The organism is Salinirubellus salinus, assembly GCF_025231485.1.
Lineage (GTDB): Archaea > Halobacteriota > Halobacteria > Halobacteriales > Haloarculaceae > Salinirubellus > Salinirubellus salinus.
On sequence record NZ_CP104003.1, the window covers coordinates 3,372,611 to 3,428,861 of the forward strand.

Sequence of the window (56,251 nt, forward strand, 5' to 3'; positions counted from 1 at the left end):
AGCCGGACTTCTCGGCGCTCCCGCCGACGAAACAGACGTTCGAGCCCACCGCCGCCTTCCCCTGCGCGTGGCTCACGTCGAACCCCTCGATACGCTCGGGACGCCGCGGGAGCGACAGGGCGTCGCGCAGGGCGGCCGTCGCGTCGTCGCGGCCGGTCCGCCGGCGGGCGTTCTTGAGCGCGAGGTCGACCAGCGTGGCCTCGCGGCCCGCCCCCGGCACCCGGACCGCGACTCCGGCCGCCTCCAGCCACGCGACCACGTCCGGGTCGTCCGGACGCTCGCTGAGGAGCACGGCGTCCGGGAGTTCCCGCTCGGCGTAGTACTGGACGAGGAACGCGGAGAGGACCTCGGCCACCCGTCCGGACTCCCCCGCTCCTTCACTCCCGTCGGGGGCGTCGACCCGGTGGCGCTCCCGGTCGACCAGCTGCCCTCGGTCGCTCCGCAGGCGGGCGACCGTCGCCCGGTTCCCCTCGACGACGGCCGCCAGCACGTCCACCGCCCGCTCGTCCCGCGCGGAGACGGCCTCGCCGCCGCCGCCGTGGAACGACTCGACGACCTCGAGCCGGTCGCGGAGGTTCGCGGCTCGCTCGAACTCCTGTGCCTGCGCCGCTCGCTCCATCTCCCGGCGCAGCGGGTCGGACAGGACGCCCGTCTCGCCCTCGAAGAACCGCTTCACGGACTGCACGTCGCCGTCGTAGCCCGCCTCGTCGATCTCCCCGACGCACGGCGCGGTGCAGAGTCCCACCTCGAAGTCGAGGCAGGGCCGGTCCCGGTTGGCGAACTTGTGGTCCGAGCACCCGCGTAGGCCGTAGGTCTCGCGCAGGGCCTTGACGACCACGTCGAGGTCGCCCTTGCTCGTGAACGGGCCGTAGACCGTCGCGCCGTCGTTCGGGTCGCGGGTCACCTCGATACGCGGGAAGGTGCGGTCCGTGAGTTGCACGAGCGGGTAGGACTTGTCGTCCTTCAGCCGGACGTTGTAGCGCGGCTGGTGGCGCTTGATCAGGTTCGCCTCCAGCAACAGCGCCTGCGTCTCCGTGTCCGTCACCGCGAAGTCGACCCGGGTGGCGCCCTCGACCATCCGACGGATGCGCTCGCTCCGCGGGTCGGCGTACGAGCGCACTCTGTCTCGCAGTTCGACGGCCTTCCCGACGTAGAGCACCGTGCCGTCGTCCTGCTCGAACTGGTAGACACCCGGCTCCCGGGGGAGGTCGGCGGCGGCGTCGCGGACGTCGGCGGGGTGCATTCGCGTGTCTGTCCCGTGTTGGCGTCGCGTGGGAAAGAGCGTGACGTGTCGGAGTGGTCGCGGTCGGCGCCCTCAGTCCCCCGCCGGCGCCCGCCCGGCCCGCACCTCCTCGACGTAGTTCACGAACTCGTCGAACACCGTCTTCGACTCGCAGGCCGCGTCGTACGCCTCGTCCGTGATGCCCGACAGCACCGCCGCCAGCTGCTCGTCCGGCACCGACCCCTCCTTCCCCTGCGCGACGAGCTCGGCCGTCTCCTTGTCGTACTCCGGGTGCGCCTGCACGCCGAAGACGTGGCCCGCCCGGAAGCCGTGGACGCCGTAGTCGTTCTCGGCGACCAGTTCCGCCCCCGGCGGCAGTTCGGTGACGGCGTCGGAGTGCGTGACGAAGACGGAGAACGACTCACCGACGCCCGAGAGCACGGGCGTCCCGGCAGTCTTGCGCACCTCGCGGTAGCCCAGTTCGTACTCGCCCATGTCCTCGACGGTCCCCCCGAGGACGTCCGCGAGGAGCTGGTGGCCGAAACAGATGCCCAGGGCCGGCAGGTCGCGGTCGATCGCCTCGCGCACCCACGCCTTCGTCTCGGGGAGCCACGGCTCGTCCCAGTAGACCGACGAGCGAGAGCCGGTGACGACGAACCCGTCCACGTCGAACGTGTCGGGGTACTGCTCCTCGGTGAGGGTGAACTCCACGAGGTCGGCGGGGAGTTCCCGACGGAAGTTCCGCCGGGTGTGGTGTATCTCGTGGGAGGCGTTCAGCAGGGCGAGACGTGGCCGGTCCATACGGACGGTTGCGCCCTCGTCGGGATGTGGGTTTCGGGCCTCAGCGACGCCGGCCACCCTCCCGCTCCCGGAACGCGCGGGCCGCCCGTGCGGCCTCCTTCGCCACCCGGAGCGGCTCCGGTCGGCCGCCCTCGTGGGTGAACGCCCGGACCGCTTCGTGTGCCTCGTCGTCGGAACACCCCACCGCGCGGACGAACAGCGTCTCGCCGTCGACATGGAGTCGGGTCCGGGGTGGCTGTCGCTCGAACGTCGCGCGACGCTCGGCGAGTGCGTCGCCGGATAACTCCCGCTCGAGCGCCGCGGAGAGCGACTCGTCGCTGGCCTCGAAGGTGACCGCCAGCACGGGCCGGTCCAGTCGCTCGCCGAGACTGCGAATATCGAGAACGTTGAACCACGCGGGTGCGATACCCGCGAGGAGCAGCCAGCGTACGTCCGGCCGGTCGAGTCGCGTCCAGAGGTCGCCGACGGCGGCCGTCGAATCGGTGCCACCGACGGTGCAGGTGCCGAACTCGAACGCCTCGACCGCCCGGTCGGCCCGGACCACCGCGCCCCCGAGCGTGCTTCGGGGACCGTCGCCGAACGACTCGGCGACGCCGAGAGCGCGCGTGCCGGGCTTCACGTCACCGCCTCACTCGGCCTCTCGTTCGCCCTGTCTGTCCTTGATGTCCGAGAGCTGGTCGAGCAGGTCGTCGCTCGTCGTCTCGCCGAACTCGTACTCGACGGCTCCCTCGTGCTCGTGTTCGGCCGTGTTGACCGCGTCCGAGTCCTCGAGGTCGGTGTCCATCGATTGATTCTCCTGTTCGGATTCGTCGTAGCTCCCGAAGCCCATGTACGCCTGAACCTAGCGAATTGTCACGGATAAATCCCCCGGCGGCCTCACTCGGCCAGTTCGATGCGGTCGTCGCCGGTCGGAACCGCACAGATGAACGCCCCCTGCCCCGGCCCGTCGTTGCGGTACCAGTGGACCGCTCCGGCCGGAATCAGGAGCGAGTCTCCCGCGGACACCTCGTACTCCTCGTCCCCGATGCCGACCGTGTACTCGCCCTCGAGCACGTACTGCTCGTGTTCGATCTCGTTGGTGTGCCGCGGCACCGTCGCGCCCGGCCCGAGGACGAACCGCCGGATGGCGAGGTTCGGCGCGCCGTCCTCCTCGCCGACGAGGACGCCCTTTCGCATCCCGTCGGCCGCCTCGACGTCCTCGTAGACCACCTCGTCGGCTCGCCGGACCAGCGGCGCCGGGCCCTCCGTCTCCACCGCCTCGTCACCGCCGTCGGTCGCGGGTCTCGGGGGTGTCTCCGGCGTCACCGTCTCGTCGCTCACGTCCCCCGCGCGACGCCGGGCGACGACGTACATCCCGCCGGCGAACACCGCCAGCACGAGCAGTCCCGGCACGACGGCGGTCACCGGGACCGTCTCCGAGGCGGCCGCCGCGCCGACCGCGACGACACCCAGCACCGCCGGGACCACGAGCAGTATCTTCTCCATGGCACTCGATACGGCCGGCAGCGACAAGAGTGCTCACCCGCCGTGACGCTCAAGCGGGTCCCCCACGAACGGGGCCGCGTGCCCGACCGCTCACCGACGGAGCGCTCCCCCTCCGAGCGCGACCGACCGACCGGCCGCGAGGCGCTTCGCGGGGCGCTCGCCGACTGGCCACGACACGGTGCCGCGCTCGTCGTCGCGCTCTCGGCCGTCGCCGTCGCCCTCCTCGTCGACACGCCGAGCGCGCGCTACGGCGCCGGGCTCATCGTCTTCTCGGTCTGGATGGCGTGGTTCGTCCTCACGGCCATCGCGTTCGTTGAGCGGGCGCGGTTCTGACGCCGAGCGGTCTCCGTCCTACGCCCCGGCCTCGGTCTCGGCCGCCGTCTCGGGCGCCGCCGCCCGGACGCGCGAGAGCCGCATCGCGTTGCCCGTGACCCCGACGGTCATCCCGGCGTCGCCGGCGAGCACCGCCAGCCAGATGGGGACGTAGCCGAACGGGACCGCGAGCGCGAGCCCGGCCTTCACCAGCAGGCTGGCACCGACGTTCTGTCGGATGACGCCGTTGGCCCGCCCGGAGAGGTCGTAGAGGTACGGGAGCTTCGAGAGGTCGTCGCCCATCAGCGCCACGTCCGCGGTCTCCAGCGCGGTGTCGGTGCCCGCGGCCCCCATCGCGATACCGACGGTCGCCGTCGCCATCGCGGGCGCGTCGTTGATGCCGTCGCCGACCATCGCCACGCCGCCCTCGTACTCGGCCACGAGCTCCTCGACGGCCGCGACCTTGTCGTCCGGGAGCAGTTCGGCGCGGTAGTCGTCGACACCCACCTCGTGGGCGATGGCGGCGGCGGTCCGCTCGTTGTCGCCGGTGAGCATCACCGTCCGCTCGACGCCGAGGTCGCGCAGACGCTCGACGGCCCAGCGCGCCTCCGGCCGGACCTCGTCGGCTACGGCGACCAGCCCCTCCAGTTCGTCCTCCGTCCCGACGAGGACGACGGTCTTGCCCTGCGACTGGAGCTCGGGGACCGTCTCGGAGAGCAGGTCGAGACAGCCGTGGCGCTCGCAGAGCTGCCGGCTCGTCCGCGTGACACTGCCCCCGTCGGTCGTCGCGTGGACGTGCGAGAGGTCGAAGCCGAGTTCCTCGAACAGCCCGGGCTTGCCCGCGTAGTGTGGCGTCCCGTCGAGCGTGGCCCGGACGCCCTTGCCGGTGATGCTCTCGAAGGCCGACACCGACCGGTCGCCGACGCCGCGCGCCTCGGCCCGGCCGACGATGGCCTGTCCGATTGGGTGTTCGCTGCGCTTCTCCAGCCCCCGGGCACACCGGAGGACGTCCGCCTCCGTGTTGCCGTTGAGCGGGACCACGTCGGTCACGGTGAGTTCCCCCTTCGTGAGCGTCCCCGTCTTGTCGAACGCGACGACGTCGACGGCACCCATCGCCTCGAGGTGCGAGCCGCCCTTGACGAGCACGCCGTTCTTCGCGGCACTGGTCACGCCCGAGACGACCGAGACGGGCGTCGAGATGACGAACGCGCAGGGACAGGCCAGCACGAGCAGCGTCAGCCCGTAGACGACGGCCTCGGAGACCGTCACGCCGAGCACGGCCGGGCTCCCGAGCGTGACGAGGACCGCGAACGCGACGACCGCCGGCGTGTAGTAGGCGGCGAACCGCTCGACGAACTGCTCGCGCTCGGTCTGGTTCGCCTGAGCGTCCTCGACCATCTCGACGATGCGCGAGAGAGTGTCCTCGCCCGCCGCGGAGGTGACCTGCACCTCGAGGTAGCCCGCCTCGTTGATGGTGCCGGCGAACACCTCGTCGCCGACGGTCTTGTCGACGGGCACGGACTCGCCGGTGATGGGTGCCTGGTTCACCGCGCTCTCGCCGTCGACCACCTCGCCGTCCATCGGCACCTTCTCGCCGGGCCGCACGAGGACCACCTCGCCGACCGACACCTCCTCGACCGGGACGGTCACCGTCTCCCCCTCGCGGCGGACCGTCGCCTCGTCCGGTGAGAGGTCGACGAGCTCCTGCAGCGAGTCGCGCGCACGGTCCATCGAGGCCCGCTCCAGAAGTTCGGCGAAACTGAACAGCACCGCGAGCGTCGCGGCCTCGAAGTAGAGCCCCTCGCCGAACGCGAGGCTCGCGGCCAGCGCGCCGAGGATGGCGACGCTCATCAGGAAGTCGATGTCGAGGTTCAGACCCTTCGCCGAGTAGTAGCCGTTCCGCAGGATGGCCCGGCCACCGACCACGACGGCGACGAGGAACAGCACGTCCGCGACGAACAGCGACTCCCCGAGGACGGCCCCGACCTGCGGGTTCGTGCCGAGGGCGAACTCGAAGAGGAGGCCACCGGCGAGGAAGACGGCGCTGACGCCCGTCTCGAGCGCTCGTCGGCTCCGCCAGACGCCACCGCTCGCGCTCCCGTGGTCGTCGCCGTGCTCGCCGTCCCCACCCGGTCCGTCACGGCCGACGACCTCGTAGCCCGCGTCCTCGATGCCACGGACGACAGCGGCCTCGGTGGTCCGGTCGGAATCGTAGTGTACGACGACCCGGCCGGTCGTCGGCTGGGTCTCGTAGGACGTGACGCCGTCGACCCGGTCCAGCCCCGTCTCGACCTTTCCCGCACAGGTGGCACAGTCCATGTCGGGGACCGTGAGTCGGGCCTCGACCCGCCCGTCGCCACCGGTCGCGCCCGCACCGGGTCGGTCGACGACCCCGTAGCCCGCCCCCTCGATGGCCTCGACGAGGGCCGTCTCGCTCGTCCGCTCGGGGTCGTAGTGCACGACGACCCGGCCGGTCGTCGGCATCGTCTCCAGGTCGGTGATGCCGTCGACACGGCGCAGGGCGGTCTCGACCTTCCCGGCGCAGGAGGCACAGTCCATGTCGGGGACAGAGAGCCGGGCCGTGAGCGCCCGCTCGTCGGGTGGGTCCGACCCGCGGTCCACGTCGGAGGGTTCCATTATCGAAGACTAGTCGACGACGGATTGTGAACCTAACTGCTACAGACGCTCGCTCTGATCACACGTTCTAGTATCGAACACCGAATGGATTAATAACTCGTGTCGGGTGTGCGACCGATCCGCTCGACCGCACGGTCCCCCTCGGTGTCCCACTCCCGACAGGGGACGACACCGCAGCGCGAGCGCCCCCGGCAGCGCTCGTCCGGACGCCCGGACGCGCCTACTCGTCCTCGGTACGGGCGCGGACGACACACCCGAGCGCCGCCAGTCGCTCGGTCGCCGCCGCCAGGTCCGCCGCCTGTACCAGCAGGTGGTCGGTCGAGTACGCCGAGAGGGCGAACACCGATACCCCTGCCTCGGCGAGTTCGCCCGCCACCACGGCGAGGAAGCCGACGAGGTCGAACGGCAGGACGACGTCGAAGGTGAGCCGGCGCCAGCCGCGTTCGACCGCGAGCGTGTCGAACGACCCGACCCGCTCCTCCTCGACCACGACCGTCGTCTCGCGCTCGTCGCGCACGACGGCGAACGTGTCGACGTCGGGCACGGCCTCGACCTGCGCGACCGCGTAGCGCGTCGTCGGCACGTGCACGGTCGTCCCCTCGAGGAACTCGCTGGGGTCCATACGCCGGCTTCGCTCGCGGCCGACAAGAAGACCGGCCCGGGAGTGGGTCAGTGGCCCGCTCAGTCCAGCTCGCGGAGCGCATCGTCGGCGAGGTATCGCGCGAGGGTGTCCGCGTCCCGCTCGAGCGTCAGCAGGTGTCCGCGCAGGAGGTCGTTCGTCCCGGTGTCGCCGAGGCGGTCCGCCAGCGCGACGTGCTCCCGGAACTGCACACAGAGGGTCACGTACCCCTCGTAGTCACGTTCGAGCGAGGACCGGACGTCGTAGCGGTGGGGCGCTTCGATCTCCATCGGCGCGTGCTGTCGCATCCCCATCGGTCCGCAGACGGGCACGCCGCCGAGCGCGTGGACCCGGATGGCGAGGTCGTCGGTCACGGCCGTGAGCCGGTCGGCCGCGTCCCGGAGCGTGTCACCGACCGGCCCGGCCTCCGCCCCTGTGACCAGCCAGTAGTGCTTTCGCACCTGGTTGAACAGGAGGTAGAGCCCCGAAAGGTCGTCGTTCAGTGCCGCCACCAGTCGTTCCGCGACCGGCCGGTCGAGGCCGAGCGCGTTCTCGACGACCGTGTCCCACGCCTGCCGGACGTGTCCCGAGTCGACCGGCCGGAGGTGCGGGGTGCTCATCGGTCCGTCACCGCCGTGCCCCGGACCAGCGTGTCGTCCGCGAGGAAGCGTCGTATCTCCTCTGCGTCCGCCTCCAGGTCCGCGAGGTGCTCGCGGAGCTGTGTCGCCGTGGTCGGGTCCCCGCGCGACGCCGCGACGGCGACGTGCTCGCGAATCCCCGCTATCAGCGTCCTGTACCCCTCGAGATCACCCTCCAGCGAGGTCCGCAGGTCGTAGACGTCCTCGGCCTCGAGGTGGACCGCGGCCCGCTCCTGGATGGTCGGCGGCGTGTTCGGCGGGATGCCACCGAGGTCGACGATGCGGACCGCGAGGTCGTCGTTGAGTTCGCGGACCCGGGTGTACGCTCCTTCGAGGAACGCGGCCACCACCTCGTGTTCGGCCCCGCTGGCGACCCAGTAGTGCTTGCGGAGGAGGTAGAACAGGTTGAACGACCCCGCGTGGTCGACGTGCAACGCGTCGACGACTGCCGCGGCGTCCTCGGGGTCGAGCCTGACCGCGTTCCCCTCGACGGTGCCCCACGCCTGTCGGCGCTCACCCGTCTCGGGCTCCCGGACGATGGGGCCCCGTCTCGTCGTCATATGGCTCACCCCTGTCGCGCCGCGGACCCGCGAACGAGGGTGTCGTCCGCGAGGTAGTTCCCGACGTCGTCGGCGTCGCCCTCGAGCGTCTCGAGGTACGCGCGAAGGAGTTCGCCGGACCCGTAGTCGCCGAGCGACTCGACCAGCGAGACGTGCTCGCGGACGAGCTCGATCACGTCACCGTACAGCTCGAGGTCGTTCGTCAGTGTCGTCCGGACGCCGTACACGTCCGCTCCCTCGAACTCGACGGGCGCGTGCGCTCCGAGTTCCGCCGGCCCGCTGACGGGGACCCCGCCGAGGGCGACGACCCGCTCGGCCACCTCGTCGGCGTGCTCCTCTACGTCCTCGGCGGCGTCGCCGAACCAGTCGTGGAGCTGGCCGTACTCCGCTCCCTCGACGGTCCAGTGGTGCTTCCGGAGCTGGTGGTAGAGCACGTACGCCGCGGCGAGGTCCGCGTTCAGCGCGTCGATGCTCTGCTCGGCCGCTCCCTGGTCAAGACCGATGGTGTTCTTCCGGACCGTGCTGGACTCCTGACGGACGGTCTCCCGTGCGCTCATCGCCCCGGTACGATGGTCGCCTCGGAGATTATACGTGACGGTTTGTTGCACCTCAGGTGCTCACGAGGCCGAACTCGGAACCTGCGTCTCGTCGAGCGGGTGGACCGCTTCGAGTCGTGAATGGACGCCCCCGACCGAGACGACGCTCCCCACGCCACCACCTACCGGTGACCGGTAGGTGAATCGCGACGAGTCGGACAGTTTTCACATAGATGCAAGGAGGAAGCCCACGGCTTGAGCCGTGGGAGGAATCCGACAAGGCTCGAACCAACCCACGAGCGATAGTAGTCCGACTCCCCACGCTAACCCGAATTATATTAAAAAAGCACTTCGATATGTGAACTAACGATGGACGTGATTCGCACCGTCAAGGTCAAACTCGACGTACCTGACGAGCGGTGCGACGACCTCCATCAGACCAAAAATCAGTTCCTCCACTGTGCGAACACCACTTCTGAGTGGGCGTGGCGATACCCGAACGACTACTGCGTGACCTCGAAACAGCAAGCCGAGAACGCCCTCTACGACCAACTCCGCAACGAGACGGAGTTGACTGCGAACCTCGTCCAGAAGGGGATTCGACGCGCTATCGAGGCCACAAAAAGCGGTGTCGCCCGACTCAAGAACGGCGAGAACACCAGTCAACCGCACTTCGATGCGTGGAGCGTCGTCTACGACAAGCGAAGTGCGACGTTCCACCGCGACCACGTTTCGCTCTCGACCGTGAACGGTCGCGTCGAGTGTGACTATGTGCTTCCCGACAAACCTGAAGGAACGCCGATTGGTGAGTACCTACTGAACGAGGACTACGAGTTCCGTATGTCCACGTTGCAGTACGACCGCTCCACAGAGTCGTTCTACCTCCACGCTCGAATGCGCCGAACCACGGGCGAGCAGTCCACGACTCCTTCTGAAGACGCCAAGCACAGAACAGTCCTTGGCGTTGACCTGAACGTGGACGGCTCGCTCGCCGTGACGTCGACGGGCGCGTTCGTTGGGAACGCTGACGAGATGAATCATCGACGCCGAGAGTTCGAGAAGACTCGTGGGTCGATGCAACAGGCGGGAACGCGGTCGGCACACCTGTCGATGCAGTCGATGAACGACCGCGAACACCGCTGGATGCAAGACGAACTCCACCGCGCCTCGAACCAGATTCTCGACGAAGCTCGCGACCACGACTGTACCCATGTCGCGTTCGAGAATCTGACCGGGATTCGTGACCGAATGGCTGGTGCAAAGCGGTTCCACGCATGGGCGTTCCGGCGCCTCTACCAGTACACTGAGTACAAAGCCGAGATGTACGGCATCGAGGTTGAGCAGGTGAGTCCCGCGTACACGTCTCAGCGGTGTTCGTCGTGTGGGTTTACCCACGAGAGCAATCGGCGGTCGAAACACCAGTTCGTCTGTCAGAAGTGCGAGTATGAACTGAACGCGGATTATAATGCGAGCAAGAATATTGCTCGGAAACTGCTCAAGCGACTCCACTCGGGGCAGACGTCTTCGGGTGGAGGCGCACCCTGTCAGTGTGCGCTGACGTCAGGGACGCTGAACCTGAACGGCGAGTACACCGCCTCCGTCACCACGACGGCAGAAGGGGAGTCCACTGACAAGCCCACGACGTCAGTCGTGGGTCACTGACTCGCACGAACGGATCGTAACCCCGTTCGTGGGGAAACACCGGGTCAAGTTGCCACGCTCTGAGGATCGCCGAGAGACGCCGAAGTTTCGTCCGGGCTGTCCCCGGCTTGTTCCCCCGCGAGTCGATGCAGTGCTGGACGAAGCCGCGTACGTGCGCTTCGTTCGGACACGCTGGGTGACGCTCGGTCTGGTCCATGTACGCCCGCCACTGCCTGATGAGCCGCTCGTAGGCCTCGACAGTCGCGACGGCAGGCTCCCGCTCTCTGAGTGTATCCTTGAGGAATACTTCGAACGGGTCGGCTGAGAGGTCACAGAACGCTTCGTCGTACCTCGACAGCGGGTCAATCTCTTTTCCGAAGGCTTCGGCAATCGACACTCGTGCCTCGCTTAGTTCGTCACTCATCGGTCTTTTCCCACCGGCCCATCTTCACCGCCCAAATCTCGCTGGCCGTCTGGTGGTTGGCGGCAGGCATCAACACCGGCTGGTAGGTGTGGGGGTGATCGGTGTGCCACTGGAGCCAGCTGTAGAATTCTTCCAAGCGAACCCAGTATTGGCTGTAGACTGTATTGAGCTTCCGCGTCTCAGCGAGTGCCCGGCAGTAGCTCTCGATGTGGCGTGGCGCTGCGAGCGCGTGATGCCGACCCTCACTGGCGGTATGGGCTTTCCACGTCCGTTCGGCCTTCTCGAACGTCTGGTGGTAGTGTTTCGAGTCGAACGCGTTCGATTGGGCAGCGACGAACTCCGCCCACACATCGCGGTCGGTGTATGCTTCGGCCAACTGGTCGAATCGGTCTGTTTCTGGGACTGATAATACGCACTTGTAGACGCCCATCCGTCCCATCGCATCTGGTGATTTTTCGGTTCCCATCGGTATCTGTGGGCGCTCTCGCCCGCACCTTTCTGGGCGACATAAACTAGGGTTGTCCGTCGCTTGCCTTCGTCTGGGCTCAACACTAATGAACAGCTTTGGTGCGTATGATGAACTCACGGCACCTCCCCGAATTTCAGGCGAACTATCCGATTCTAGTGCGAGATACAGAGGGTGTAATCAGCAGTAGCATCGAGCTCAGGTCGGTCACGCTGAGCCTGAGTAGGCTACGGTGATCTGCTGAACTACACTTGTGTCCAGTAGTCGTAACATCACAGATTTAAAGCCTTGTTTGAACTGCTTGTTCGGATGATAACCACTATTACCTGTATATGATATAATTTTAGCCAGCATGACCAAGGGTACACTCTCAACTATAGAAGAGTTGCTTGAGGGGGTTCAGCAGGATGTCAACGGCCCAGACGCTAGCTACAAACTCAGAAGTGCGAGGCAACTCCTAAGGGTCCTGAAACAGCGCAACGAAGACTTAGATGAAGCAATTGACGAAGCGATTCCAGACGAGGAGATTCTCGAAAATCTCAGAGAGTTAGGGTATCTGTAGACACAGTGCTCGGCATACCGGTCTGGCGCCCATTTAATGTGCCCGTACCGCCGCTGCCGACAAACTGTCAATGTCGCTAATATACGGCCAACTACTGACCGACTCGCGCCCTCAGCCTTGTTTAGACGCTCCTGAAGGCGTCGGTCAGTGATTCTATCGACTGAACAGAATCCATCGACGAGTGCTTCTCCTCCCGATTTCATTCTTTGAGCAACGACCGTCTCGGGCGATCTACACCCCGTCTAAACAAGGCCCGCGCCCTCTATTCAGCATAACCGATAGAATCTGACCCCGGCATAGGATTTCAGTAGCATCGTCTGCCCTGAAAGACGACGCTTCCTCCTCACGACCTCGGTATCCCAGTTGGATGATGCTACATTCAACCATCATCGGCTAACACACCTATCCGATTGCCGAAGACACTACTCCTTCTCGCTACGACCCCCCGGTGAACGACTGGCTATTCTCACCCCAAATCTTCCAAACTGCGTTTCTATCCGGGACTTAGGGTGTCTAAACGGAGTTTGGATTCGGCTGAAATGGGAATCGACCGTCGCCGAGCCAGTTCGCGCGTGTCGACGAAAACAGCCACGAGAACCCCGCTCGGTGTCGAATATGGGATTTCACTGAAACTGCTCCACGGGGATATTAGGGCAGCACTCTCCCTTGCAGCGGGCAAAACCGCCATACGGAAACCGTGTTTGGATAGAAAGCAGGTCCGTTTCGCCCCGGGTGAACGCCAACTCCTGTCTCGGGAATCGCCACGAAACAGGTTCGGGAGCACTCCTAAGCCCTGTTCGGCAGTACGCGATACCCCCCGCTATTCGAGTCCAAACTCAGTTTCCACGGACAACCTCCCGGAGACTTGGCCGAGTTTGGATTCGGCGATCTGACCGTAGAGGGCCCAGAAAGCCCGCGAATAGGCTTCCAAATCGAGTTTGGATGCGAAACGAAGCGACGACATCTCTGTCTGTCGAAAGATTTGGTCCAACATGTCCTTGACATCCTCCCCGCGCTAAAGGGCGGGGCTTTCTCCTCGCACTTCCGTAACTCGGACTGGAACGAAACGGGAACCAGGAAGTTGCATCCGCGGGCGTCGTTTCGCCCCGTTCTTAATCTCTCGTCCCGCCGGCGGGTGTGCCGTCGGTGGCCGCCACCCGGACCGGCGCCCGACTCAGGGGCCCGTCTCGATGGGGGCGCGTATCATGTTCCCCCACTCGACCCAGGAACCGTCGTAGTTCGCGACGTCCTCGTACCCGAGCAGTTCCTGCAACACGAACCAGGTGACGGCCGAGCGCTCCCCGATGCGACAGTAGGTCACGACGCGCTGGTCCGGTTCGACGCCGTGGTCCGTGTAGAGCTCGCGCAACGCCTCGGCCGACCGGAACCGCCGGTCCGGCCCGACGTTGTCGGCCCAGAACACGTTCGTCGCGCCGGGGATGTGGCCGCCGCGCTGGGCGCTCTCGCGGTCACCGGGCGGTGAGGTGAGCGTCCCGACGAACTCCGGTGTGCTCCGGACGTCGACGAACGCCGTCTCGGTGCCGATGGCCTCGCGGACCTCGTCGCGGTACGCGCGGACGGACTCGACGCGGTCCTGGACCGCGTAGTCGACGGGGTCGAAGTCCGGGACCTCGCGGACGGTCGGGTAGTCGTGTTCGAGCCAGTACTCCCGCCCCCCGTCCATGACCCGGACGTCCGGGTGGCCGTAGTACCGGAGCATCCAGTAGAAGTGCGTCGCGAACCAGTTCGCGTTGTCGCCGTAGGCGACCACGGTCGTGTCGGGTCCGATGCCCGCCTCGCCGAGCACCCGTTCCAGCTCGGCGGGCGAGACGATGTCACGACTCGTCGCCGAGCGGAGGTCGGTCCGCCACTCGAAGCCGACGGCACCCGGCGCGTGTCCGTCGTCGTAGAAGTCGCTGTTCACGTCCACCTCGACGAGCCGGTAGGCCGGGTCGTCGGCCTCGAACTGGTCGAGGCGCGCCTCGACCCACTCTGGGCTCACGAGCACGTCCGTGGGGTGGTCGCTCGCCTCCGTCGTTGCTCGCTCCGCGGCGTCTCGTGGTGTCATGTGTCTATCTGGTACTGCTCGGTGAACTGTTCGGCGAGCTGTGCGGTGGCCCGGCGGAGCCGGTAGGAGGCGGTCGACTGCGGGATGCCGAGGTCGTCGGCGACCTCCTGGAGCGACACCTCGCGGGGGACCTCGAAGTAGCCCCGCTCGACGGCGTGGACGAGTATCTCCCGCTGGGACCCACGGAGTGCCCGCGGCGTGAGGAGGCCGTTCTGCCACCGGTCGACCTCCTCCAGGTGGTGGAAGGTGAACGTCGCTCCCTCGCCCAGTCGGGCGGTGATGGTGTCGTACATCATCCCGAGCTTCTCATCGCCTCGCACGAGCACCCGGTAGCGGACCGTCGGCCCGCTCCGGAAGGTCTCCACCAGCGTCCCGTCCTCGGTGTACTGCGAGACGATGACCGGGATGGCGTCCCGGCGACGGATGTCGTCCAGATACGTGTGGACGACCCGTCTGGTCGCGGTGTCCGTCAGGAGGTCGTGGTGGCGTCTCGCGTCGAGGTCGCGGTCGCTGATGGACTCGTGGTCGAACGACTCGTCCAGCAACAGCCGGTCGAGCGCCGTCAGGTCCCCGGTCTCCCCGGTCACCGACTCCAGGCGGAGCATCCGCTCGGGGCGAAAGGAGATACAGACGCCGCTCGCCTGCAGCGACGACCGCTCGCGGAACGCGTCCGCGAACCGGTCGCTCCCCGGTGCCCACTCGATGGAGAAGGAGAACTCATGCATGGGTGGCCTCCTCGCGAGTGACGCCGGCTGGAATCGCCGGTGCCGAGCGGCGCTCGACGGCGGTACACCAGTCCTCTTCCGGACCGCGACGGCTGCGTTCCAACACCTCACCCGAGGTTCGGCGGCCGTCCCGATAAGGGGGCGTTCGGTGTGGTCCAACTGCCCCCCCCGGTCCGGTCGCGGGCCCCCACCGCGTCACTCGACCCGCGGGTCAGGACGACCCGTACTCCGGTCGCCGGTGCGAGAGCCCGATGAGGACGAAGAAGGCCGAGGTCGGGAGGAACAGCAGCGCCCCCAGTGCGGTGGCGAGTTCCCCGTTCTCCAGGCCGTGCCACGCCATCGTGAGCGAGAACCCACCGACGACGACCGCCGCGACCACGAACCGCCAGTCGATCTCCCGCACCCGTTCGGCTCCGAACCGCGCTGTCGACGGCATGCATCGCACTCGGGTCGCCGGGGGCTTACGGGTTCAGTTGCAGTGGACCAACCTCGCCGTCGGGTGGTTATCGCTCGACACGACGGGTGCCGGTCGCCCGCGCGCGAGACTTCCGCCCGTTCGTCTGGCCCCACGCACGTGCGCAGTCTTGTATCGAGTGCGACGAACTGCGACGCCGCGACGTGGTCCGGGGGACGCTGCCAGATACGACAGTCGGTGTCTCTCTCCTCGCGCCGACCGGAGTCGACACCCCGGTTGCTGTGTATCAAACGAACACTCATCCCTCACACTCCACGCGTTCTACCACGGAGCACTACGATGACGGAGACAACACTCGAAGCGGACGTGACGGTGAACGCGGTCGGCTCGTCGTGCCCCGGCCCGATGATGGACCTCATCGGGGCGGTCAAGACGGCCGACCCAGGGACGCTCATCCGGCTACAGAGTTCGAACGAGGGGACGGAACCGGACGTCGCCGAGTGGGCCGAGCAGTCCGGCAACGAACTGCTCGAGGTGGTCGAGCGCGACGGACACTGGGACCTCTACGTCCAGGTCCATGACTGAGCGCGTCGTCGTCGTCGGCGGGGGCACCGCGGGGACCGTCCTCGTCAACAACCTGGCCGAGGAGTTCCGACCCGAGATCGACCGGGGCGACGTGGAGGTCGTCCTCGTCAACGACAGCCCCGAGCACGTCTACAAGCCGACGTGGCTCTACGTCCCGTTCGGCGAGAAGACGCCCGCGGACGCGAAGCGCCCCCTCGACGAACTGGTCGACCGGCGCGTCGCCCTCCGCATCGACCGCGTCACCGGTGTCGACACCGACTCGAAACGGGTGACCTTCGAGAGCGACCGCGACCCCCTCGGGTACGACCACCTCGTGCTCGCGATGGGCGCGCAGGTCACCCCGGAGGAGACGCCTGGACTCGCCGAGGGCGGTCACCACTTCTACGGCCCGGAGGCGACCGAGGAACTCCGGCAGGAGCTCGCGGAGTTCACCGAGGGCCACCTGGTGATGTCGGTCGTCGGGGTCCCCCACATGTGCCCGGTCGCCCCCCTCGAGTTCCCGCTCATCGCCGACTCGTGGTTCCGCGACCGGGGGCTGCGCGAGGACGTCGACATCACCTACACGTACCCCATCAACCGCGCCCACGGCATCCGGTCGGTCGCCGAGTGGGCCGGGCCACTGATGGCGGACCGCGACATCGACGTGGAGACGTTCTTCAACCCGACGCGGGTCGACCCGGACGAACAGGTCGTCCACACGGTCGAGGGCCGCGAACTCGACTACGACCTCCTCGTCACCATCCCACCACACGACGGGAGCGACGTGGTCCGCGAGGCCGGCCTCGGCGACGACGGCTGGGTCGACGTCGACCCGACGACGCTCGAGGCCGCGAACGCCGAGGACGTCTACGCGCTCGGCGACGTCGCCGACCTGCCGACGAGCAAGGCCGGCAGCGCGGCCCACTACGCGGCCACCTCGCTGGCCGACCGGCTGGCGAGCGTCGTCCGCGGTCAGCGTCCGACCGCCGAGTACGACGGCAAGACCGTCTGCTTCATCGAGAGCGGCGAGGACGAGGCGACCTACATCGCCTTCGACTACGACGAGGAGCCGGTCCCGAAGGTCCCCTCGAAGCTCGTCCACTGGTCGAAACTCGGCTACAACCAGTCCTACTGGCTGACCGCGAGGGGGGTGCTCTGATGAGCACGCTCGACGAGGACGACGCCGAGCGCGAACTCCCGTCGGTCGTCACCGAGGCCGTCCGGGAGGACCCCGAGACGGCCGCCGCGCTGCTGGCTCGGTCGGGACAGCTCTCGACGCTGGTCGACGAGGCGGTCGTCGAGGACCTCCCTTCGGGTGACGTGCCCGACACGCACCGCGCCGAACTGGACGCCGCCGTCGGCCAGCACGGGACCGAACTCGCCGCGGCCGTCGAGCGGGTCGCGATGCTCCAGCGGACCGGCACGCTCGACCGACTCACCGAGATCGCCGACGCGATGGCGCTCCTGACCGACGCGATGGACGACGAGATGGTCGAGACGCTCGCCGCGACCGGCACCTCGCTCGGCGAACTCGCGGACACGGCGTCCGACGACGAGGTCCGCCGTGGCCTCGCGCGCGTCCTCGAGGGGGTCGGCACGGCGAGCGCCGAGGAGGCGACCCCGGTCGGCCCGCTCGGACTGGTCGGCGCACTGCGCGACCCCGAGGTACAGGCCGGGATGGGCTACCTCGTCGCCACCGCACGCGGCATCGGCACGGCCGGCGAGCGACCGGACGGCGGCCGGACCGACTGACGACGAGCACACGACAGACACACACGACACGAACCTCACGACATGACATCTTCACGACCGACCGTCCTCGTCCTCGGTGCCGGCGCCGGCGGGACGATGACGGCGAACAAACTCCGCCGACGACTCGACGCCGACGTGACCGTCGTCGACCGGAGTCCGACGCACAGCTACCAGCCCGCGTACTACCTCGTCCCGTTCGACTACATGGACCTCGACGATCAGGTCCGCGAGACCCGCGACCTGCTCCACGACGACGTCGCGTTCGTCCAGGACGAGGTCACCGGCGTCGACCCGGAGCGGCGCGTCGTCACCGGCGAGGCCGACGAGTACGAGTACGACGTCCTCGTCTCCGCGGTCGGCAACAGCCGCCGGCCCGACCGCGTCCCCGGGATGCTCGAGGGGTGGAACCGGACCGACTCGGTCTACCCCTTCTACCACGAGTCGGCGGCGGCCGCCCTCGGCGACGCCGTCGACGCCTTCGACGGCGGCACGTTCCTCGTCACCGTCCCGGACACGCCCATCAAGTGCGGCGGGGCGCCGCTGAAGCTCACGATGCTGATGGAGGAGTACCTCCGCGAGCGCGGCGTCCGCGAGGACGCCGAGGTCGTCATGACCAAGCCCGGTCCCGACGTGTTCGGCACGGGACCGAAGGCGCCCTACCAGGAGCGCATCGAGGAGATCTGGGCCGACCGCGACATCACGTTCGTCCCCGAGTTCACCGTCTCGGAGGTGGACTACGAACGGCAGGTCGTCCACTCCGAGGCGGGCGAATCCATCGAGTACGACCTCTACGCTCCCGTCCCACCGCAGTACGGCCACGAGTTCGTCGTCGAGAACTCGCCGCTGACCGACGGCGGCGAGTACGTCTCCGTCGACGACCACACGCTGCAACACGAGACCTACCCGGAGGTGTTCGCGCTCGGGGACAACGCGGACGTGCCCACCTCCCGGACGGCCTCCGCGGCGCGCAAGCAGTCACACGTCGTCGTCGAGAACGTCGAGCGCTTCCTCGCCGACCGGCCGCTCAGCCCCGACTACGGCGGCTACACCGCCTGTCCCATCCTCGTCGAGAAGGGGAAGGCGATGATCGCCGAGTTCGACTACGAGGAGTCCATCTCCGCGCCGGTCGTCAGCCGACTCAACTGGATCCTCGACGTGAACGTCATCCCCTCGCTGTACTGGAACGTCTGGATGCGCGGGTACGACCCGGTCCCCTGACAACATGAGCGACGCACCACCAGACCTCGACGGGTTCCCATCCGCCTCGACCGGCGAGGATGCCGACCTCGAGGCCCTCGCGGCCCGCCTCGACGCGCAGGCCGACGACCTCATCGCGCTACTCGACCTGCTCGCGGTCGTCCGCGGGCTGAGCGACGACCTCGTCCCGGAACTGCGCACCGCCGCCGCGGAGAACCGCGAGCCGGTGGCCGACCTCCGCACCGCCCTCGAGCACGAGGAGACGCTCCACCTGCTCGAGCGCGTCGGGAGCAACGCCGACTCGCTGGCCGAGCTCCTCGACCTCCTCGTCGTGGTACAGGACCTCTCGGCGGAGCTGGTCCCCGAACTCCGCGCCGTGGCCGCGGAGAACCGCGGAGAGATCGCCCAGCTCCGCGTCGCGTTCGAACGCGAGGAGACGCTCGTCCTGCTGCGCCGGCTCGGCGACAACACCGACACGTTCCTCGACCTGCTCGCCACGCTGGAGGTGGCCAGCGACACCCTCGCGGACGTCGCCCCCGAGGATGCCGCGGCCGCCGAGGCGGCACGCGAGGACGTCCGCCGGCTCGCGGCGGCGTTCGACCGCACCGAGTCGGTCGACGCGCTCGTCACGCTCGGCGAGAACGTGGACACCCTGCAGGGCCTGCTCGCCCTGCTGGAGGGGTTCGGCGACGCGGCCGACCGGACGCCCGAGGAGTACTACGCGCTCGGCACACAGCTCGGTAACGCCGTCGACGTAGCCGAGCGAGCGAGCGACCCCCGGGTGCTCGAGACGCTCGACGCCGGCGCCAGCGCGTTCACCGACGAGACGAGCGACCGGACGGTCGGCCTGTTCGGCCTCCTCTCGGCACTCCGGAACGACGACGTCCAGCGGACGCTCGGGACGGTCGTCGAGGCCGCCGAGCGGGTGGGGCGGACCCGCGACCCGGACGGACGGGACTGAGCCCCCCGGGCCGTCCGTGGGCGCGGGGTGCCGACTCAGTCGGCCCGCTGGAGCGACACCCGGAACACCGTCCCCTCGGGTTCGTCGTCCTCGACCGCGAGCGTCCCACCGTAGCGGTCGACGAGCATGTCGACGAGGTAGAGTCCCACCCCCGCGCCCGGTGCGTCCAGCCCCGCTTCCCCCCGGCCCAGTACCGTCTCCTTCTGCGCGTCCGGGATGCCGGGCCCGTTGTCGGCCACGCTGATATCGACCCACTCGCCCTGCTCCTCGACCGTGACCCGGACCTCGGGATGCTCCTCGCCGTTGTGGACGATGGCGTTGTTGATGAGGTTCCGGAACACCGTCGAGAGCAGGCCGTTCGCGAGCACCTCGACGTCCGTGTCGCCCTCGAGTTCGAGCGTCGCATCGGGGTGGAGACGGGACCGCATCTCGAGCTCGGCCTCGAGGAGGTCGCCGAGGTCGACCGCCTCGAGGTCGACCGACCCCTCCGACTCCATCGCCCGCACGAAGTCCCGGACCGTCTCGGTGAGGTCGAGCACGTGTCCGGCGGCCTGGTGAATCTGCGCGAGGAGTTCTTCGCCGTCCTCGTCGACGTGGGATTCGAGGAGGTGAGCCCAGCCGTCGATCACGCTCAGGTCGTTCCGGATGTCGTGGTGGACGATGCGGTTGACGACGCGTAACTGCTCGTTCGCCGTCGCCAACTGCTGCTCGCGCTCGATCCGGCTGGTTATCTCCCGGCAAAGCAGGATACTCCCCGGTTCGCCCTCCCACTCGATGGCCGCCGCGGTCAGTTCGATGGGGACTCGCCGCCCGTCCAGCGTCACGGCGTCCACGGTGGCGCGTTCGATGTGGACGGTGCCCGCCTGTATCTGACTGAATATCTCCGTCGTGTAGGTCCCGGGGTCGGACTCGACGAGGGCGTCGGCTGCGGTCCCGTCGAGTTGTTCGCGAGTCTTCGCCCCGAAGAGGCCGAGTGCTTTCTGGGTGGCGTACACAACCGATTCCTCCTTGACGACGACCACCGCGTCGGGAAACGCCTCGAGCACGACCCGCACCCGCGTGGTCAGGTCGCCGACCTCGCGGCTCTGGTCGTGGAACGCGATGGCCTGCTCGACCAGCGAGAGCAGTCGGTCCCACTGGTCCAGCGACCGCTCCTTGATGAGGTAGTCGGTCACTCGCGCGTGGATAGCGCGACTCGCGAACTCCTCACCCCCCTCGCTGGTGAAGAGGATGAACGGGAACTCCGGGTCCTGTGCGCGGACCGCCTCCAGGAACGCGATGCCGTCGACGTCGGGCAGGTCGTGGTCGCTGACGATACACGCGATCTGGGGGTCCGAACGGAGCCGTGCGAGCCCCGCTGCGGCCGTCTCGGCCGTCTGGAGCTTGAAGTGCGACCGGGCACGCACCTCCTGCTCGAACGTCTCGGCGTGCGCCCGGTCGGCACTCACCAGCAGGATCGTGCCCACCTCGCGCCCGCCCTCCCCGGCACTCGGCATGGACGCAATTGTTAACATATTAGTATAAGTGTAGTGGGGGGTATCTGTGAGAAGATAGGTCTCGCGAGGCACGAGGTTGGGACCCACGGCGAGTGGCCGGACGCTCGAGTCCCGCTCTACCCACCCCGGACGGGACTCACACCACCCGCAGGTGGTCGGTCTTCGGCTCGTAGATGTCGCCCCGGTCCTTGAGCTTCTGTATCTCGTGTTCGGCCTTCGAGCGCTCGATGCCGCCCGTCTCGGCCCGCTCTAGCACCTGGTCGTACGGCGCGCCGTCCTCGTACTCCTCCTGCAGTTCCCGGATGATGCCCTTCACGTTCTTGATACGGTCGCGCTGGGACTTCGACGTGCCCGCCTCAACCATGTCCGCGTCGAGTTCACCCGTCTCCGGGTCCATCCCGACGTCCTCCAGCGAGGACTGGACGATGGCGATGATGCGGTCGGTGTCCTCGGTGGTCACCCGGTCCGAGAGCCGGATGCGCGCGCTCGCCTCGGCGAGCCGCACCAGCGCCTCCAGTTTCCGGGCCGTCACCGGCACCGCGCTGTCGTCGCTCCCCTGCGTCCGCATGTCGACGTAGAAGTCACGGATGGCCGTCTTCGCCTCCTCGGTCATCGTCGGGTAGCAGTTGCGCTTGGCGTACGCGACGTACTTCCTGAGGAGTTCGGGGTCGATCTCCGGGACCACCTCCTCGGTCACGTTGTCCACCTCCTGCTGGGAGACGTTCGACGTGGAGACGCTCACCCGGTGGGTGTTCAGCTCACCCGCGTAGTTCGTCTTGATGATGTGCTCGGCCAACTGCTGGTCCTTCTCCTTGTCCGGCTTGTCCGTCACCGTGAAGATGAGGTCGAATCGAGAGATGAGCGGCGGCTCGAGGTCGATCTGCTCGCCCACCGGCTCGTACTCGTCGAACCGGCCGTAGGTGGGGTTGGCCGCGCCCAAGAGGGAGCAGCGAGATTTGAGCGTCGCGTTGATGCCGGCCTTCGAGATGGATATCTCCTGTTGCTCGAGGGCCTGGTGCATCGCGGACTGGTCCTCCGAGTTGTGGACGACCATCCCGTTCGCGACGAAGTTGTGGGTGTCCTCGACCGTGAGGTCGTACACACGCTCTTCGTCCTCGTTCTCGATGGTCTCGACCGAAGCCACACGCGCCGTCTCGACGGACAACTCTTCGGCGCCTTTGTCGACGTCATCCAGGAGGACGCCGCCGTCGGCCGCAGTCCGCAGCGATTGCGGTGGGACGTACACCCGGTCCCCGGCCCCGAGTTCCGCAGCTGGCCTCTCGATCCGCTCGCCCTCGTCGTCGAGGAAGAACGGGTGGTCAGTCGTGGACCGGAGTGTCCGGCTGGAATCGAGGGTTACCTCGGTCAGTTCGGTGGGTGGCTCGTACTCGTGGATGGCCGTCACGGGCCGCTGGAGGACCCGTCCGTCCTCGGCCATCGTCCACACTTCCAGGTCGAGGTCCCGAATCGTCCGGCCGTTCGGGAGCGACTCGGTAGTACCTGCCTCCGTGGCTTCGTCGGCCAACTCCGCAATCTCGAACCGTCCGTCGGCGCAGTGAACGAGCGTATCCCCCGTCACGCACCGCATCTTGTCCAACTCGTCCACTGCGGCCACCCCCTGGTCCGCCAGCACGAGTGCCCCGGCTTCGAGCGTCCACTGCTGGCCCTCGCCGAAGTCGTCGCGTACCGCTGCAGCGGTGTTGTGCGTGACGAGGCCGTTTCCGAGGAAGTTGTGGGTCTCGGGGACGGTCAGGTCGTAGACTTCCTTCTTCCCAGTATCGACTGCGGCCACAACTTCCTCCCAGACCAGGTCTGCATCGACGGCCTCCTCCACACTCGTGTGCATCCCGCCGAGGTCGAACGCCTCCAGTATCTCACGAGCGCGACCGCGTCCAGGGTTGTCGCCACGAGTGAAGTTCATGTAGTACGAGCCACCACCGCTGCCTATCTGGGCGGCCTGGAGGGCTCCCCCGACCGGGATCTTCTCTTCACGGCGCTGGCTCGCACCGACGAGCGTCTCGAGTGCAGCCCGCTTCTCGCCCGACTCGAATCCGACCACTTCGGCGTACTGCTCGATGTACCGACCGTAGACCGTCAGGTGGTGCTGGACGTGCTTTGACTCGATGGTGTAGCCGTTCTCGAGTGTGTGTTCGCCCCGCCGGTCACGACGACGGCGACGGGCGGCGACACCGTACGTTTCGAACATCAACTGCACCTGCTTGGCGAGTGGCCCGCTGATGGTGGAGAGCTGGATACTCGAACTCCCGCTCGCCCGCCTCGTGACCGACCCGTCGGCGTCCATTAGCCCTCGGAGGAAGGCATCGGCGTGCTCGGCGGTGGTGAGCCGACTGTCGAGTTCTAGGTCCTCTTTAGGCGATTCCATCCCGATGTTCGAGAAGAATCGCGCGACGGTCGCGCTGTTGAGCCGGATACAGGGAACTCTCTCCTCCTGATACTCGATTTCGACCTGTCGGTCGAACTTCCGCTCTATGATGGCCGCCGCCCGCTCGAGCAACGCCTCGTCGCTGTTCGATATTCGAACCATCCCACGATTCCCACCACGTGCGTCGAGCGAGAGGTCGCCATCGCCGAATACGAGCCCGATGAGATAGAGCAGTTCCTCGTCGAACTCCCGTGGAATCCGAACGTCGGACCCGTGGGCGAGCATCGCCCGTCGAACCGTCACGTCCTCGCGGGTCGCACCGATAGCCTCCAGCAGCTGGTTGAGCCTCTCCTGTGCGAGGAAACGGTTGCTCAGCGAGTCGTAGATGAAGTCCTCCGTCAACTCGAGGGCTGCGGCTGCATCCCTGAGAGTGCCGAACTCACGCCGGAGTCCATCCCGGACGAACTCGATGGAGTCCTCGCTCAGTCGGAGCTTCTCGTTCGTATACTCGATGTAGTCGCCGATGGGTGGCGTCTCACGGTCGATGTCCGTGTACTTCGGGGCGGCGACGTACTCACCAGCCGTCACCTCGCTGACCGGCTTCCACTCGAGGCCGTTGTCTCCACAGGTGAGCACCGGCGTGTTGACCGAGGCTTCGAGCTCCTTCCCGTGGGCGGTCTCGATTCTCCGACACGGTTTCTCCGGCATCCGCCAGACGTGTGAGCTTGGTCGTTCTCCGATGTTTCCCGTCTCTCCATCGAACGAGTACAGCCCCATCTCCCGCTCCGCGGCGGTATTTTCCGTCACCGAATCGGGGTGCTCTTCCCGTGCGATGTCACGAATCGGCGTGAACCCCTCCTCCGTGTGGATCAGCGTGTCGCCGGTCACACACAGTCCCGCGCTGGAGGAACCCTTCCCCGAGGTGTAGACCGAGCGCGGCGCGAGCTTCTTCACGTACTGGAGAATCTGCGAGTTGTGCGAGACGACGTTGTTCCCGATGTACGTGTGTGTGCCTTCGACTTCGAGGTCGTAGACCCAGTCGTAGTCGGGTGTGAGTTCCTCTATCGTGTCGATACGCTCCCAGCCGATGTCACTCTCGGCCAGTTGCCTGAGCCTCGCCACGTCATCGGTAACGGCAAGCGCGTCGTCGATTCGTTCACGAAGCGTCTGTTCTGCAATCCAGACCCCACCGCCGTCGGGCACACTCTGGCCCTTCTCGTAGTGGCTCACCGACGCCTGTGACACCCCCATCGAGGCCGCCAGTGATTCCTGAGAGACGTTCAGTTCGTCACGCAGGTCGATGACCGTCTCCCAGTCGTAGGCCCCGTGGCCCAACCGGGATCTCTGATCTCTGAGCCAGTCGAGACGTGCCTCGAACGTGTTCAGCACCGACCGGAGGCTCGCTCGGCTCGGATTTCGGTCGCCGCGCTCGTAGTGCTGGTAGGTCGACCGGGGAAGTTCGAAGTCGTGTTGTGAGAGTTCGAGCTGCTCCCGAATCCGCTTCAGTTCGTCCCCGATGTCCGGAACGATGTCGACGTTCGTGTTCCGGGGGGTTCCTTCGTATTCGTCTGCGCTGAGTGCCTTCCGTTCCGTGACGAAGCCGATTTCGGTGACGTACTTCTCGAAGTTCCGGCCACTGATTCGAAGCCGATAGCTGTCGTTGTGCCGCGGGTGGAGTTGCGACTCGATCCCGAGCCGGAGGAGCAGACTTCGGACGCCTTCGAGTAACTCACGGCTCATCGACGCAATCGTGATCTCGCGCTCCTTCTCCGAGACGGAGCACTCCCCGTCGACGTACGCTCTCAGGAACGCCCGCTGGATCGGCCGACTCGCCCCCAGAATCTGCTGTGGGACGCGTTGGCCTGCCGACCGCTCGAGGATTGCGGGTTCTATGTTTCTGAGGAAGTCGACGAATTCGCCTGAGTGGCAGCTAACGAACCCGACGTGCGGGGAGTCGTGGTGAGCCCGACGCTTACTACGCAGTCCCAACGACTCGATGCACGTCCGTGCGTCCGTCAGTATCTCCTCATCGGCATTTGTGATAACGACACTTCCACCGGCACCTGATGCTCGGTTGACGTAGCCTTCGCTGATGATATACCCGAGTAACCGGGACAACTCTGGTGTCAGCGACTTGGGTGTCTCGAGCGAGTTCGTATTGGGGTGATCGATACGACGATGCTCGATGTTCAGCGAGTCGTCAGCGTCCGGTCGAGTTCGACGCGGCACAGCGAGGAACTCCCCTTCTTCGAGCGTATCTGCCCGAACCGCATCGAGCGTCCCGTCGAGGTTCGCGAACAGCGGATGAGAGGGGGTGACCTCGACCTCTCGACCGCTCTCGGTCGTGATGCAGTACATCCGGTCTGGTGCCTCCCGCTTCCACACCTTCGTCGCCGTCGCGGGCTCGATTCGACCGTCGTCTGTGACCGACAGGACCTCGAAGTCGACCGGCTGATACACCCCGTCGTCGATTGGAACGGGATCGTCGAGGTGCTCTTCGACCAACTTCCCTAGCTGTTGCTCGGTTCCATCACCGAGTGTGACACTTGTATCAAAGCTCTGACACTTGCCCGTACCCGGGTCACCGATCATGAGAATGTGGATGTCCCCACGAATCCGCGACCCGTCCGGGAGCGACTTCCTGACCCCGGAGAACAGCTGCATGATGATGGCAAGTTTCTCGGTGTGGTAGCCCCAGATGGACGGCGCCATCGACTTGACCATCTTCTCGTAGATGTCGGGGTCCGAGGAGAGTTCGACGATGGCCTTCTCGTCCTCGTCGGAGATGTCCATCTCCTCGAACTGCTCGTCCTCGATGCGGATGGAGAGGCCCTCCATGTAGAAGTCGAAGATGGAGGACTTCTCCTGCTGGCTCCCCTGCTGTTCGAGGTGGAGGATGCCGGTGGCGGTGACGTGGTCGCCCGCGGTCACGCGGCCGGTGATGTCGTCCTCGATGTTCACGTCGATGGCCTGCGGCGTCTCGCCGCCGCGCAGGCCCTCGGGTGACTCCTGGATGCGGAGCTTCTGGGCGTCGACGAACTCCGACTGGTCGAAGTTTATCTTGAACGGGCCCTGTCGCTCGCACCCCTGACACTGGTGGGGTTCCTGGAAGTCGCCACCCGACTGCGGGATGCGGGTGAGCGTGCCGCAGCGCTGGCACTCGAACGCGGCCTCCTGCATCTTCGGGCGGACGTCGGTGGCCTTGCGGACGATACCCTGGACGGCGACGAGGTTGCCGACGTGGTCGGCGCGGATGTCGCGGATGCCGGTGGCCTCGCTGAGGTTCTCGACGCGGACGTGCGCGCCGCCGAGTTTCACGTCGACCGGGAGGTCGTACAGCCGCAGGGCCTCCTCTGCGTACTCGCGCATCTGGCCCGGCTTGGCGACGAAGTCGTCGGCGATGTCCGGGTCGTAGCGGTAGAGGTCGTTCCAGTCGAGGTAGAGCGAGCGCTGTTCGTTCGGGTACTTCTGGGCCAGTTCGCCGATCTCGTTCCGGTAGTAGTCGCGGTAGAACTCCTCGAAGCGGTCGATGAGTTCGGCGTCGTCCCCGATGGCCATCTGTTGGACGGGCTTGTGCTCCTTCGGCTAAGAACCTTGGCAAGCCGGGGTGGAAGTGGTCGACACCCCTCGGCTTCCGGTGGAGGGGGTCGTCACGACTCTCGGCCGAGCGCCCCGTCGGAGAAGCATTGATTCCGTTCGCGGACGACGTATGAGTCCATGCTCGACGACATCCTCGTCCCGACCGACGGCAGCGAGAGCGCGGCCACGGCCGTCAGCTACGCCAGCGATCTGGCGAACACGTACGGGGCGACCGTCCACACCCTGTGTGTCGCCGACGCCCGGACCCTCGAGAACGCGCCGCATCGAGAGCGGATGCGAGCGGACCGGGCCGACCTCGCCGAGCGGACCTGTGCGGAGTTCGCCGCGGCCGGTGTCCAGGCCACGCAGGCCGTCAGGACCGGTGTCCCGCACCGCGCCATCCTCGAGTACGCGACCGAAGCGGGGGTCGACCTCGTCGTGATGGGCACGCACGGTCGGACGGGGGTCGAACGCTATCTGCTCGGGAGCGTCACCGAGAAGGTCGTCCGGCTCTCCGACGTCCCCGTCCTGACGGTCAAGTCGATGGACGAGGACGCAGTCACGTACCCCTACGAGGACGTGCTGGTGCCGACCGACGGCAGTGACGGCGCGGCGGCGGCGACCGACCTCGCCGTCGACGTCGCGAGCACCTACGGCGCTCGGCTCCACGCCCTCTCGGTCGTCGACACGATGGCGATGGGACTCGACGTTCGCTCCGACGCCGTCGTCGACCGACTCGAAGCCGAGGCCCGGCGAGCGGTCGAGGCCGTCGAACGCAGGGCGGCCGACACGGCCGTCACTGGGACCGAGACGGCCGTCGAGTACGGGACGCCCCACGGTGCGATTCGCTCGTACGTGGAGGCGAACGGGATCGACCTCGTGGTGATGGGGACCCACGGACGGAGCGGTCTCGAACGGTACCTCCTCGGCAGCGTCGCCGAGAAGACGGTGCGGACCTCGCCGGCACCGGTGGTCACGGTCCGGCCTGCCGAGGGTGAGTGACCACGCGACGTGACGGTTCCGGGGCCGGGGCAGCCCCCGCCCCGAACGCTCGCCCCACCGCCCCTCCGCCGACCGAGATATGTGGCTGGAGACGCTAGGCGTGGCGATGGAGGAGCAGAACTGGTCGATACGAGCACGGCTCGAGCGGGTCGACGACCGGGTCGTCGGCCTCCTCGAACGGTACGGGCACCGCTTGCACCGGCGCTCGCTGGGACTGCTGTTCGTCTGGCTGGGCCTGCTCAAGCCGATGGGCCACGAGACGGCGACGTCCCTGCTCGCCCACACCATCTACTGGGGCTCGCCGGAGACGATGGTCGTGGTGCTGGGCTGGTGGGAGGTCGCCATCGGGCTCGCGATGCTCTACAAACCCACCGTCCGCGTCGCGCTGTTCCTGTTGCTCGTCCGGATACCGGGGACGATACTGGCGTTCGTCCTGCTCCCCGAGGTGACGTTCATCGAGTTCCCGCTGGTGCCGACCCCGGAGGGCCAGTACCTGCTGAAGGACCTGGTGCTGTTCTTCGCGGCGATGGCCATCGGCGGGGCCATCCGCCACGAGCACTCTTGAGACCGCTGCTGCCGACGGCCTCACTTGGCTCGCTTCACGACGAGCACCGGGACGTCGACCGTCCGGAGCACGGCAGACGCGACACTGCCCAGCACCTGTCGGCCGAGCCCCGACCGGCCGTGTGACCCCATGACGATCAGGTCGACGTCGTGCTCCTCGACGTACGCCCTGACGCCGGCAGCGGCACCGTCGAACGAGGTCGTCCGTTCGACGGCCGTCTCGACGGGCAGGTCCGGGGCGGACGCCTCGATTCGCTCCACGACGCTGTCGACGGCTTCTCGACCCCTCGCGTCGAGCCGTTCGAGGAACTCCTTCTCGAGCCCACCGGCCCCGAACGCGCCGCCAGCGGCCTGGACGTCCACCACGTTCAGCACGTCGATGGTCGAGTCGAACTGCCGGGCGACGGCCACTCCGTGCGGGACCGCGACCTCGGCGTTCTCGCTCCCGTCCGTCGTCAGGAGGACGCGTCCGTATCCGGCCCCGCCGTCGTGGTCCTCGCCGGGGACCACGAGCACGGGGACGTCACTCCGGTGGAGGACCTGCTCGGTGACGCCGCCCAGGAGTCGCCGCCCGAGTCCGGTCACGCCCTGCCGGCCGACGACGACGAGGTCCGCGTCCTGTTCGTCGGCGACCCGGGTGATCTGGACGGCGGGCTTGCCGTCCACCAGACGCGTGGTGACGGGCTGCCCGAGCTCCGAGGCCAGTCCTTCGACCTCTTCGAGGGCTTCCGCTCCCCGTGCACGCAGCTGGTCTCGTTCGGCGTCCGTCTCCGTGAGTCGGAGTGCGCCGTGCTCGACGACGGAGAGCACGTGGACCGTCGCGTCGAAGGCGCGGGCGAGGCGGAGGCCCCGCCGTGCTGCTCGTCTCGCTTCGTCACTGCCGTCCACGGCGATCACGATCCGGTCGTACATGTTACCGAGACCTGACGGGCGACGGTCTTGACCGTTTGGCACCGCCGTCGGACGGGACGGCCGACGCCGCTCGCTCGCCCGGCCGGACGACGAGGCCGCTGAGGACGCCGCTGGCCCCGTCCACCCCTACTCGGTCGGTGCCCGTCCCCGTGCCTCGGCGACCACTGCGGGTCGGGCGACGAACTCGGCGGCGACCCACTCCCCTTCGTAGGTCACCTCGCACGCCCCACGCTCGCGAACCCATGCGAGGAACGACTCCGTCTCCGGTGCGTTCGGTAGGCGGAAGGTGGCCCGGTCGGTCGGCAACCGCGCTGCGACCGCCCGGCGCAGTCGGTCGACCCCGGTCCCGTCACGGGCGCTCACGGGGACGCCCTCGCCGCCATCGAGCAGGTCCGCGACCACGTCCCGGCGGGCGTCGAGCGCCCCCGGTTCGAGCGCGTCGACCTTGTTCAGCGCGACCACCGGGTCGGCCACGTCCAGCGCGTCCAGCGACACCCGGACCTTCTCGCGCACCCGGTCGACCGGGTCGCTCGCGTCGACCACCAGCACCGGTACGTCCGCCCCCGACACCGCCGAGAGCGTCGTCCCGAACGACTCGACCAGGTCGTGTGGCACCCCGTCGAGCAGGCCGACCGTGTCGGTGAACACCGCGGGCCGGCCACCGAGGCTGCCGCGCCGGGTCGTCGTCTCCAGCGTGACGAACAGGTCGTCGGCCACGGGCGTACTGTCGGGCGCGTCGTCGTGTCCCGCCGTTCCGCCGGCCTCCTCGACCGACATCCCGTCGGCGAGTCGGTGGAGCAGGGTCGTCTTCCCGGCGTTGGTGTACCCCGCGAGCGCGACCAGTCCGAGGCCGGCCGCCCGCCGCTCCTCGCGTCGCTCGGCCGCCTCGTCGGCCAGCGCGGCCAGTTTCGTCTCGATGCGGTCGACGCGTCGCTCGGCGTCGAGGACGGGCGAGCCCTTCTCCGTCGCCTCGTTCAGCAGCGACTCCTCGGTGGCCTGCCGGAGCCGCGGGAGTTCGTAACGCAGCGTGGCGGCCTCCACCTGCAGGGCGGCCCGACGGTCCGCGCTCCCGGCAGCGAAGATGCCGAGGACGAGCCGGTACCGGTCTACCAGTTCCGTCCCGGCCGGGAGCCGGTCGAGCAGGTTCGCGTACTGGCCGGGCGTCAGGCCGCCGTCGACCAGTACCGCGTCGGCGTCCGTCTCGGCCGCCCGCTCGGTCAGCGTCTCGGCCTTCCCGCGGCCCAGCCACGTCCCCGGGTCCTCACGGCGTCGCTGGGTGACGCTCCCGACGGGGTCGTACCCCGCCGCCTCGGCCAGTCGTTCGAGTTCGGTCGTGTCCGGTTCCGTGTGGGCGTCGCGCGCGACTCGTGCCGCGAGGACCGCGCGTCCGCCCTCGATGCGTATCGCGTGTCGTGACATCTGATTCGTGAGTGGGTCGCCACCCACGGCACGCGGGTGCGGCGGGTGGCGCGTCGGCTGGAGAGCGATGCTCGTACCGACGGACACCGGCCCGCGAGCGGCCCCCGTCAGCGGGGGGCAGGAGAGGGGATCATCGACCGAAGCGTGTCGACGGGGCCACAAGAGCGTTCGGGCGGAGTGAGATAGCGTGACACGACTGCCGGTGGCGCGGGGTACTTGCCCCTGTACGCCCTAGGACTGCCGATGACCGACACGAGCGACCCGGCGGGGGGAGGCGGGGAGCGACCGCGCGACGCCGCGCCACGACTCGCGGCGGCCGTCGCCGACCACTTCGCAGGCGAGGGGTACGCCGCCGTCCGCCCGAACGACCGGGCCGAAGGTGACTTTCACCTCCGGCCGACCGGAGAGGCCGCACGCTTCGGCGCGGGGGAGGTGGTCGTCGACGAACTCCCGAGCGCGGACCCGACCGTCGTCGTCGACGCGGTGGCCGCCGCCGCGAAGCGCGGCCGGTTCGCCCTCCTCGCGGCGGACCCGGACACCGCGAGCGAGGCCCACGCCGTCCTCACTGACCCGCCGGGCGCCGCGAGCGCCGACGACGACGGCCTGCGGACCTTCTACCACGTCCCCGACCGCCTCCGGGTCGGGAGCGACGGCTTCGGCGCCGTCCGTGCGGACGGCGACCTCGTCTGGCGCGAGACCCACGAGGCGGGCGGTGTCACCGCCGAGGAGCGGACCCGCATCGTCCTCGAGGCTGACGGGAAGGTACAGGCCGCCTTCGACGCCTACACCGACCTCGCCTGCCCGGCCCCGACGGCGTTCCCCTACGCCTACCGGCGCGGCGCGGACAAGCGCATCCACGTCACGAAGGCGGGCCGCGAGGTGGGGGTCTACAACTCCATCCGCGAGCTGAAGGCCGACGCCTACGTCCCCGTGCCGGACCCGCTCGTCCCCGAGGTCCACCTGCCGGACGGGGCGGAGTTGGCCGGTCGGTGGGCTATCGCCGCCGTCACCGACGGCGACGTCGAACTGCACACCGAGTGATCGGTGGCCGTCGTGAGGGCGGCCGCGTGCGTTCTCGCGCAAAAAAGTTCCCCGAGCCGGCAGATTGCTTTCGGCACGACGAACTTCAATATCGCGTTAGACAATCTTAACAGCCCAAAGCACGAACCCCACAGACATGAGCAGGACCAGCAAGGACTGGTGGCCCGAGCAGCTGAAACTGGCCGTTCTCGACCAGAACGCCCGTGACAGCGACCCGATGGGCGACGACTTCGACTACGCCGAGGAGTTCCAGAAACTCGACCTCGAGGCGGTGAAAGCGGACATCGAGGAGACCCTGACCACCTCGCAGGACTGGTGGCCGGCGGACTACGGCCACTACGGCCCCCTGATGATCCGGATGGCGTGGCACAGCGCCGGGACCTACCGGACCAGCGACGGCCGCGGCGGCGCGGCCGGCGGGATGCAGCGGCTCGCCCCGCTCAACAGCTGGCCCGACAACGCCAACCTCGACAAGGCCCGACGCCTCCTCTGGCCGGTCAAGCAGAAGTACGGCAAGCAGCTCTCGTGGGCCGACCTCATGATCCTCACCGGCAACGTCGCGCTGGAGTCGATGGGGTTCGAGACGTTCGGCTTCGCCGGCGGCCGCGAGGACGCCTACGAGCCCGACGAGGGCACCTGGTGGGGCCCCGAGAGCGAGTTCGAGGCCAACGAGCGCTTCGACGAGCCCGGCGGCATCCAGGAGGGCCTCGGCGCCTCGGTCATGGGTCTCATCTACGTGAACCCCGAGGGGCCGGACGGCAAGCCCGACCCGGAGGCCTCCGCGAAGAACATCCGTCAGACGTTCGACCGGATGGCGATGAACGACGAGGAGACGCTCGCACTCATCGCCGGCGGCCACACGTTCGGGAAGGTCCACGGCGCCGCCGAGGGCGAGGGGAACCTCGGTCCCGAGCCCGAGGCCGCTCCCATCGAGGAGCAGGGCCTCGGCTGGAAGAACAGCTACGGCGAGGGCAAGGGCGACGACACCATCACCAGCGGTATCGAGGGGCCGTGGACGGCCGCCCCCATCGAGTGGGACTTCGACTACCTGAACAACCTCTTCGAGTACGAGTGGGAGCCGCACAAGGGCCCCGGCGGCGCGTGGCAGTGGAAGCCCAAGGGCGCCGACGAGGAGGCCATCGAGAAGGCCCCCGAGGCCCACGGCGACGGCGAGCAGACCCCGATGATGCTCACGACCGACATCGCGCTCATCCGGGACCCGGACTACCGGGAGATCGCCGAGCGGTTCCGCGACAACCCGATGGAGATGGTCGACGCCTTCGCCAAGGCGTGGTACAAGCTCACGCACCGTGACATGGGCCCGCCGTCCCGTTTCCTCGGCCCGGAGGTCCCGGACGAGGAGATGCTGTGGCAGGACCCGCTCCCCGAGGCCGACTACGGCACCATCGACGAGGAGGCGGCCGAACAGCTCAAGGCCGAGATCCTCGAGACCGACCTCTCGATCTCCGACCTCGTCGAGACCGCGTGGGCGTCGGCGTCGACGTACCGCGACAGCGACAAGCGCGGCGGCGCGAACGGCGCTCGTATCCGCCTCCGCCCGCAGCGCGACTGGGAGGTCAACGACCCCGAACAGCTCTCGCGGGTGCTCGACACGCTCCGCGAGGTCCGGGAGGAGTTCAACGCCTCGCGCTCGGACGGGACGCAGGTCTCGCTGGCCGACCTCGTCGTGCTCGGCGGTAACGCGGCCGTCGAGCAGGCGGCGGCCGACGCCGGCTACGACGTGACGGTCCCGTTCGAGCCGGGCCGCGTCGACGCCAGCCAGGAACAGACCGACGTCGAGTCCTTCGAGGCGCTCAAGCCGAAGGCCGACGGCTTCCGCAACTACCTCTCGGACGAGGCCGACGCCACCCCCGAGGAGATGCTGGTCGACAAGGCCGACCTGCTCGACCTGACGCCGGCCGAGATGACCGTGCTCGTCGGCGGGATGCGCGCGCTCGGGGCGAACTACGACGACTCGGACCGCGGCGTCTTCACGGACGAGCCGGGGACGCTCACCAACGACTTCTTTGTCAACGTCCTCACGATGGACAACGCGTGGGAGCCCGCCGAGGACGAGGCCGGCGTCTACCTGGTCCGCGACCGCGAGACGGGCGAGGTCGAGTGGGAGGCCACTCGCACCGACCTCGTCTTCGGGTCGCACTCACGCCTCCGCGCCATCTCGGAGGTCTACGGCGCCGAGGACGGCGAGGAGAAGCTCGTCGAGGACTTCGTGGACGCGTGGCACAAGGTCATGACGCTCGACCGGTTCGACCTGGAGTGAGGTAGAGCGGTCGCTGTCTCGGCCTCGATCCTCTCACACCGGCCAGTTCCGCTCGAGCTCGAACTCGCTGGCCTCGTTGATGCGCGGGTCCGGTTTCGCCGGCGGCTCCACGCGGAGCGATATCGACCGGGCGAAGCGGTCGGCGTCGACGGCGTAGCAGGTGTCGCTATCGCGGTGGTAGACGACGTAGGCGTCGACACCCGCCTTCGACTCGGGTTTCAACCGCAGGCAGCCACGCGAGCACCACCCGGGGACGACGGCGACGCGCCGGAAGCCGTCTTCGGCCGCCGCGAGCAGGTCGTACGGGACCGACCCGTCGTGGACGACACCGACCGGGACGCCGAGCGACTCGAACCGGGCGACTGCGGCACCGACGGCCGGCCTCGGGCTGGCGTTCGGCACCCCGTCCGGGGGCCAGACTGCCTCGAGCCGATAGTCCTCGGCGAAGCGGGTGTCGTGCTGGATCTGTTCGGGCTCGTCGGTTCGGAGCGAGAGCGACGCACCGAACTCGTCAGCCGCGACGAGGTACGTCTGCTCGCGTGAGGGGTCGTAGAGCGCGTAGTAATCGGTCGTACGGAGGCCACTCTGGAGATCTCCAGCCCGCAGCCGTCCGCCCTGCTCGCTCACGCGGCCAAGTCTGACACGTATCAGCCTCCCTTCGCCCGTCTCGACGATGTACACGTCGTCACTCTCGGTGCGATAGACCGAGGCTCCGAGTGCGTCGAACGCCTCGGTGACCGCCTGAACCGCCCCGTTGCCCGGTACAGGCTGTACGCGCTCGTCGGTGTCCGGAGGCCAGTTCTCGTCGAACAGGTACGCGCTCGCGTCGTTGATCTTCGGGTCGGTCTGCTTCGGCGCTTCTACCCTGAGGGCCATCGACGACCCGACCCTCGACTCGGGGACGATATAGAGCGTCTCGAGGTCGTCTGAGTACACGAGGAAGTAGTCCACGTCGTCCTCGTATGGTTTGTAGACGTTCCCCTGGGAGTTCGTGTGCGTCGAGACGCCGTCGAACACGACGGTTCCGCGCTCGAACCGCCCGGTCTTGACCTGTAACTTCAGTAGCGCTCCACCGGGTGTCTCGGCGACCACGTCGTACCGCTCGTTGTCGCCGAACGGCCGCGAGACTGGTATCCCCCGCCGCTTCAGCTCTGCGACGACGACGGCCTCGGTGAGTTCGCCCTTCCGATGACTCTCCATCTCTACGCACTGTGCTATCGGTTTCGTATTTGAACGTGCGGCGCGAGAAGAAACTGGATGGGGCCGCCCGGATTCGAACCGGGGTCACGAGCACCCAAGGCTCGGAGTATACCACTAACCCACGGCCCCGCAGATAGAGTATATCGCCGGCGTAACCAAAGCGTTTCGTTCCGACTACGGCGTCACACCGTACAGCCCCGCGATACCCAGCGTCGTCACCGCCGCGAACACCAGCTGGAGCGGCGTGCCCACCTTCACGTAGTCCGTGAACCGGTAGCCGCCCGGGCCGTAGACGAAGAGGTTGGTCTGGTAGCCCACCGGCGTCATGAACGCCGTACTCGCCGCGAACGTCACGGCGAGGACGAACGCGAACGGGTCGCCGCCCACCTGCAGGGCGGTCTCGAACGCGACCGGGATCATCAGGACGACGCTGGCGTTGTTGCTGATGACGTTCGTCAACAGCGCCGTGACGAGGTAGAGCACCGCGACCACGCCGAGCAGGGGGAGCGACCCGGCGCTCCCCACCACGAGGTCGGCGATGAAGTCCGCGCCGCCGGTCTCCTCCATCGCGATGCCGAGCGGGATGACGCCCGCGAGCAGGAAGATGACGTCCCACTGGATGGAGTCGTACACCTCGGTCGGCTTCAGACAGCCCGTCACGACCATCGCCACCGACCCCGCCAGCGCCGAGACGACGATGGGGAGGATGTTCAGGGCGGCGACGCCGACGACGGCCGCGACGATGCCGACGGCGACGGGGATCTTCGACTTCTGGAAGTCGGGGCGCTGGACCTCCTGGGCGACGATGAAGTTCCGGTTGGTGTTCAGCCGTTCGATGGAGTCGCTCGTCGCCTGCACCAGCAGCGTGTCGCCGACGCGGAGCTGCAGGCGGTCCATCCGCTGGCGGATGACCTCGCCGCCGCGGCGGAGTGCGAGCACCGTCGCGTCGTAGCGCTGGCGGAAGTTCGTGGAGGCGAGTGACTCGCCCGCGAGAGACGAACCGGGGGCGACGACCACCTCGACGAGGTTCTGGCCCCCCTCGGCCTGCTCCAGTTCGGCCTCGTCGACGATGACGTCGGAGACGAGGTCCAGGCCCTCGGCGTCGATGAGGTCGACGAGCGTGTCGCGGTCGGTCCGGACGGCGAAGACGTCGCCCGCCTGTATCACCTTGGGCGCAAGCGGCTCGAGGAACACCTGGTTCCCGCGGATGAGCTGGACGAGGTCGACGTCGAAGTCGGTCTCCTCCAGTCCGGTCTGGATGGTCTGGCCGACGAGTGGGGAGTCCTCGCGCACGACCACCTCGGTGAGGTAGTCGGCCATCCCGAACTCCTCGGTCAGGTCGTCCTCCGCGCGGATACGCTCGGGGAGGAGGTACCGGCCGACCGTCAGCAGGTAGACGACGCCGAAGACCGAGACGAGCGCCCCGAGCGCGGTGAACTCGAACATCGAGAACGGGCGGCCCTGGATGCGGGCGAAGATGTCCGAGGCGAGGATGTTGGTGGAGGTGCCGATGACGGTGAGCATCCCGCCGAACATCGAGGCGTACGAGAGCGGGATGAGGAGTTTCGAGGGCGAGGTCTTCCCCTCGTGGGCGAGGTCGGTCACCATCGGGAGGAGGATGGCGACGGCGGCGGTGTTGTTGATGAACCCCGAGATGGGGCCGACCAGGCCCATCGTCGCGCCGAGCTGACGGGAGACGGACTCCTTCGTGAACCGGGCGACGCGGGCCCCGAGCATCTGGACGATGCCGGTCCGCTGGACGCCGGCGCTCAGGATGAACATCGCCAGCACCGTCAGCGTCGCCGAGGAGGAGAACCCGGAGAGCCCCTCGCTGGCCGATATCTGCGTGAGGTTCAGCGGCCCGTCCGTCCCGAGGACCATCAGCGCCACCATGATGCCGATGGCGGTGACGTCGATGGGGACGGGTTCCGTCGCGAACAGCACCAGTGCCACGACGATGATGGCGAACACGACCAACATGCCGGGGGTCACTGGAGCGAGTGCCACGGGCGGAGGACGCCGCCGGGTGGCAAAAAACTCCCGGCAGGGCGCCGCCGTCCGCCCTCGTCGGTTCGGTCCCGTGGGGTCGCTACTCGTCGCCCCCCTCGTCCTCCTCGAGGAAGCCGTGGTACGGACAGACGTACTCGTCCCGGATGATCTGCTCGTCGACGATGTCGAGGCCGAGTTCGTCGAGCTCGCGCGCGATGCGGTTGAGGTCGTCGTGGGTCTGACCGATGGCGTTCACGTAGACGTTCCGCTTGCCGGTCATGATCTCGCGGACGGCGGTGACGCCGTGGACCTCGCGGGCCCGGTCGGCGAGCGCGTCGCGGTCGGTCACCGGCGCCGTACAGATGATCTTGGTGTAGAGCGGATAGCCGGCGAGGTCGTAGTCGATGTCGATGTGGTAGCCGCGGATGATGCCGCTGTCCTCGAGCTTGTTGATGCGGGTCCGGACGGTGCTCGCGGAGAGGCCGAGCCGCTCGGCGATGTCGTTCGAGGAGGTCCGACGGGCGTCCTGCTGGAGGTAGTAGAGGATCGATCGGTCCGTGGAGTCGAGTTCGCCGTCTCTCATTCGACAGCGACGGTCACGCTCGGACGGTAATCACTCTTGTCTCCCGTCGTCCGGTCGCCGCTCGTCCCGTCGCGCTCCTCCCGACCCTCCTCACCGACCGCCCTTCGAGACGGTTAGTGTGTAATAGGGCATCTAGATTGACGAACTGTCGAAGAAAGCAGGCTACTTATGGCGTTCCGTCTGCAAGTGGGGATACACACCGGACCCGACGACGACATGAGACTCAGACAGGAGCGACTCGACGGCGACTCGCGCGACGGGGCGGGCGAGTACGTCGTCCTCGGCGGCGGACGACTGGGGGCATCGATAGCGAGACGGCTTCGGGCGGCCGGCCACGCGGTCACGCTGGTCGACGAGCGACAGGACGCGACCGACCTGCCGGGCGTCTGTGGGGACCCGAGCGACCGCCGGGTGCTGGCACGGGCCGGGCTCTCCGAGCGCTCGACGGTCGTCGTGGCGACGCGACGCGACCGCCGGAACCTCCTCGTCGCACAGCTCGTGCGGACCCGGTTCGCGGTGCGAGAGGTCCTCGTGCTCGTGAACACGCCGGACCGGCGTGACCTCGTCGCGGAGACGGGGCACGAACCGGTCTGCGTGACGAGCGTCGTCTCTGAGGCCGTAACCGAGCGCCTCGACGGGCTGTCGACCGACCGGGAGCGTGCGGGATGAAGGAACTCGAACGCGACCTCGGTCTGCCGTCGGTGCTCGCCATCAGCATCGGAGCGATGATCGGTAGCGGCATCTTCATCCTGCCGGCGCTGGCGCTGGAGATCGCTGGGCCGCTCGTCGTCGTCGCCTACGCCCTCGCGGGCCTGCTGGTCGTCCCGGCCGCCCTCTCGAAGTCCGAGATGGCGACGGCGATGCCCGAGGCCGGCGGGACCTACATCTACATCGAGCGAGGGATGGGGCCGCTGCTCGGCACCGTCGCCGGCGTCGGGACGTGGTTCTCGCTCTCGTTCAAGGGAGCGCTCGCGCTCGTCGGCGGCGTGCCGTACCTCCTCCTCCTGTTCGACCTGCCGCTGAAGCCCGTCGCCATCGGGCTGGCCGGCCTGCTGATACTGGTCAACGTCGTCGGCGCGAAACAGACCGGGCGGCTCCAGCTCGCCATCGTCGTCGTGATGCTGGCGGCGCTGGGCTGGTTCACCGCCGGGAGCGTGGCCGGCGTCGAACGGGCCAACTTCGCGGGCTTCTTCGACGCCGGCGTCGGTGGCCTGCTCGCCGCCACGGGACTGGTGTTCGTCTCCTACGCAGGCGTGACCAAGGTCGCCAGCGTCGCCGAGGAGGTGGAGAACCCCGGGCGCAACATCCCGCTGGGCATCCTCGGCTCGCTCGTGTTCACGACGGTGCTGTACGTCGCCATCGTCGCCGTCCTCGTGGGCATCACGGACCCCGGCAGCGTCGCCGGGTCGCTGACGCCGGTCGCCGTCGCCGCCGAGGTCTCCCTCGGACAGGTGGGCGTGGTCGCCGTCATCCTCGCGGCCGTGCTCGCGCTGGTCTCGACGGCCAACGCCGGCATCCTCTCCTCGTCGCGCTACCCGTTCGCGATGAGCCGCGACAAGCTCGTCCCCGAGGCGCTCTCCGCGGTGGACGGACGGTTCGGGACGCCCGTCAACGCCATCACGCTGACCGGCGCGACGTTGCTGGTACTCATCGCGTTCGTCCCCATCCTCGAGATCGCGAAACTGGCGAGCGCGTTCCAGATTCTCGTGTTCGCGCTCGTCAACGTCGCCCTCATCGCCTTCCGCGAGGGGAGCGACGAGTACACCCCCGAGTTCCGCTCGCCGCTCTACCCGTGGGTGCAGGTGTTCGGCGTGGTGACGGGGCTCGCTCTGCTCACCCAGATGGGGCCGGTCGCCATCGGCGGCGCCGTCGCCATCACCGTCGGGAGCGCGCTCTGGTACCTCGCGTACGTCCGCCCGCGGGTCGACCGGGAGGGGGCCGCCACCGACGCCATCCGCCGACAGGTCGGCCGGCAGGCGCTCGGTGAGGTCGAGTCCGAGCGGCGCGCCCCGCCCCGCGAGGTGCTCGTCGCGTTCACGAAACGGGTCGACGAGTCACGCGAGCGGGCGCTCGTCTCGCTCGCGGCCGACCTCGTCCGACCGGACGACGGCCGTGTCACCGCGGTCAGGTTCGAGGAGGTGCCCGACCAGGTGCCGCTCGACGCCGCGACCGACCAGTCGGCCGCCGACCGCTCGTTCGAGCGCCGGATGGCCGCGCTCGCCGCCGACCTCGGCGTCGACGTCGAGGCCGACGAGGTGGTCAGCCACGACACCAAGCACGCGGTGGTGAACGCCGCCGCCCACCGCGGGGTCGACAGCATCGTCGCGGAACACGAACCGCTCCGACTCCGCTCGCGGCTGGTCGGTGACCCCATCGACTGGGTCGTCCGGCACGCGCCCTGTGACGTGCTGCTGGTCGACAACCGAGGCTACGACGACCCGACCGACGTCTCGCTCCTGGGTGACGGCAGCACGTTCGCCCCCGTGACGGTGAACACCGCCGAGGCCATCGCTCGGGGCGACGACGGCGAGCTCTCGCTCTGGTTCCCCGACGGGACCGGGACCGACCGGCAACGACGGACGTTCGAGGCGTACGCCGCCGAACTCTCCGGACTGCTCTCGGTCCCGGTCCGGACCCGCTGGCTCCGGACCGACGGCGGCCGACCGACCCGACCGGACCTCCTCGTGCGCCGCGGGAGCGACGACCGGCTCCACGACGCGCTGTTCGAGGACCGCGTCCCGACCCCCGGCTGTACGACGGTCACGGTCTACCCCCACGAGTCGCGTCGTCCCTCGTTCGGACGGCGACTGCTCGAACGACTCTCGCTCTGACTGGCGCTGGTCCCCATCGCTTCGGCCCCCCGGCCCCCTCGCCCGCGACTCAGTGTTCGTCCATCAACTCGACGTCCGCCACCACCTCGTAGGGGTGGCGTCCCTGCCGGATGCCGTCTAACATCACGAACGCCTCGTCGGGCGCGAGGAAGTGCCGACAGACGACGTTCCCCATCGGCGTCGGCTCCAGCCCGTCGATGAAGCCGAACTCGATGAGCTTGGCGAGCGCGTGCCGGGTCGGCACCTCGCCGACCATCCGGTCGTTGAGCGACTTCGCGCGCTTGCCCGCGACGACGAGGTTCGCCAGCGTCTCCTCGACGGCTGCCGACTCCTCGTAACGCGTGACGACGGGCTCCATCTCGCCTTTCAGCAGTCGGAACGCCGTCTCGTCCTCCGTCTCCTCCTGCGAGCTGTGGTACGTGCAGTCCGGCTCGACGAGGAGGTAGACGGTGCCCTCGTCGTGGTAGTCTGGTCGGCCGGCCCGCCCGAGCATCTGGGAGAACTCCTGTACCGTGAGCCACTCGATACCCATCGCCAGCGAGTCGAAGACGACCTGCGAGGCGGGGAAGTCGACACCGGCGGCGAGCGCCGCCGTCGTCACGACCGCGGCGAGGTCCTGGTCCGCGAACTGGCGTTCGACCTGTTTCCGCCGGCCGTAGTCGAGGCCGGCGTGGTAGGGGGCCGAGGAGTACTCCAGTTGTCGGGAGATCTCGTGACAGCGCCGGCGCGAGTTGGTGAAGATGATTGTCTGGCCGCGGTACCCCTTCGAGGACTTCGAGTCGAACGCCCGCCTGACGAGCTTGTTCTCTATCTCGGTCTTCTCGCGGCCGTCGGCGGCGAACGTGACGTGGCGCTCGATCGGGACCGGTCGCTCCTCGAACTCGATGAGCGTCGCCTCGAGCTGCTGGCTCAACTCCTCGGGGTTCCCGACCGTCGCGGAGAGGTAGATCCACTGGCTGTTCTGGTTTCGCTGTTCGGTATAGTACTTGAGCCGCGAGATGAGCCCGTCCAGCCGGTGGCCCCGTTCGTCCTCGCCCAGCGTGTGGACCTCGTCGATGACGACGGTGCCGATGTCGCCGAGGTCACGGCCGGTCCGGAGCGCGTGGTCGATCCCCTCGTACGTGCCGACGATGATGTCGGCGTTCGGGTCGAAGCGGTTGCCGTCGTCGTTGATGCGCGAGGCGCCGACGCGGATGGAGACGTTCGCGATGTCGCCGTAACGCTCCTGGAACGACTCGTGTTTCTGGTTGGCGAGGGCGACGAGGGGGACGAGGAAGAGCATCTTCCCCTCGCCCTCCAGCACGCGGTTCACGCCCGCGAGTTCGCCGATGAGGGTCTTCCCGGTCGCCGTCGCGCTCACGACCAGCTGGTCGCGGCCGTCGAGCGCGCCGTTGTCGACGGCGAGCGACTGGACCGGGAGCAGGGTGTCGAACCGGTCGCGGACCTTGCGCATCAGGTTCGGGTGCAGGTCGAGCGTCTCGACGTCGACGAGGTCCACCTCGTCGGTGGTCGCGGAGATGGTGTCGAACCGGGTGAGGTCCGGGTCGAGGTTCCCCGAGAGGAGGTTCTTGATGCGTTCGAGGTCCCCCACCTCGAGCAGGAGCTCCTCGAGTCGCTTCCGGGCGCCCGAGCGCAGGCCGCGGAACTCGGCCTCCCGCTCCAGTTCCCGCATCGCGCAGTCCGGGCAGATGAACTCCCCGTCGGCCCGGATGGCCGTCTCGTCGGTGATGGGCGCGTAGCGCCCGGCGTTCGCGCAGTACCGGCAGGTCCGGACGACCTTCGCCTCGAGCTGGTAGCCGTCGAGCAGCGCCCGGAGTTCGTCCCGTCCCCCCCGCGAGGTCTGTTCGGAGATACGGATGCGACGGGCGCGGCGCGCGATGTCGACGAACTGGTCCGGCGAGCGCAGGTCCTCGTCGTCGCCGGCCTTCACGCGGAGACGGGCCGGGCGGGGCCCGGCGTCGGTCTGCTTGACCTCGAGCGAACCGTGGAGGACCCGGCGGCCGTCGCGTTCGACGCCGACGACGTACGTCCCGTCTCGCTCGTGGAGGAACAACGTCTCCACCTCGGCGACCTGCTGTGACACGGCGACAGGTAGACCACGGGCGCACTTGACTCGCCCGATGTGCTCGACCCGTCACCCTAGATTTAAATTACACGGTTCACAAAGCGAAACGTACCGTGGGGCTCTCGGACATCGCGGCCGGTATCGAGGTGACCACCGAGCAACGCGAGCGTGGCGTGGCGAGCGTCGACGACACCGAGGCCGACCTCGCCGAACGACTGGGCGCGTACGACTCGGCGCTGCCCTGTCCGGCGAGCGCGGCGGCCACGCTCGTGGAGGCCTACGCCGGTGGGAAGTCGGTCGGTGCGGCCTCGCGGGTCGCCGGACTGGTCCCCGCCACCGGCGCGCGGGCGCTCCACCGCCTCGGCGAACCGGTCTGCCCGCTCTCGCCGGTCGAACGCGACGTGGTCCGTGACTTCCTCGACGCCCGTGTGGGTCGGACCGACGCCGTCGCGCTCGTCGGAAGCGAGACCGAGTTCGCGCTCGGCGTCTACTGCGAGACGCACGACCCGATTCCGGGCGCCGTCGAGGCGCTGGAGGGGGCGCTCGCCGTCGAACGGGCCGACCCGCTGGCCGACGCTCGGAGCGACGTGGGCGACCTGCTATAGCAGGCCGTCGAGCAGGCCGGACTCCTCGCGCTCGACCTCGACCTCGAACACCACCTCGGTGGCCTCCGCCACGCCCGTGGCGAACGCCTCGTCGTCGAACACGGCCGGCGCGTCGGCCACACCAGTCGGTCCCGCGGGGACGTGTGCGTCGGCCCGCTCGACCACCCTGCCGCCCCGGTTCGAGAGTTCGAACTCGGCGGGGGCGTCCACGTCCCGCAACCGCCCGGCCATCCGCGGGAGGGCGTCGGCCCCACGGCGCGTGTCGGGGGTCACGAGCACCCGCCGGTCGGCGGTCGTCACCGCCGCCACCGACTGGTTCGCCGCGACCGGTGGTACGTCCAGCAGGACGCGGTCGAACCGCTCGGCCGCCTCGCCCACGAGCCGCTCGAACTCACGGGCGGCGTCGGGCGTCTTTGCGCGTGCCACGCGCTCGAACGGGGCGAACGCCGGGCAGAACGCGACCCGGCCGGGGGCGTCGAAGAACGGGTCCGCCAGCCCGTCGGCCAGCGGTCGCTCCTCGGTACAGAGTGCGGTCACGTCGGGGTCGATACGGCCGGTGACGTACTGGGCCAGCCCCTGCGTCGCGTAGGCGGCGTCGAGCACGCAGACGTCCTCGCCCTCCCGAGCGAGCAGCGCGGCGAACTCCACGCACAGGCGCGTCGTCCCCGCCCCACCCGTGGCGCCGACGAGCGCCGTCGTAGTTGCGTTCACACCTCTCCTGGTGTAATTTTCGCACAAAAAGCTTCGGAATCAGGTGGCTACTGCGCGTCGCGGATGGCCTGCTGCACGTCGTCGAACGTGTCGTCGTCGAGTTCGGGTCGGGCCCAGTCCAGCGCGTGGAGCATCCCCGCCCCGTCGCCCTCCTCGCGTGGGACGATGTGGACGTGCAGGTGGGGTACCTCCTGTCCGGCCGCGGGGCCGTCGTTGACGGCGACTGTGGTGCCATCGGCGTCCACGGCGTCGCGCACGGCCGGGGTGAGTTCGGCCGCCCGCTGGAAGACGGTGGGGGCCACCTCCGGCAGGTCGGCCACCTGCTCGCCGTGTTCTTTCGGGATGACGAGCGTGTGGCCCTCGGCGAGCGGGTTCACGTCGAGGAACGCGAGCACCTCGTCGTCCTCGTAGACCGTTCGGTTGGGGATGTCGCCCGCGACGATGCTACAGAAGATGCAGTCCTCGCTCATACCGGGGTGCTCTCGCGCCGCGGGCAAGAGCGTTTCCCGCGTGCGGCTCGGGACGACTGCGGTGGCGCGCGCCGTGAGCAGCTGTCGCGGTCTCGGTTGTACCGCGAGTCGCCCGCCGACACGCCTCGTCCTCGACGAACGCCTCCTCCCACGGAACGCTCTTGTGGGCGGCCACCGACCTCCCGACGATGACACCGGAGGCCGACCCGGAACCCCACGACGCGGCCCCACAGCCGGACCCGAACGAGGCGGTCGTCCCCGACACGCCCGACACCGTGGACTCCCGATTCCGCGGTGCCACCGACTGCCACGTCCACCTGATGCCCGCCCGACTGATGGCGGCCATCCGCGACTCGCTCCACGACGTCGCCGGGTGGGAGTTCCCGCACCCCGTCGACCGCGAGTCGATGGAGGGGTTCCTCCGGGGCCACGGCGTCGCGCGCTACTGTGCGCTCCCGTACGCCCACAAGCCCGGCATCGCCGCCGACCTGAACGACTGGGTGCTCGCCCGCGCCGCCGAGTCCGAGATGTGCGTCCCGTTCGCCACCGTCCACGGCGAGGACAGGGTGGGCGAGGTGGTCCGCGACGCCTTCGAGGCGGGCGCGCGCGGCCTCAAGTTCCAGTGCCCGGTGCAGGAGTGCGGCCCCGCGGACCCGCGTCTCGACCCGGCGTTCGAACTCGCCGCCGAGTACGACCGGCCCGTCCTCTTCCACGCCGGCACCGCGCCGATGTTCGAGGACTCACCGCACGTCGGCGTCGACCAGTTCCGCACCTTCTGCGAGTCCTACCCCACGGTCCGGGCCTGCTCGGCGCACATGGGGACGTTCGAGCACGAGCAGTTCTTCGACGTCCTGCGGGACCACGAGAACGCCTACCTCGACACCTGCTTCGCGATGTCCACCGCCGCCCCGGAGTCGATGGGGTTCGACCCGGCGACGGTGCCAGACGACGTGTTCGAGGAGTTCGCCGGCCGCGTGATGTATGGGTCTGACTACCCGAACATCCCCCACGAGTACGCCGACGAGCGGTCCCACCTGCTCTCGCGTGACCTGAGCGAGGGGGCGTTCGAGGCGCTGTTCCGGGGGGCGGCCGACCGGTTCCTCGCGCTCGACTGACCCGGACCGCTCAGACCGCCCGCTCGACTGCCTCCACCGCCGCCTCCACGTCCTCCTCGCTCACGTCCCAGTGCGTGCAGAATCGCACCTGCCGGTCGTCGAACGGGACCCCGAGCACCCCCTCGTCCTCACAGCGTTCGAGGAACGACGCCGCTGGCTCGTCGAGGTCGACCAGTACGATGTTCGTCTCCGGGTCGTGCGCGGTCAGGCTGTCGATGCCGTCCAGGCCCGCTGCCAGTCGCGCGGCGTTCTCGTGGTCCTCGTGCAGGCGCTCGCGGTTCTCCAGCGCCAGCAGGCCGGGCGCGGCGATTATCCCCGCCTGCCGCATCCCGCCGCCGAACAGTTTCCGGTTGCGGTGTGCCCGCTCGACGAACGCCTCGCTCCCCGCGAGCATCGACCCGACGGGTGCCCCCAGCCCCTTCGAGAGACAGAACATCACCGAGTCCACCTCGCGGGTGAGGCGCTCGGCCGGCACGTCGAGTGCGACGGCGGCGTTGAACAGCCGCGCCCCGTCGAGGTGGACCGCCACGTCGTGTTCGTGGGCCGCCGCCGCGGCGTCGTCAATGTGGTCGGCCGCGATGGCCGTCCCGCCCTTCGAGTTGTGCGTGTTCTCGAGACAGAGCAACTCGGTCCCGGGCCGGTGGTCGCTGTGTTCGACGTAGCCCTCGTGGACCGCCTCGGGTTCGACGACGCCGCGCTCGCCCCCGTCGATGGTCCGGGCCTGCACGCCCGAGTGCTGGGCGATGCCGCCGAGTTCCCACTTGTAGACGTGGCTCTCGCGCTCGCAGAGCAGTTCGGCCCCCCGGTTCGTGTGGGTCCGCACCGCGATCTGGTTCCCCATCGTCCCCGTCGGGACGTAGAGGGCCGCCTCCATCCCGACGAGGTCGGCCGCCCGACGTTCGAGTTCGTTCACCGTCGGATCCTCGCCGTAGACGTCGTCGCCCACCTCGGCGTCGCGGGCCGCCTCGCGCATCGCCTCGTCCGGCTGGGTCACCGTGTCCGAGCGCAGGTCTATCATGCCCGGTCGTTCCGGGCCGAGCGACAAGAAGCGAGTGGTCGGGCTACGCCGTCCGTGGCACCACCGCCAGCGCCCGCACGTCGGGCATCCCCAGCGTCCGGTCGCGCCACACCGACTCGGCGGGGTCGAACGCCCAGAGTGTCCCCTCGCGGGTGACGGCGTAGGTCGTCTCGGCGTGGGCGATGTCGACGACCTCGCCGGGCACGTCGACCGGCGTCCAGTCCGCGTCCAGTCCCTCGCCGCCCCGCTCGTACAGTACCTCCCCCGCCGCGTGTGCCCGCTCGCCGGTATCGTCGCTCGAGACCACGCGGAACCCACCCGCCGCCGACTCGACGGCACGCATCCAGCCGTTGCCGAGGTAGTAGAGGCCGTCGTCTGTGGCGGCCAGCGGCGTTCCGGCGGCGTCGACGTCGCGGGCGCCCGGCAATCCGAGCGGCGTCCCGTCGAGGCGGTGGACGCCCCCCGCGGCAGCCACGAGGTCCGCGTCGAGCGCTCTGACGCCCCCGAGTTCGGCCGTCGTCTCCCACGCCCCGTCGACGTACCGGGCGATACGGCCCCCGTCGCTGGCCGTCGGGCCACCACGGGCGGAGACGGCCACCGCGGGACCGAAGCCGGTGGCCTCGAACGTCACGTCCCCCTCCGCGCCGTCGGCGACCCCGAGCAGCACGTCCTCGTCGGTCGCGACGACGAGGACGCCGTCGCTGGCGGCCACGTCTCGCACGTCGCCACGGTGGACGAGGCCGAACTCGCCGACCAGCGCGTCCGATACCGATACGCGAAGGAGCCCGACCCCGCAGGCGACGAACAGCTCCGTCTCGGCCTGCTTCGCCCCGTACACCCGTTTCTCGTCGAGGGTGATGTCCTTCTCGGCGCTCATGCTCTGGCGTCCAGTACGGTGGGGCAAAGGCCTACCGGCCACCTCCGACCGAGTCCCACCCCCGCCCACCGTGCTGTCGACAGTGCGAGTTATCTCTCGGAACGACGTTCAGCCCGGCATGGAGATCGGCATCGTCGGCACAGGGAGCGTCGGGCGCGCGCTGGGGACCGGGTTCACGCGGGCGGGACACACCGTCCGGTTCGGCACCCGCCTCCCCGACCGGGAGGACGTCCGGGAACTCGTCGCGTCGGTCGCGGGGAGCGAGGCCGGTCCCGTCGCGTGGGCCGCCGAGGCTCCCGTCCTCGTCCTCGGGGTCCCCGCCGACAGCGTCACGGCCATCCTCGACGGCCTCGACTACGACGGCGTCCTCGTGGACCCGACGAACCGCTACCCGACCGCGGGCGAGGAGAGCCAGTATGACGTCGTCTCCCGACTCGCGCCCGACGCGCGTGTCGTGAAGGCGTTCAACACCCTCGGCGCGGAGGTGATGACCGACCCCGACTTCGACGGGGTGGCGGCGACGATGCTCGTCGCCGGCGAGGACGTGGCCGCGAAGGAGACGGTCATCGGACTGGCCGCGGACCTCGGGTTCCACCCACTGGACGCCGGCGACGGCAGCGCGGCCCCATCGCTCGAGGACCTCGCACGGCTCTGGATCCGGCTGGCAGTCACGGGGTCGGGCCCGGCGAGCGACCACGAACTGGGCCGCGAGTTCGCGTTCGTCGTCCACGCGCGCTGAACCGGCGGACGGAAGAAGCGGTAGGGGCGGCGCGTGAGCGACGGTGCCGCTCAGGCGTCGCTCGTGACGGCCTCGGCGTCCTCTCGGAACCGGTCGTACTGCCGGACGGCCCAGTCGTAGGCCGCGGGCGCCCCGCTCACGAGCATCCCACGGAGCGAGCCGCCGTCGCCGTAGGTGAACAGGCACGCCAGCCCCGTGTCCTCGGTGACGAGCAGGCCGAACGGGAGTTCGCCGTCGGTCGCCCGCAGCGAGAAGTCGGGGTCGTCGACGGCGTCGTCGAACCGGGCGTACGAGCGGAGCGGTTCGACGGCCGGGCGCTCGACGAGCAGTTCGACGTCGAGGCCGTCGTCCTCGACGCGCTCGTGTATCTGCTGCATGTACCGCGGGACGGCGATGGGCGAGAGACAGCGGTAGTCGTACGAGGCCTCCGAGATGCGCTCCATCTGGGCGAACGGCCGCTCGGGGGCGTAGCGGTCGGCCGTGTAGACGCGGCCCCGCTCGGCGAACGCCAGCGGGACCAGCAGCGACTCCGGCAGTTCGTTCAGCACGGGTGCGGCTGCCGCCAGCTGGTCCCGCCGGGCGACGTAGTCGTCGTGCTGGCGCCGGAGGAGCCGGCCGTACTGGGTGAGGTGGTAGCGGCCGCCGTCGCCCTCGCGGACGAGGTCCGCGGCCTCCAGCTCCCGGAGCGCCTTGTAGACGGTCGACCGTGAGACGGAGACGGCGTCACGGAGGTCACGCTGGTCGAGAGGGCCGGCGGCGAGCGCGGTCAGCACGTCCCCGCGACGCTCGGCCACGGACGCCCGTCGCGTGTTCGTCGTCTCCGGGTCCATACCGACGACGTGGCAGCGGACGCGGCATAGGCGTTTTCCCTCCTCGGACGTGTCCGAGGGTGCGAACGACCGTTCGGGGCACCGAACGCTCTTCGAGAGATGAAGGCAAGGGCCTGCCGTCCATCGGTTCGGGTGCGAACCGGGGGCCGCCCTCCCCCGCTTCGGCCCTCCACTCTTCGCCTCCTTCCCTGCCGTCCGGAACGGCTTTCAGCGTGCCGAACCCACCGACGCTCGATGGAGATATTCGGGTCCAGCGGCGTCCGTGGGGTCGTCGGGGAGGAGATGACGCCCGAGTTCGTCACGCGCGTGGCTCGGGCGGCGGGCGCGACGTTCCGGGCGGACGGCGAGCGCGTGGTGGCGCTCGGCCGCGACACCAGACGGACCGGCCCGATGCTGACCGACGCCGCCGCCGCCGGCCTCGCCGCCGTCGGCTGTGACGTGCGACGACTCGACGTGATCCCCACCCCCGGCCTGCAGGCCTACTGCGACGCCGAGGCCGTCCCCGCGATGATGGTGACGGCGAGCCACAACCCGCCGGCGTACAACGGCGTGAAACTCGTCGGCGCCGACGGCTGTGAACTCTCGCGGGCCGCACTCGAACGCGTCGAGGAGCGACTCCTCGCCGGTCACGCCGACACCGCCGCCAGCGACGATCGGGTCGACTGGGCCACGGTCGGCGAGGTCGAACGGGTCGACGGCGCCCGGCGACGCTACGTCGACGAACTGCTCCGTTCGGTCGACCGCGAACGCATCGCCGACGCCGACCTGACCGTGGCGCTGGACCCCGGCCACGGCGCGGGTGCGCTCACCTCTCCCGACTTCTTCCGCCGACTCGGCTGTCGCGTCGTCACCGTCAACGCCCAGCCCGACGGCCACTTCCCCGGCCGCGACCCGGAGCCCGTCGCCGCGAACCTCCCGGACCTCGGCGCCCTCGTCCGTGCGGCCGGCGCGGACGTGGGTATCGCCCACGACGGCGACGCGGACCGTGCGGTGTTCTTCGACGAGACGGGGAGCTACCTCGAGGGGGACGCCACGCTCGCGGCGCTCGCCGCCGCCAACCTCGAACCGGGCGACGCCACCGTCTCGGCGGTGAACGTCTCCCAGCGGCTCGTCGACGTGGCCGAGGAGTGTGGCGCAGACCTCAAACTCACGCCCATCGGGTCGACCCACATCGTCACGCGCATCCGCGAGTTGCGTGCCGAGGGGCGCTCGGTCCCGGTCGCCGGCGAGGGCAACGGCGGGGTGCTGTTCCCGCCCTACCGGCTCACCCGCGACGGCGCCTACACCGCCGCCCGGTTCCTCGAACTGCTGGCCGACCGCCCCGCCAGCGAGGTGGTCGAACCCCACACCGGCTACGAGAACGTCCGGCTCAACCTCCACTACGACGACGTGGAGGAACGCGCCGCGATGCTCGGGGCCGCCGAGGCACACGCGGCCGACGCGGACGCCGAGCTGAACACCATCGACGGCTACCGACTCGACTTCGGCGACGCGTGGGTGCTCGCGCGCCCCTCGGGGACCGAACCGCTGGTGCGGGTGTACGCCGAGGCGAAGTCACGCGACCGGGCGGAGACGCTCGCGGGAGCGCTCGAGGCCGCGATGCTGGCGGCGCGGGAGTAAGAGAAACGGTCGGCTCTACTGGATGTGGCCTTCGCGTCGGAGCTGGTCCGCGTCCTGGCCGGTGTAGCGCCACTCGATGTTGCCCTTCTCGTCCTGCCAGTCCCACGGCTCGATGATGACCACGTCGCCCTCGTTGATCCAGGTGCGGTACTTCATGCGGCCGGGGATGCGGCCCATCCGGTTCTTGCCGTCCTCACACTGCACGCGGACGTGGTTCCCACCGTTGTGCTCTGTCACCACACCGAACAGCTCGTCGTCGTTGGGCATCCGGAGGTTCCGGCGGCCCTGTTCCTCTTCGCTCATGGAAGTGTATACGCGGTCACGCCGGATAAACCATCGGAAACCCTCGCCGGTTTTCGCCCCGCCGTGGTGCGGTATCGCGTGTCACGACCCCCGTCGTCAGCCCGTAGCGACGGCCTCGAGCGCGCTCCGGACGTCGGCCGCCGTCGCCACCGTCGCGAACTCCCCCGAGAGGTGCGCCAGCGCCACCCGGTGTGAGGTCTCGGCGTCGATCCGCTCGCCGTCGAACGAGCGGTCGAACGTCGCCATCGCGTCGCGCACCACGACCACGTCGAACCCGAGGTTCTCGGCCATCCGCGCGGTCGTCGAGACGCAGTGGTCCGTCGTCAGCCCCACGAGCACCACCGTCCCCACGTCCGCCCGGTGGAGGCGGTTCTCGAGGTCCGTCCCGACGAACGCGCTGTTGACCCGCTTGGTGAGGACGGCTTCGCCCTCGCGGGGCGCACACTCCGGCTTCGGCTCGGTCCCGTGGTCCGTATCGGGCCGGAGCGGCGACCCCTCCTCGGTGGAGTGGTGGTGGACGTGGAACACCGGTCGGTCGGCCTCGCGGAACGCCGCGAGCACCGCCGCGGCCCGCGCCTCGGCCTCGGGGTTGTTGCGCTCACCCCACGCCGGGTCGTCGAACCCCCGCTGGATGTCGACGAGGACGAGGGCGGCGTCTGTGAGGTCCATAGCGGGGCTAGCCGGTGGGCGAGTATAAGCGTGGTCGGTCGGGTCGCTGGTCCCCCGGAAGTCGCACCACGAGGGCGGAGAAGGACTTTGACGGGGCGAACCGAACGCGGGGTCGTGATTCCCAACTACGAGGACAAGTACGACGCCGACGCCGTGTTCTCACCGACGGAGGTGGTCGGGATGGGGCGTGAGGGACTCCCGGACGTTCCGCCAGCCGTGATCCTCGGCTACCAGCCGAAACTCACCGAGTTCGTCGAACAGCGGGCCGACTCGCCGGTCGAGATCGTCCGTTCGCAGCACCTGTACCCGGTGACGGAGACGGTCGGGTACGTCCCCGTCCACGAGTGGGGAACCGCTGCGCCCATCTCGGCGATGGTCACGGAGAACGTCGTCGCAGCGGGTGCCGAGGCCGTCATCCTGCTGGGTGGTGGCGCGGGACTGCGAACGGACATCCCAGCCGGTGCGGCCATCCTCCCCACCGACGCCATCCGTGACGAGGGGGTCTCCTACCACTACGTCCCCGACGGGGAGGCGGTGACACCGACGGCGTCGCTCGTCGACGGTCTGGACGACGCCCTCTCGGCGGCGGGCTTCGACACGCGCCGCGGGCCGACGTGGACGACGAGCGCCTTCTACCGCGAGACCGTCCCCGAGATCAGCGCGTACGGCGACGACGGCGTCCTCACGCTGGACATGGAGTCCGCGGCGATCTGGGCGGTGTGTCGGTACCGCGGCGTCGACACCGCGTCCGTCCACGAGCTGAGTGGCGTCTTCACACCCGAGGAGTGGCAGCCGGCGACCGAGAACGACCGGGACGTGACGGAGATGTTCGAGCCGTGCGTGGCCGCACTGGAGCCCCACGTGGCCGACACGTAGCCGGCGGGACCGAAGCGGTCGAGGGCGACGGGCGAACCGGAACGGACGGTGTCACGCGACGGGGTCGCCGTGTGCCTCCCGGAGTTCGACCTTGCGGATCTTCCCCGTGGACGTCTCGGGGAGGCCGTCGACGAACTCGACCACGGTCGGGCACTTGAAGTGCGCGAGGTTGTCGCGGGCGAACTCGACGACCCCCTCCTCGGTGAGGTCGGCGCCGTCGGCGGCCACGACGATGGCCTTGGGGGTCTCACCCCACTTCTCGTGGGGGACGCCGATGACGGCGACGCGCTCGACGTCGGGATGGTCGTAGAGGGCGTTCTCGACCTCGACGCTGGAGATGTTCTCGCCGCCGCTGATGATGACGTCCTTCTTGCGGTCCTTGATGGAGATCATCTCGCGTTCGTCCATGGTGGCGAAGTCGCCGGTGTGGAACCACCCCTCCACCCGGTCGTTGAATGCTTCGTGGGTCCGCTCGGGCTTGTTCCAGTAGCGGTCCATGACCTGGTTGCCGCGGACGACGATCTCGCCCATCGTCTCGTCGTCGCGCGGGACGTCCTCGCCGTCCGCGTCGACGACGCGCACCTCGGTCCCGAGCATGGCGTGGCCCTGCCGGGTCTTGACCGTGAAGCGACCCTCGCTCTCGATCCGCCGCGGCGAGTTGCTCGTCGTGATCAGCGGGCCGGTCTCGGTCAGCCCGTAGACGTGCAGGATGTTCCAGCCGAGTTCGTCCTCGACGGTCCGGATGGTGGCCTCGGGCGGCGGGCTGGCCGCGGTCGCGATCCTGACCGGCTTGTCCCCGGTCGCCGCGATGTCGTGGGACTTGTAGTGGTCGATCATCGACTCGAGGACCGTCGGTGCGCCACAGAGGTAGGTCACGTCGTGGGCGTGGATGCGCTCGAAGGCGCCTCCGGCGTCGAAGTGGCGCTGGCAGACGTGCGTCCCGCCGACGCCGGTGATGATGTAGGGGTAGCCCCACCCGTTGACGTGGAACATCGGGAGCGTCCAGAGGTAGGCGTCGTCGTCGGTGATGTCGGTGTGGTGCGCGGCGACCAGCGCGTGCCAGTGTTCCGTGCGGTGGGTCCGGACCACGCCCTTCGGGTCGCCGGTCGTCCCGCTCGTGTAGTTGATGGTCGCGGGGTCGTCCTCGGAGACGTCGGCTCGCTCCACCGCGTCGGGGTCGGCCCCCTCCAGGAGTGACTCGTAGTCGAGCCAGTCGCCGTCGACGCGGTCGGCCGGGTTGGCGACGAACGCCGTGGCGGGGACCTCGCCGCGGATCTCCTCGACCTTCTCGGCGTACTCGTGGTCGGCGACGACCGCCCGGGCCCCACAGTCGTCGAGGATGTACTCGTAGTCCTCGGCGATGAGTCGGTAGTTGAGCGGGACCGAGATGGCCCCGAGGACGTTGACCGCGAACAGCGTCTCCAGGAACCAGTGGGTGTTCGGCGAGAGCAGCGCCACGCGGTCGCCCGCCTCGATGCCGAGCTCCGAGAGCGCCGCCGCCGCACGGTCGACGCGCTCGCCGAACTCGGCGTAGGTGTACTCGGTCCCGTCGTGGGCGATCACGCCGACGGCGTCGCCGTAGACGTCTACCCCCCTGTCGAGGAAGTCCAACGTCGTCATCGGTCGGTTCATGCCGTGTCAAGACGTACCTGTGAGACGTAAAGTTTTTTCTCCGCCGTGGAATCGACCACGGGAGACTCGCGGGGAACAGGCACCAGCGGACGAGGGCGGGTGGGTCCGCGCTCCAACTCCCTCGAAACCACTATCCCCACGGACTGAACATACGACGGCGTGTTGCTCGACGCGCTGCTCCGGTCGTCCACCGCCGATCTCCTGCGGCTGCTCGCCGTCCCCGCGTTCGCGTGGGCTGCCTACCGTGACGTCCGGACCCGGCGGGTCCCGAACCGGCTCTGGGTCCCCCTCGCCGCCCTCGGCGTCCTCACCCTCGCGCTCGACTTCTCGACCGGGCTCCCCGCCGACCCGTTCGACCGCCAACTCGTCTACCTCCGCGTCGGGGTGAGCGTCGCGATGGTCGCCCCGCTGGGCTACATCTTCTACCGTATCGGCGGCTTCGGCGGCGCCGACGCGAAGGCCGTCCTCGTGCTCGCGCTGCTGTTCCCACTCTACCCGGTCTACTTCCTGCCGGACGCGGCGCTCCCGATACACGACGCCACGCTCGGAGTGTTCTCGCTCACGGTCTTCTCGAACACCGTCATCGCGGGGGTGCTCTACCCCGTCGCGCTCTCGGTCCGGAACCTCCTCTCCGGGAAGGTCGGGCTCCCGATGGTCATCGGGACGCCGGTGGCCGTCCCGCGACTCGCCACCGCCTACGGGAGCCTGCTGGAGACGCCCGACGGCTACACCCGGTCGGGACTGGACATCGACGCGCTCCGGATGTACCTCCGCTGGCGGGGGCTGACGCTCTCGGAGGTGCGCGCCGACCCCGAACGGTACCGCGACCCCCGCTCGCTCCCGGAGACGTTCGGGGACCCGGGCGACGGCGCGGTGGAGGACGGGGCACCCATCGCAGACGGGGGTGAGCGGACCGGCGGTTCGCGATCCTCGATGGACGAACGGAGTGAGTCCATCGGTGGTGAGCCCAGTGAGCGAAGCGAGCGAGGCGAGGGAACGCCCGCCGTCACCCGCGTCGACTGGTGGGGTGCCGAGGCGTTCCTCGAGGACATCGACGGCACCGCCTACGGCACCACGCCGACCAAACTCCGCGGGGGCCTCGACGTGGTCGCCCACGAGGACGAGGTGTGGATAACGCCGGGCATCCCGTTCATCGTCCCGATGTTCGTGGGACTGGTGCTGGCGCTGACCTACGGCGACGTGCTGTTCGTCCTGTTGCAGGCGACCGGACTGGTGCCGTAGTCGCGGGCCGAACGCTCTTTGCCGCCGCCCGAGCACGTGACCCATGGTCACCCTCTCCTCGCCCGGTCCTCGCCGCCTCGTCGGGGTCGTCGTCGGCCTCGCGGTGGCGGTCGGCCTCCACGAACTGCTCGTCGCCGACCTCGCCCTCGCCGTCGTGACGGGGGGCTGCTGGGGTGGTGGCGTCGCGCTGACGCTCCGGCACCTCGACTCGCCGATGGGGGCCTCGAGCGGTGGCTGGTCGGTCGCTCGCTGGAGCGGCGCGTTCGCCGGGACGCTGACGCTCGCCGCGACGCTCGGCATCTCGCCGTCGCTCCACGTCCCGTCTGACCTCCGGTTCGCAATCTCCCTGCTCGTCGTCGGCTTCGGCGTGCTGGCGTTCAACCTCGGTGGGGCGATGGTGCTGGACGCCACGCCCGAGGCCGGAGACGGCGGGGCGTAGCCGACAAAAGGCCTATCGGCCACGCCCGCCTCTCCCCGCCAATGACCGAGACGCACGCGGGCGAGGCCACCGAGACGGGCGTCGACCTCGCGTTCGACGAGCAGGGACTCCTCCCGGCCGTCGCGCAGGACGCCGAGAGCGGCGAGGTGCTGATGCTCGCCTACGTGAACCGCGA

53 protein-coding genes and 1 tRNA gene (2 of these 54 cut by a window edge) are annotated in these 56,251 nt (G+C 68.8%); 22 read left to right on the forward strand and 32 right to left on the reverse strand.

Translation table 11 applies throughout. From position 1 onward, the window contains the following. From N0B31_RS17785 to N0B31_RS17805, 5 genes are all read right to left on the reverse strand, one after another. On the reverse strand, positions 1–1,243 hold the 5' portion of the coding sequence (locus N0B31_RS17785) for an excinuclease ABC subunit C (protein ID WP_260592957.1). 512 nt of this gene lie to the left of the window's left edge; 1,243 of the gene's 1,755 nt are visible here — the first part of the coding sequence; its start codon is at positions 1,241–1,243; its stop codon lies beyond the left edge, outside the window. Between the two features lie 72 nt (positions 1,244–1,315). Then, a complete protein-coding gene (locus tag N0B31_RS17790) occupies positions 1,316–2,023 on the reverse strand; it encodes a type 1 glutamine amidotransferase (RefSeq protein ID WP_260592958.1) in 708 nt (235 codons plus the stop codon). A gap of 40 nt (positions 2,024–2,063) precedes the next feature. Then, positions 2,064–2,642, reverse strand: a complete 579-nt coding sequence (locus N0B31_RS17795) for an endonuclease dU (RefSeq protein WP_260592959.1) — start codon at positions 2,640–2,642, stop codon at positions 2,064–2,066. Between the two features lie 9 nt (positions 2,643–2,651). Next, positions 2,652–2,852 (reverse strand): DUF5786 family protein, encoded by a 201-nt coding sequence (locus tag N0B31_RS17800; protein WP_260592960.1) that lies wholly within the window; start codon positions 2,850–2,852, stop codon positions 2,652–2,654. A gap of 47 nt (positions 2,853–2,899) precedes the next feature. Then, positions 2,900–3,376 carry a cupin domain-containing protein gene (locus tag N0B31_RS17805; RefSeq protein ID WP_380628487.1) on the reverse strand — a complete coding sequence of 159 codons (477 nt, stop codon included), beginning with the start codon at positions 3,374–3,376 and terminating at the stop codon, positions 2,900–2,902. Positions 3,377–3,586: 210 nt separating this feature from the next. Here N0B31_RS17805 and N0B31_RS17810 point away from each other — a divergent pair, with 210 nt between their 5' ends. Beyond that, a complete protein-coding gene (locus tag N0B31_RS17810; protein WP_260592961.1) occupies positions 3,587–3,841 on the forward strand; it encodes a hypothetical protein in 255 nt (84 codons plus the stop codon). An 18-nt stretch (positions 3,842–3,859) separates the two neighbouring features. On the opposite strand, the gene N0B31_RS17815 is transcribed toward N0B31_RS17810, so the two are convergent. The 5 genes from N0B31_RS17815 to dpsA (N0B31_RS17835) form a co-directional block, all read right to left on the reverse strand. After that, the gene (locus N0B31_RS17815) at positions 3,860–6,457 is read right to left on the reverse strand and encodes a heavy metal translocating P-type ATPase (protein ID WP_260592962.1); all 2,598 of its coding nucleotides are present in this window, start codon (positions 6,455–6,457) and stop codon (positions 3,860–3,862) included. A 220-nt stretch (positions 6,458–6,677) separates the two neighbouring features. Further along, positions 6,678–7,079 (reverse strand): ACT domain-containing protein, encoded by a 402-nt coding sequence (locus N0B31_RS17820; protein WP_260592963.1) that lies wholly within the window; start codon positions 7,077–7,079, stop codon positions 6,678–6,680. A 59-nt stretch (positions 7,080–7,138) separates the two neighbouring features. After that, positions 7,139–7,696, reverse strand: a complete 558-nt coding sequence (locus N0B31_RS17825; RefSeq protein WP_260592964.1) for a ferritin-like domain-containing protein — start codon at positions 7,694–7,696, stop codon at positions 7,139–7,141. Next, entirely contained in the window at positions 7,693–8,274 is a 582-nt protein-coding gene (gene dpsA / locus N0B31_RS17830) for a DNA starvation/stationary phase protection protein DpsA (protein WP_260592965.1), read from the reverse strand. The genes N0B31_RS17825 and dpsA (N0B31_RS17830) overlap by 4 nt, the downstream gene beginning before the upstream one ends. Positions 8,275–8,279: 5 nt before the next feature. Next, the gene (gene dpsA / locus N0B31_RS17835; RefSeq protein ID WP_260592966.1) at positions 8,280–8,831 is read right to left on the reverse strand and encodes a DNA starvation/stationary phase protection protein DpsA; all 552 of its coding nucleotides are present in this window, start codon (positions 8,829–8,831) and stop codon (positions 8,280–8,282) included. Between the two features lie 348 nt (positions 8,832–9,179). Here dpsA (N0B31_RS17835) and N0B31_RS17840 point away from each other — a divergent pair, with 348 nt between their 5' ends. Beyond that, positions 9,180–10,472, forward strand: a complete 1,293-nt coding sequence (locus N0B31_RS17840) for an RNA-guided endonuclease InsQ/TnpB family protein (RefSeq protein ID WP_260592967.1) — start codon at positions 9,180–9,182, stop codon at positions 10,470–10,472. Here N0B31_RS17840 and N0B31_RS17845 read toward each other — a convergent pair. Next, positions 10,411–10,875: a site-specific integrase gene (locus N0B31_RS17845; protein ID WP_260592968.1), complete on the reverse strand. Its 465-nt coding sequence runs from the start codon at positions 10,873–10,875 to the stop codon at positions 10,411–10,413. The genes N0B31_RS17840 and N0B31_RS17845 overlap by 62 nt on opposite strands. Then, entirely contained in the window at positions 10,868–11,305 is a 438-nt protein-coding gene (locus tag N0B31_RS17850; RefSeq protein ID WP_260592969.1) for a hypothetical protein, read from the reverse strand. Before N0B31_RS17850 ends, N0B31_RS17845 begins: the two co-directional genes overlap by 8 nt. Positions 11,306–11,693: 388 nt before the next feature. On the opposite strand from N0B31_RS17850, the gene N0B31_RS17855 reads away from it, so the two are divergent. Next, a complete protein-coding gene (locus tag N0B31_RS17855; protein WP_260592970.1) occupies positions 11,694–11,903 on the forward strand; it encodes a hypothetical protein in 210 nt (69 codons plus the stop codon). 1,174 nt (positions 11,904–13,077) lie between these two features. On the opposite strand, the gene N0B31_RS17860 is transcribed toward N0B31_RS17855, so the two are convergent. The 3 genes from N0B31_RS17860 to N0B31_RS17870 form a co-directional block, all read right to left on the reverse strand. Beyond that, positions 13,078–13,971: a sulfurtransferase gene (locus tag N0B31_RS17860; RefSeq protein WP_260592971.1), complete on the reverse strand. Its 894-nt coding sequence runs from the start codon at positions 13,969–13,971 to the stop codon at positions 13,078–13,080. Continuing rightward, positions 13,968–14,696, reverse strand: a complete 729-nt coding sequence (locus N0B31_RS17865; protein WP_260592972.1) for a helix-turn-helix domain-containing protein — start codon at positions 14,694–14,696, stop codon at positions 13,968–13,970. The genes N0B31_RS17860 and N0B31_RS17865 overlap by 4 nt, the downstream gene beginning before the upstream one ends. A gap of 211 nt (positions 14,697–14,907) precedes the next feature. Further along, complete coding sequence (locus tag N0B31_RS17870; protein WP_260592973.1) at positions 14,908–15,132, reverse strand: hypothetical protein; 225 nt, start codon at positions 15,130–15,132, stop codon at positions 14,908–14,910. Between the two features lie 318 nt (positions 15,133–15,450). Here N0B31_RS17870 and N0B31_RS17875 point away from each other — a divergent pair, with 318 nt between their 5' ends. Genes N0B31_RS17875 through N0B31_RS17895 form a run of 5 tightly spaced genes read left to right on the forward strand, consistent with a single transcriptional unit; the run spans position 15,451 to position 19,585 of the window. Continuing rightward, positions 15,451–15,696 (forward strand): sulfurtransferase TusA family protein, encoded by a 246-nt coding sequence (locus N0B31_RS17875; RefSeq protein WP_260592974.1) that lies wholly within the window; start codon positions 15,451–15,453, stop codon positions 15,694–15,696. Continuing rightward, positions 15,689–16,834: an NAD(P)/FAD-dependent oxidoreductase gene (locus N0B31_RS17880; RefSeq protein ID WP_260592975.1), complete on the forward strand. Its 1,146-nt coding sequence runs from the start codon at positions 15,689–15,691 to the stop codon at positions 16,832–16,834. Before N0B31_RS17875 ends, N0B31_RS17880 begins: the two co-directional genes overlap by 8 nt. After that, positions 16,834–17,427, forward strand: a complete 594-nt coding sequence (locus N0B31_RS17885) for a helical membrane plugin domain-containing protein (protein ID WP_260592976.1) — start codon at positions 16,834–16,836, stop codon at positions 17,425–17,427. The genes N0B31_RS17880 and N0B31_RS17885 overlap by 1 nt, the downstream gene beginning before the upstream one ends. A gap of 42 nt (positions 17,428–17,469) precedes the next feature. After that, a complete protein-coding gene (locus tag N0B31_RS17890) occupies positions 17,470–18,645 on the forward strand; it encodes an NAD(P)/FAD-dependent oxidoreductase (RefSeq protein ID WP_260592977.1) in 1,176 nt (391 codons plus the stop codon). A 4-nt stretch (positions 18,646–18,649) separates the two neighbouring features. Next, positions 18,650–19,585, forward strand: coding sequence for a DUF1641 domain-containing protein (locus tag N0B31_RS17895; protein WP_260592978.1), 936 nt, complete (start codon positions 18,650–18,652; stop codon positions 19,583–19,585). 35 nt (positions 19,586–19,620) lie between these two features. On the opposite strand, the gene N0B31_RS17900 is transcribed toward N0B31_RS17895, so the two are convergent. Together N0B31_RS17900 and N0B31_RS17905 are read right to left on the reverse strand one after the other, a co-directional pair. After that, positions 19,621–21,081 (reverse strand): sensor histidine kinase, encoded by a 1,461-nt coding sequence (locus tag N0B31_RS17900; protein WP_260592979.1) that lies wholly within the window; start codon positions 21,079–21,081, stop codon positions 19,621–19,623. Between the two features lie 136 nt (positions 21,082–21,217). Beyond that, positions 21,218–27,022, reverse strand: a complete 5,805-nt coding sequence (locus tag N0B31_RS17905) for an LAGLIDADG family homing endonuclease (RefSeq protein WP_260592980.1) — start codon at positions 27,020–27,022, stop codon at positions 21,218–21,220. Between the two features lie 159 nt (positions 27,023–27,181). Between N0B31_RS17905 and N0B31_RS17910 the strand changes: the two genes are divergently transcribed. Both N0B31_RS17910 and N0B31_RS17915 read left to right on the forward strand, forming a co-directional pair. Further along, on the forward strand, positions 27,182–28,045 hold the full coding sequence (locus tag N0B31_RS17910; protein WP_260592981.1) for a universal stress protein: 864 nt from the start codon (positions 27,182–27,184) through the stop codon (positions 28,043–28,045). A gap of 79 nt (positions 28,046–28,124) precedes the next feature. After that, positions 28,125–28,610 carry a hypothetical protein gene (locus N0B31_RS17915; RefSeq protein ID WP_260592982.1) on the forward strand — a complete coding sequence of 162 codons (486 nt, stop codon included), beginning with the start codon at positions 28,125–28,127 and terminating at the stop codon, positions 28,608–28,610. 20 nt (positions 28,611–28,630) lie between these two features. Here N0B31_RS17915 and N0B31_RS17920 read toward each other — a convergent pair whose 3' ends face one another. Together N0B31_RS17920 and N0B31_RS17925 are read right to left on the reverse strand one after the other, a co-directional pair. Next, positions 28,631–29,521, reverse strand: coding sequence for a universal stress protein (locus N0B31_RS17920; RefSeq protein WP_260592983.1), 891 nt, complete (start codon positions 29,519–29,521; stop codon positions 28,631–28,633). 126 nt (positions 29,522–29,647) lie between these two features. Then, positions 29,648–30,940, reverse strand: coding sequence for an HflX-like GTP-binding protein (locus N0B31_RS17925; protein WP_260592984.1), 1,293 nt, complete (start codon positions 30,938–30,940; stop codon positions 29,648–29,650). 243 nt (positions 30,941–31,183) lie between these two features. Here N0B31_RS17925 and N0B31_RS17930 point away from each other — a divergent pair, with 243 nt between their 5' ends. Continuing rightward, on the forward strand, positions 31,184–31,981 hold the full coding sequence (locus N0B31_RS17930; RefSeq protein WP_260592985.1) for a hypothetical protein: 798 nt from the start codon (positions 31,184–31,186) through the stop codon (positions 31,979–31,981). A gap of 136 nt (positions 31,982–32,117) precedes the next feature. Beyond that, complete coding sequence (katG, locus tag N0B31_RS17935; protein ID WP_260592986.1) at positions 32,118–34,262, forward strand: catalase/peroxidase HPI; 2,145 nt, start codon at positions 32,118–32,120, stop codon at positions 34,260–34,262. Positions 34,263–34,295: 33 nt separating this feature from the next. On the opposite strand, the gene N0B31_RS17940 is transcribed toward katG, so the two are convergent. The 4 genes from N0B31_RS17940 to N0B31_RS17955 form a co-directional block, all read right to left on the reverse strand. After that, a complete protein-coding gene (locus tag N0B31_RS17940) occupies positions 34,296–35,462 on the reverse strand; it encodes a group I intron-associated PD-(D/E)XK endonuclease (RefSeq protein ID WP_260592987.1) in 1,167 nt (388 codons plus the stop codon). Between the two features lie 58 nt (positions 35,463–35,520). Beyond that, positions 35,521–35,591, reverse strand: a tRNA-Pro gene (locus tag N0B31_RS17945). Positions 35,592–35,636: 45 nt separating this feature from the next. Further along, entirely contained in the window at positions 35,637–37,442 is a 1,806-nt protein-coding gene (locus N0B31_RS17950; RefSeq protein ID WP_260644016.1) for an SLC13 family permease, read from the reverse strand. A gap of 109 nt (positions 37,443–37,551) precedes the next feature. Then, a complete protein-coding gene (locus N0B31_RS17955; RefSeq protein ID WP_260592988.1) occupies positions 37,552–38,034 on the reverse strand; it encodes an Lrp/AsnC family transcriptional regulator in 483 nt (160 codons plus the stop codon). A 216-nt stretch (positions 38,035–38,250) separates the two neighbouring features. Here N0B31_RS17955 and N0B31_RS17960 point away from each other — a divergent pair, with 216 nt between their 5' ends. After that, positions 38,251–38,703 (forward strand): NAD-binding protein, encoded by a 453-nt coding sequence (locus N0B31_RS17960; RefSeq protein ID WP_260592989.1) that lies wholly within the window; start codon positions 38,251–38,253, stop codon positions 38,701–38,703. Beyond that, positions 38,700–40,865 carry an amino acid permease gene (locus tag N0B31_RS17965; RefSeq protein WP_260592990.1) on the forward strand — a complete coding sequence of 722 codons (2,166 nt, stop codon included), beginning with the start codon at positions 38,700–38,702 and terminating at the stop codon, positions 40,863–40,865. The genes N0B31_RS17960 and N0B31_RS17965 overlap by 4 nt, the downstream gene beginning before the upstream one ends. Before the next feature lie 49 nt (positions 40,866–40,914). Here the strand turns inward: N0B31_RS17965 and N0B31_RS17970 are convergent, their stop codons facing one another. Further along, entirely contained in the window at positions 40,915–42,948 is a 2,034-nt protein-coding gene (locus N0B31_RS17970) for a DEAD/DEAH box helicase (RefSeq protein ID WP_260592991.1), read from the reverse strand. A gap of 95 nt (positions 42,949–43,043) precedes the next feature. Between N0B31_RS17970 and N0B31_RS17975 the strand changes: the two genes are divergently transcribed. After that, positions 43,044–43,535, forward strand: coding sequence for a DUF7858 family protein (locus N0B31_RS17975; RefSeq protein WP_260592992.1), 492 nt, complete (start codon positions 43,044–43,046; stop codon positions 43,533–43,535). Here N0B31_RS17975 and N0B31_RS17980 read toward each other — a convergent pair. Beyond that, positions 43,530–44,246 carry a CpaE/TadZ family protein gene (locus tag N0B31_RS17980; protein WP_260592993.1) on the reverse strand — a complete coding sequence of 239 codons (717 nt, stop codon included), beginning with the start codon at positions 44,244–44,246 and terminating at the stop codon, positions 43,530–43,532. The two genes, N0B31_RS17975 and N0B31_RS17980, sit on opposite strands and share 6 nt — an antisense overlap. Positions 44,247–44,293: 47 nt before the next feature. Then, entirely contained in the window at positions 44,294–44,716 is a 423-nt protein-coding gene (locus tag N0B31_RS17985; protein ID WP_260592994.1) for an HIT family protein, read from the reverse strand. 188 nt (positions 44,717–44,904) lie between these two features. On the opposite strand from N0B31_RS17985, the gene N0B31_RS17990 reads away from it, so the two are divergent. Continuing rightward, positions 44,905–45,831 carry an amidohydrolase family protein gene (locus N0B31_RS17990; protein WP_260592995.1) on the forward strand — a complete coding sequence of 309 codons (927 nt, stop codon included), beginning with the start codon at positions 44,905–44,907 and terminating at the stop codon, positions 45,829–45,831. A 10-nt stretch (positions 45,832–45,841) separates the two neighbouring features. On the opposite strand, the gene N0B31_RS17995 is transcribed toward N0B31_RS17990, so the two are convergent. Further along, positions 45,842–46,849, reverse strand: a complete 1,008-nt coding sequence (locus N0B31_RS17995) for a threonine aldolase family protein (RefSeq protein WP_260592996.1) — start codon at positions 46,847–46,849, stop codon at positions 45,842–45,844. Between the two features lie 43 nt (positions 46,850–46,892). Then, positions 46,893–47,726, reverse strand: a complete 834-nt coding sequence (locus N0B31_RS18000) for an HVO_0234 family beta-propeller protein (RefSeq protein WP_260592997.1) — start codon at positions 47,724–47,726, stop codon at positions 46,893–46,895. Positions 47,727–47,844: 118 nt separating this feature from the next. On the opposite strand from N0B31_RS18000, the gene N0B31_RS18005 reads away from it, so the two are divergent. After that, positions 47,845–48,465, forward strand: coding sequence for an NADPH-dependent F420 reductase (locus N0B31_RS18005; protein WP_260592998.1), 621 nt, complete (start codon positions 47,845–47,847; stop codon positions 48,463–48,465). 50 nt (positions 48,466–48,515) lie between these two features. Here the strand turns inward: N0B31_RS18005 and N0B31_RS18010 are convergent, their stop codons facing one another. Continuing rightward, entirely contained in the window at positions 48,516–49,295 is a 780-nt protein-coding gene (locus tag N0B31_RS18010) for a helix-turn-helix transcriptional regulator (protein WP_260592999.1), read from the reverse strand. Between the two features lie 234 nt (positions 49,296–49,529). On the opposite strand from N0B31_RS18010, the gene glmM reads away from it, so the two are divergent. Then, positions 49,530–50,915: a phosphoglucosamine mutase gene (glmM, locus tag N0B31_RS18015; RefSeq protein WP_260593000.1), complete on the forward strand. Its 1,386-nt coding sequence runs from the start codon at positions 49,530–49,532 to the stop codon at positions 50,913–50,915. Positions 50,916–50,930: 15 nt separating this feature from the next. On the opposite strand, the gene eif1A is transcribed toward glmM, so the two are convergent. Next, complete coding sequence (eif1A, locus tag N0B31_RS18020; protein WP_368389199.1) at positions 50,931–51,218, reverse strand: translation initiation factor eIF-1A; 288 nt, start codon at positions 51,216–51,218, stop codon at positions 50,931–50,933. 96 nt (positions 51,219–51,314) lie between these two features. After that, the gene (locus N0B31_RS18025) at positions 51,315–51,887 is read right to left on the reverse strand and encodes a cysteine hydrolase family protein (protein ID WP_260593001.1); all 573 of its coding nucleotides are present in this window, start codon (positions 51,885–51,887) and stop codon (positions 51,315–51,317) included. Between the two features lie 114 nt (positions 51,888–52,001). On the opposite strand from N0B31_RS18025, the gene N0B31_RS18030 reads away from it, so the two are divergent. Then, a complete protein-coding gene (locus tag N0B31_RS18030; RefSeq protein ID WP_260593002.1) occupies positions 52,002–52,763 on the forward strand; it encodes a phosphorylase family protein in 762 nt (253 codons plus the stop codon). Between the two features lie 51 nt (positions 52,764–52,814). Here N0B31_RS18030 and N0B31_RS18035 read toward each other — a convergent pair whose 3' ends face one another. Continuing rightward, the gene (locus tag N0B31_RS18035; protein ID WP_260593003.1) at positions 52,815–54,395 is read right to left on the reverse strand and encodes a long-chain-fatty-acid--CoA ligase; all 1,581 of its coding nucleotides are present in this window, start codon (positions 54,393–54,395) and stop codon (positions 52,815–52,817) included. 159 nt (positions 54,396–54,554) lie between these two features. Here N0B31_RS18035 and N0B31_RS18040 point away from each other — a divergent pair, with 159 nt between their 5' ends. The 3 genes in view from N0B31_RS18040 to hisI are tightly spaced (at most 43 nt apart) and all read left to right on the forward strand, a layout consistent with a single transcriptional unit that may run on beyond the window. Beyond that, positions 54,555–55,637: an A24 family peptidase gene (locus N0B31_RS18040; RefSeq protein ID WP_260593004.1), complete on the forward strand. Its 1,083-nt coding sequence runs from the start codon at positions 54,555–54,557 to the stop codon at positions 55,635–55,637. A 43-nt stretch (positions 55,638–55,680) separates the two neighbouring features. Next, positions 55,681–56,076: a hypothetical protein gene (locus tag N0B31_RS18045; protein ID WP_260593005.1), complete on the forward strand. Its 396-nt coding sequence runs from the start codon at positions 55,681–55,683 to the stop codon at positions 56,074–56,076. A 41-nt stretch (positions 56,077–56,117) separates the two neighbouring features. Continuing rightward, positions 56,118–56,251, forward strand: the start of a protein-coding gene (gene hisI, locus N0B31_RS18050; protein ID WP_260593006.1) for a phosphoribosyl-AMP cyclohydrolase. Its footprint extends 262 nt past the window's final position; 134 of the gene's 396 nt are visible here — the first part of the coding sequence; the start codon lies at positions 56,118–56,120; the stop codon falls past the right edge of the window.

Bases quoted from the DNA above. Each gene is read 5' to 3' on its own strand.
- N0B31_RS17790 (WP_260592958.1), bottom strand. From the start codon at position 2,023: ATGGACCGGCCACGTCTCGCCCTGCTGAACGCCTCCCACGAGATACAC.
- N0B31_RS17800 (WP_260592960.1), bottom strand. From the start codon at position 2,852: ATGGGCTTCGGGAGCTACGACGAATCCGAACAGGAGAATCAATCGATG.
- N0B31_RS17805 (WP_380628487.1), bottom strand. From the start codon at position 3,376: ATGTACGTCGTCGCCCGGCGTCGCGCGGGGGACGTGAGCGACGAGACG.
- N0B31_RS17815 (WP_260592962.1), bottom strand. From the start codon at position 6,457: ATGGAACCCTCCGACGTGGACCGCGGGTCGGACCCACCCGACGAGCGG.
- N0B31_RS17820 (WP_260592963.1), bottom strand. From the start codon at position 7,079: ATGGACCCCAGCGAGTTCCTCGAGGGGACGACCGTGCACGTGCCGACG.
- N0B31_RS17825 (WP_260592964.1), bottom strand. From the start codon at position 7,696: ATGAGCACCCCGCACCTCCGGCCGGTCGACTCGGGACACGTCCGGCAG.
- dpsA (WP_260592965.1), bottom strand. From the start codon at position 8,274: ATGACGACGAGACGGGGCCCCATCGTCCGGGAGCCCGAGACGGGTGAG.
- dpsA (WP_260592966.1), bottom strand. From the start codon at position 8,831: ATGAGCGCACGGGAGACCGTCCGTCAGGAGTCCAGCACGGTCCGGAAG.
- N0B31_RS17840 (WP_260592967.1), top strand. From the start codon at position 9,180: ATGGACGTGATTCGCACCGTCAAGGTCAAACTCGACGTACCTGACGAG.
- N0B31_RS17845 (WP_260592968.1), bottom strand. From the start codon at position 10,875: ATGAGTGACGAACTAAGCGAGGCACGAGTGTCGATTGCCGAAGCCTTC.
- N0B31_RS17850 (WP_260592969.1), bottom strand. From the start codon at position 11,305: ATGGGCGTCTACAAGTGCGTATTATCAGTCCCAGAAACAGACCGATTC.
- N0B31_RS17855 (WP_260592970.1), top strand. From the start codon at position 11,694: ATGACCAAGGGTACACTCTCAACTATAGAAGAGTTGCTTGAGGGGGTT.
- N0B31_RS17860 (WP_260592971.1), bottom strand. From the start codon at position 13,971: ATGACACCACGAGACGCCGCGGAGCGAGCAACGACGGAGGCGAGCGAC.
- N0B31_RS17865 (WP_260592972.1), bottom strand. From the start codon at position 14,696: ATGCATGAGTTCTCCTTCTCCATCGAGTGGGCACCGGGGAGCGACCGG.
- N0B31_RS17870 (WP_260592973.1), bottom strand. From the start codon at position 15,132: ATGCCGTCGACAGCGCGGTTCGGAGCCGAACGGGTGCGGGAGATCGAC.
- N0B31_RS17875 (WP_260592974.1), top strand. From the start codon at position 15,451: ATGACGGAGACAACACTCGAAGCGGACGTGACGGTGAACGCGGTCGGC.
- N0B31_RS17880 (WP_260592975.1), top strand. From the start codon at position 15,689: ATGACTGAGCGCGTCGTCGTCGTCGGCGGGGGCACCGCGGGGACCGTC.
- N0B31_RS17885 (WP_260592976.1), top strand. From the start codon at position 16,834: ATGAGCACGCTCGACGAGGACGACGCCGAGCGCGAACTCCCGTCGGTC.
- N0B31_RS17890 (WP_260592977.1), top strand. From the start codon at position 17,470: ATGACATCTTCACGACCGACCGTCCTCGTCCTCGGTGCCGGCGCCGGC.
- N0B31_RS17895 (WP_260592978.1), top strand. From the start codon at position 18,650: ATGAGCGACGCACCACCAGACCTCGACGGGTTCCCATCCGCCTCGACC.
- N0B31_RS17900 (WP_260592979.1), bottom strand. From the start codon at position 21,081: ATGCCGAGTGCCGGGGAGGGCGGGCGCGAGGTGGGCACGATCCTGCTG.
- N0B31_RS17905 (WP_260592980.1), bottom strand. From the start codon at position 27,022: ATGGCCATCGGGGACGACGCCGAACTCATCGACCGCTTCGAGGAGTTC.
- N0B31_RS17910 (WP_260592981.1), top strand. From the start codon at position 27,182: ATGCTCGACGACATCCTCGTCCCGACCGACGGCAGCGAGAGCGCGGCC.
- N0B31_RS17915 (WP_260592982.1), top strand. From the start codon at position 28,125: ATGTGGCTGGAGACGCTAGGCGTGGCGATGGAGGAGCAGAACTGGTCG.
- N0B31_RS17920 (WP_260592983.1), bottom strand. From the start codon at position 29,521: ATGTACGACCGGATCGTGATCGCCGTGGACGGCAGTGACGAAGCGAGA.
- N0B31_RS17925 (WP_260592984.1), bottom strand. From the start codon at position 30,940: ATGTCACGACACGCGATACGCATCGAGGGCGGACGCGCGGTCCTCGCG.
- N0B31_RS17930 (WP_260592985.1), top strand. From the start codon at position 31,184: ATGACCGACACGAGCGACCCGGCGGGGGGAGGCGGGGAGCGACCGCGC.
- katG (WP_260592986.1), top strand. From the start codon at position 32,118: ATGAGCAGGACCAGCAAGGACTGGTGGCCCGAGCAGCTGAAACTGGCC.
- N0B31_RS17940 (WP_260592987.1), bottom strand. From the start codon at position 35,462: ATGGAGAGTCATCGGAAGGGCGAACTCACCGAGGCCGTCGTCGTCGCA.
- N0B31_RS17950 (WP_260644016.1), bottom strand. From the start codon at position 37,442: ATGTTGGTCGTGTTCGCCATCATCGTCGTGGCACTGGTGCTGTTCGCG.
- N0B31_RS17955 (WP_260592988.1), bottom strand. From the start codon at position 38,034: ATGAGAGACGGCGAACTCGACTCCACGGACCGATCGATCCTCTACTAC.
- N0B31_RS17960 (WP_260592989.1), top strand. From the start codon at position 38,251: ATGAGACTCAGACAGGAGCGACTCGACGGCGACTCGCGCGACGGGGCG.
- N0B31_RS17965 (WP_260592990.1), top strand. From the start codon at position 38,700: ATGAAGGAACTCGAACGCGACCTCGGTCTGCCGTCGGTGCTCGCCATC.
- N0B31_RS17985 (WP_260592994.1), bottom strand. From the start codon at position 44,716: ATGAGCGAGGACTGCATCTTCTGTAGCATCGTCGCGGGCGACATCCCC.
- N0B31_RS17990 (WP_260592995.1), top strand. From the start codon at position 44,905: ATGACACCGGAGGCCGACCCGGAACCCCACGACGCGGCCCCACAGCCG.
- N0B31_RS17995 (WP_260592996.1), bottom strand. From the start codon at position 46,849: ATGATAGACCTGCGCTCGGACACGGTGACCCAGCCGGACGAGGCGATG.
- N0B31_RS18000 (WP_260592997.1), bottom strand. From the start codon at position 47,726: ATGAGCGCCGAGAAGGACATCACCCTCGACGAGAAACGGGTGTACGGG.
- N0B31_RS18005 (WP_260592998.1), top strand. From the start codon at position 47,845: ATGGAGATCGGCATCGTCGGCACAGGGAGCGTCGGGCGCGCGCTGGGG.
- N0B31_RS18010 (WP_260592999.1), bottom strand. From the start codon at position 49,295: ATGGACCCGGAGACGACGAACACGCGACGGGCGTCCGTGGCCGAGCGT.
- glmM (WP_260593000.1), top strand. From the start codon at position 49,530: ATGGAGATATTCGGGTCCAGCGGCGTCCGTGGGGTCGTCGGGGAGGAG.
- eif1A (WP_368389199.1), bottom strand. From the start codon at position 51,218: ATGAGCGAAGAGGAACAGGGCCGCCGGAACCTCCGGATGCCCAACGAC.
- N0B31_RS18025 (WP_260593001.1), bottom strand. From the start codon at position 51,887: ATGGACCTCACAGACGCCGCCCTCGTCCTCGTCGACATCCAGCGGGGG.
- N0B31_RS18035 (WP_260593003.1), bottom strand. From the start codon at position 54,395: ATGAACCGACCGATGACGACGTTGGACTTCCTCGACAGGGGGGTAGAC.
- N0B31_RS18045 (WP_260593005.1), top strand. From the start codon at position 55,681: ATGGTCACCCTCTCCTCGCCCGGTCCTCGCCGCCTCGTCGGGGTCGTC.